The organism is Variovorax sp. YR266, from assembly GCF_900107295.1.
GTDB lineage: Bacteria > Pseudomonadota > Gammaproteobacteria > Burkholderiales > Burkholderiaceae_C > Variovorax.
The window spans coordinates 1-56,216 of record NZ_FNPM01000021.1; the positions used below are offsets into that span (position 1 = coordinate 1).

48 protein-coding genes and 2 pseudogenes (1 of these 50 running past the window's edge) are annotated in these 56,216 nt (G+C 68.2%); 16 read left to right on the forward strand and 34 right to left on the reverse strand.

What is annotated here, in order from left to right; genetic code table 11:
* The 10 genes and pseudogenes from BLW48_RS32455 to paoA all read right to left on the reverse strand — a co-directional run.
* Positions 1-106: pseudogene (locus BLW48_RS32455) on the reverse strand (superoxide dismutase [Fe]); the annotation flags it as partial.
* A gap of 36 nt (positions 107-142) precedes the next feature.
* Positions 143-811 carry a helix-turn-helix transcriptional regulator gene (locus BLW48_RS32460; RefSeq protein ID WP_093059999.1) on the reverse strand — a complete coding sequence of 223 codons (669 nt, stop codon included), beginning with the start codon at positions 809-811 and terminating at the stop codon, positions 143-145.
* A 36-nt stretch (positions 812-847) separates the two neighbouring features.
* Positions 848-2,287 carry an efflux transporter outer membrane subunit gene (locus tag BLW48_RS32465; RefSeq protein ID WP_093179742.1) on the reverse strand — a complete coding sequence of 480 codons (1,440 nt, stop codon included), beginning with the start codon at positions 2,285-2,287 and terminating at the stop codon, positions 848-850.
* Positions 2,284-5,364: a MexW/MexI family multidrug efflux RND transporter permease subunit gene (locus tag BLW48_RS32470; RefSeq protein ID WP_093179744.1), complete on the reverse strand. Its 3,081-nt coding sequence runs from the start codon at positions 5,362-5,364 to the stop codon at positions 2,284-2,286. Before BLW48_RS32470 ends, BLW48_RS32465 begins: the two co-directional genes overlap by 4 nt.
* On the reverse strand, positions 5,361-6,470 hold the full coding sequence (locus BLW48_RS32475) for an efflux RND transporter periplasmic adaptor subunit (protein ID WP_093179746.1): 1,110 nt from the start codon (positions 6,468-6,470) through the stop codon (positions 5,361-5,363). Before BLW48_RS32475 ends, BLW48_RS32470 begins: the two co-directional genes overlap by 4 nt.
* A gap of 213 nt (positions 6,471-6,683) precedes the next feature.
* The gene (locus tag BLW48_RS32480; RefSeq protein WP_093179747.1) at positions 6,684-7,571 is read right to left on the reverse strand and encodes a LysR family transcriptional regulator; all 888 of its coding nucleotides are present in this window, start codon (positions 7,569-7,571) and stop codon (positions 6,684-6,686) included.
* 39 nt (positions 7,572-7,610) lie between these two features.
* On the reverse strand, positions 7,611-8,321 hold the full coding sequence (locus BLW48_RS32485; protein ID WP_177142489.1) for a cysteine hydrolase family protein: 711 nt from the start codon (positions 8,319-8,321) through the stop codon (positions 7,611-7,613).
* 131 nt (positions 8,322-8,452) lie between these two features.
* A complete protein-coding gene (gene paoC / locus BLW48_RS32490) occupies positions 8,453-10,648 on the reverse strand; it encodes an aldehyde oxidoreductase molybdenum-binding subunit PaoC (RefSeq protein WP_093179751.1) in 2,196 nt (731 codons plus the stop codon).
* Between the two features lie 3 nt (positions 10,649-10,651).
* Positions 10,652-11,602, reverse strand: coding sequence for an FAD binding domain-containing protein (locus tag BLW48_RS32495; protein WP_093179752.1), 951 nt, complete (start codon positions 11,600-11,602; stop codon positions 10,652-10,654).
* Positions 11,599-12,243: an aldehyde dehydrogenase iron-sulfur subunit PaoA gene (paoA, locus tag BLW48_RS32500; protein ID WP_093179826.1), complete on the reverse strand. Its 645-nt coding sequence runs from the start codon at positions 12,241-12,243 to the stop codon at positions 11,599-11,601. The genes BLW48_RS32495 and paoA overlap by 4 nt, the downstream gene beginning before the upstream one ends.
* Positions 12,244-12,380: 137 nt before the next feature.
* Here paoA and BLW48_RS32505 point away from each other — a divergent pair, with 137 nt between their 5' ends.
* From BLW48_RS32505 to kdpE, 3 genes are read left to right on the forward strand one after another with little or no spacing between them, the layout of a single operon-like run.
* Entirely contained in the window at positions 12,381-13,352 is a 972-nt protein-coding gene (locus BLW48_RS32505; RefSeq protein ID WP_093060015.1) for a LysR family transcriptional regulator, read from the forward strand.
* A 42-nt stretch (positions 13,353-13,394) separates the two neighbouring features.
* Complete coding sequence (locus BLW48_RS32510) at positions 13,395-16,142, forward strand: DUF4118 domain-containing protein (RefSeq protein WP_093179754.1); 2,748 nt, start codon at positions 13,395-13,397, stop codon at positions 16,140-16,142.
* Between the two features lie 4 nt (positions 16,143-16,146).
* Positions 16,147-16,848, forward strand: a complete 702-nt coding sequence (gene kdpE, locus BLW48_RS32515) for a two-component system response regulator KdpE (RefSeq protein ID WP_093080910.1) — start codon at positions 16,147-16,149, stop codon at positions 16,846-16,848.
* Positions 16,849-16,867: 19 nt separating this feature from the next.
* On the opposite strand, the gene BLW48_RS32520 is transcribed toward kdpE, so the two are convergent.
* From BLW48_RS32520 to BLW48_RS32550, 7 genes are all read right to left on the reverse strand, one after another.
* Positions 16,868-17,308 (reverse strand): hypothetical protein, encoded by a 441-nt coding sequence (locus BLW48_RS32520; RefSeq protein ID WP_093058641.1) that lies wholly within the window; start codon positions 17,306-17,308, stop codon positions 16,868-16,870.
* A 183-nt stretch (positions 17,309-17,491) separates the two neighbouring features.
* Positions 17,492-18,622, reverse strand: a complete 1,131-nt coding sequence (locus BLW48_RS32525; protein WP_093179755.1) for a zinc-binding dehydrogenase — start codon at positions 18,620-18,622, stop codon at positions 17,492-17,494.
* Between the two features lie 87 nt (positions 18,623-18,709).
* Positions 18,710-19,285: a dual specificity protein phosphatase family protein gene (locus BLW48_RS32530; RefSeq protein ID WP_093179757.1), complete on the reverse strand. Its 576-nt coding sequence runs from the start codon at positions 19,283-19,285 to the stop codon at positions 18,710-18,712.
* Complete coding sequence (locus tag BLW48_RS32535) at positions 19,282-19,785, reverse strand: hypothetical protein (RefSeq protein ID WP_093080920.1); 504 nt, start codon at positions 19,783-19,785, stop codon at positions 19,282-19,284. Before BLW48_RS32535 ends, BLW48_RS32530 begins: the two co-directional genes overlap by 4 nt.
* Entirely contained in the window at positions 19,782-20,936 is a 1,155-nt protein-coding gene (locus BLW48_RS32540; protein ID WP_093179758.1) for an MGDG synthase family glycosyltransferase, read from the reverse strand. Before BLW48_RS32540 ends, BLW48_RS32535 begins: the two co-directional genes overlap by 4 nt.
* Positions 20,937-21,192: 256 nt before the next feature.
* Positions 21,193-22,638: a nicotinate phosphoribosyltransferase gene (locus tag BLW48_RS32545; protein ID WP_093179760.1), complete on the reverse strand. Its 1,446-nt coding sequence runs from the start codon at positions 22,636-22,638 to the stop codon at positions 21,193-21,195.
* A gap of 66 nt (positions 22,639-22,704) precedes the next feature.
* Positions 22,705-23,775, reverse strand: coding sequence for a bifunctional nicotinamide-nucleotide adenylyltransferase/Nudix hydroxylase (locus BLW48_RS32550; RefSeq protein WP_093058647.1), 1,071 nt, complete (start codon positions 23,773-23,775; stop codon positions 22,705-22,707).
* An 82-nt stretch (positions 23,776-23,857) separates the two neighbouring features.
* Here BLW48_RS32550 and BLW48_RS32555 point away from each other — a divergent pair, with 82 nt between their 5' ends.
* The 5 genes from BLW48_RS32555 to BLW48_RS32575 all read left to right on the forward strand — a co-directional run bounded on the left by BLW48_RS32555 (position 23,858) and on the right by BLW48_RS32575 (position 28,481).
* Positions 23,858-24,691, forward strand: a complete 834-nt coding sequence (locus BLW48_RS32555; protein WP_093080928.1) for a pseudouridine synthase — start codon at positions 23,858-23,860, stop codon at positions 24,689-24,691.
* A complete protein-coding gene (locus BLW48_RS32560; protein ID WP_093179761.1) occupies positions 24,658-25,776 on the forward strand; it encodes a winged helix DNA-binding domain-containing protein in 1,119 nt (372 codons plus the stop codon). Before BLW48_RS32555 ends, BLW48_RS32560 begins: the two co-directional genes overlap by 34 nt.
* A 142-nt stretch (positions 25,777-25,918) precedes the next feature.
* On the forward strand, positions 25,919-26,575 hold the full coding sequence (locus tag BLW48_RS32565; protein ID WP_093058650.1) for a response regulator: 657 nt from the start codon (positions 25,919-25,921) through the stop codon (positions 26,573-26,575).
* Positions 26,572-27,954, forward strand: coding sequence for a sensor histidine kinase (locus BLW48_RS32570; RefSeq protein WP_093179763.1), 1,383 nt, complete (start codon positions 26,572-26,574; stop codon positions 27,952-27,954). Before BLW48_RS32565 ends, BLW48_RS32570 begins: the two co-directional genes overlap by 4 nt.
* 188 nt (positions 27,955-28,142) lie before the next feature.
* On the forward strand, positions 28,143-28,481 hold the full coding sequence (locus tag BLW48_RS32575; RefSeq protein ID WP_093179764.1) for a hypothetical protein: 339 nt from the start codon (positions 28,143-28,145) through the stop codon (positions 28,479-28,481).
* A gap of 38 nt (positions 28,482-28,519) precedes the next feature.
* Here the strand turns inward: BLW48_RS32575 and aqpZ are convergent, their stop codons facing one another.
* Both aqpZ and BLW48_RS32585 read right to left on the reverse strand, forming a co-directional pair.
* The gene (gene aqpZ, locus BLW48_RS32580; RefSeq protein WP_093058653.1) at positions 28,520-29,227 is read right to left on the reverse strand and encodes an aquaporin Z; all 708 of its coding nucleotides are present in this window, start codon (positions 29,225-29,227) and stop codon (positions 28,520-28,522) included.
* Between the two features lie 164 nt (positions 29,228-29,391).
* Entirely contained in the window at positions 29,392-30,402 is a 1,011-nt protein-coding gene (locus tag BLW48_RS32585; RefSeq protein WP_093179766.1) for a zinc-dependent alcohol dehydrogenase family protein, read from the reverse strand.
* Positions 30,403-30,512: 110 nt separating this feature from the next.
* Between BLW48_RS32585 and BLW48_RS32590 the strand changes: the two genes are divergently transcribed.
* Together BLW48_RS32590 and BLW48_RS32595 are read left to right on the forward strand one after the other, a co-directional pair.
* Positions 30,513-31,424: a LysR family transcriptional regulator gene (locus BLW48_RS32590; protein ID WP_093179767.1), complete on the forward strand. Its 912-nt coding sequence runs from the start codon at positions 30,513-30,515 to the stop codon at positions 31,422-31,424.
* 48 nt (positions 31,425-31,472) lie between these two features.
* Complete coding sequence (locus BLW48_RS32595; RefSeq protein ID WP_093179768.1) at positions 31,473-32,513, forward strand: ABC transporter substrate-binding protein; 1,041 nt, start codon at positions 31,473-31,475, stop codon at positions 32,511-32,513.
* A 109-nt stretch (positions 32,514-32,622) separates the two neighbouring features.
* Here the strand turns inward: BLW48_RS32595 and BLW48_RS32600 are convergent, their stop codons facing one another.
* The 7 genes from BLW48_RS32600 to BLW48_RS32630 form a co-directional block, all read right to left on the reverse strand.
* Positions 32,623-33,144, reverse strand: coding sequence for a DUF3761 domain-containing protein (locus tag BLW48_RS32600; protein WP_093179769.1), 522 nt, complete (start codon positions 33,142-33,144; stop codon positions 32,623-32,625).
* A 93-nt stretch (positions 33,145-33,237) separates the two neighbouring features.
* Positions 33,238-33,900: a hypothetical protein gene (locus tag BLW48_RS32605; RefSeq protein WP_256331047.1), complete on the reverse strand. Its 663-nt coding sequence runs from the start codon at positions 33,898-33,900 to the stop codon at positions 33,238-33,240.
* Entirely contained in the window at positions 33,897-34,709 is an 813-nt protein-coding gene (locus BLW48_RS32610) for a COG1470 family protein (RefSeq protein WP_093179772.1), read from the reverse strand. Before BLW48_RS32610 ends, BLW48_RS32605 begins: the two co-directional genes overlap by 4 nt.
* Entirely contained in the window at positions 34,706-35,200 is a 495-nt protein-coding gene (locus BLW48_RS32615; RefSeq protein WP_093179773.1) for a hypothetical protein, read from the reverse strand. The genes BLW48_RS32610 and BLW48_RS32615 overlap by 4 nt, the downstream gene beginning before the upstream one ends.
* Positions 35,197-35,841: a hypothetical protein gene (locus tag BLW48_RS32620; protein WP_093179775.1), complete on the reverse strand. Its 645-nt coding sequence runs from the start codon at positions 35,839-35,841 to the stop codon at positions 35,197-35,199. The genes BLW48_RS32615 and BLW48_RS32620 overlap by 4 nt, the downstream gene beginning before the upstream one ends.
* Positions 35,841-36,446, reverse strand: coding sequence for a hypothetical protein (locus BLW48_RS32625; RefSeq protein ID WP_093080952.1), 606 nt, complete (start codon positions 36,444-36,446; stop codon positions 35,841-35,843). Before BLW48_RS32625 ends, BLW48_RS32620 begins: the two co-directional genes overlap by 1 nt.
* Before the next feature lie 57 nt (positions 36,447-36,503).
* Positions 36,504-38,771 carry an SdrD B-like domain-containing protein gene (locus tag BLW48_RS32630; RefSeq protein ID WP_093179776.1) on the reverse strand — a complete coding sequence of 756 codons (2,268 nt, stop codon included), beginning with the start codon at positions 38,769-38,771 and terminating at the stop codon, positions 36,504-36,506.
* 283 nt (positions 38,772-39,054) lie between these two features.
* On the opposite strand from BLW48_RS32630, the gene htpG reads away from it, so the two are divergent.
* From htpG to BLW48_RS32650, 4 genes are all read left to right on the forward strand, one after another.
* Positions 39,055-41,091 (forward strand): molecular chaperone HtpG, encoded by a 2,037-nt coding sequence (gene htpG / locus BLW48_RS32635; RefSeq protein WP_093179828.1) that lies wholly within the window; start codon positions 39,055-39,057, stop codon positions 41,089-41,091.
* Positions 41,088-41,771: a hypothetical protein gene (locus BLW48_RS32640; RefSeq protein ID WP_093179778.1), complete on the forward strand. Its 684-nt coding sequence runs from the start codon at positions 41,088-41,090 to the stop codon at positions 41,769-41,771. The genes htpG and BLW48_RS32640 overlap by 4 nt, the downstream gene beginning before the upstream one ends.
* Positions 41,772-41,845: 74 nt before the next feature.
* The gene (locus BLW48_RS32645; RefSeq protein WP_093058665.1) at positions 41,846-42,832 is read left to right on the forward strand and encodes a Bug family tripartite tricarboxylate transporter substrate binding protein; all 987 of its coding nucleotides are present in this window, start codon (positions 41,846-41,848) and stop codon (positions 42,830-42,832) included.
* A gap of 138 nt (positions 42,833-42,970) precedes the next feature.
* Entirely contained in the window at positions 42,971-44,626 is a 1,656-nt protein-coding gene (locus tag BLW48_RS32650; RefSeq protein ID WP_093179779.1) for a hypothetical protein, read from the forward strand.
* Here BLW48_RS32650 and BLW48_RS32655 read toward each other — a convergent pair.
* From BLW48_RS32655 to BLW48_RS32670, 4 genes are read right to left on the reverse strand one after another with little or no spacing between them, the layout of a single operon-like run.
* On the reverse strand, positions 44,616-45,734 hold the full coding sequence (locus BLW48_RS32655) for a glycosyltransferase family protein (protein WP_093179780.1): 1,119 nt from the start codon (positions 45,732-45,734) through the stop codon (positions 44,616-44,618). The two genes, BLW48_RS32650 and BLW48_RS32655, sit on opposite strands and share 11 nt — an antisense overlap.
* A 3-nt stretch (positions 45,735-45,737) precedes the next feature.
* Positions 45,738-46,511 (reverse strand): ferritin family protein, encoded by a 774-nt coding sequence (locus BLW48_RS32660; protein WP_093179782.1) that lies wholly within the window; start codon positions 46,509-46,511, stop codon positions 45,738-45,740.
* The gene (locus tag BLW48_RS32665; RefSeq protein ID WP_093179783.1) at positions 46,501-47,514 is read right to left on the reverse strand and encodes a hypothetical protein; all 1,014 of its coding nucleotides are present in this window, start codon (positions 47,512-47,514) and stop codon (positions 46,501-46,503) included. Before BLW48_RS32665 ends, BLW48_RS32660 begins: the two co-directional genes overlap by 11 nt.
* A 49-nt stretch (positions 47,515-47,563) precedes the next feature.
* A complete protein-coding gene (locus BLW48_RS32670; protein WP_093179785.1) occupies positions 47,564-48,589 on the reverse strand; it encodes a glycosyltransferase family 2 protein in 1,026 nt (341 codons plus the stop codon).
* Positions 48,590-48,685: 96 nt separating this feature from the next.
* On the opposite strand from BLW48_RS32670, the gene BLW48_RS32675 reads away from it, so the two are divergent.
* Positions 48,686-50,029 carry a UDP-glucose dehydrogenase family protein gene (locus BLW48_RS32675; protein ID WP_093179829.1) on the forward strand — a complete coding sequence of 448 codons (1,344 nt, stop codon included), beginning with the start codon at positions 48,686-48,688 and terminating at the stop codon, positions 50,027-50,029.
* Here the strand turns inward: BLW48_RS32675 and BLW48_RS32680 are convergent.
* The 3 genes from BLW48_RS32680 to BLW48_RS32690 all read right to left on the reverse strand — a co-directional run bounded on the left by BLW48_RS32680 (position 50,015) and on the right by BLW48_RS32690 (position 54,158).
* Entirely contained in the window at positions 50,015-51,154 is a 1,140-nt protein-coding gene (locus BLW48_RS32680) for a CaiB/BaiF CoA transferase family protein (protein ID WP_093179786.1), read from the reverse strand. The two genes, BLW48_RS32675 and BLW48_RS32680, sit on opposite strands and share 15 nt — an antisense overlap.
* 297 nt (positions 51,155-51,451) lie before the next feature.
* Positions 51,452-52,429 carry a Bug family tripartite tricarboxylate transporter substrate binding protein gene (locus tag BLW48_RS32685; RefSeq protein WP_093179787.1) on the reverse strand — a complete coding sequence of 326 codons (978 nt, stop codon included), beginning with the start codon at positions 52,427-52,429 and terminating at the stop codon, positions 51,452-51,454.
* Between the two features lie 34 nt (positions 52,430-52,463).
* Positions 52,464-54,158: an acyl-CoA dehydrogenase family protein gene (locus tag BLW48_RS32690; protein WP_093179831.1), complete on the reverse strand. Its 1,695-nt coding sequence runs from the start codon at positions 54,156-54,158 to the stop codon at positions 52,464-52,466.
* Positions 54,159-54,259: 101 nt separating this feature from the next.
* Between BLW48_RS32690 and BLW48_RS32695 the strand changes: the two are divergent.
* Positions 54,260-55,141 (forward strand): annotated as a pseudogene (locus BLW48_RS32695) (LysR family transcriptional regulator); the annotation flags it as partial.
* Positions 55,142-55,235: 94 nt separating this feature from the next.
* On the opposite strand, the gene BLW48_RS32700 reads toward BLW48_RS32695, so the two are convergent.
* Positions 55,236-56,216 carry the 3' portion of a serine/threonine protein kinase gene (locus BLW48_RS32700; protein ID WP_093179789.1) on the reverse strand. Its footprint extends 54 nt past the window's final position, so 981 of the gene's 1,035 nt are visible here — the last part of the coding sequence; its start codon lies beyond the right edge, outside the window — the gene reads right to left on this strand; its stop codon occupies positions 55,236-55,238.

The following is a 56,216-nucleotide window of genomic DNA, read 5'->3' on the forward strand; positions in this document are numbered from 1 at the left end:
CGTAGGCGTTGTGGTGCTTGCCGTAGTGGTATTCGAGGGTTTCCTTCGAATACTCGGGTGCCAGTGCGTCGAGGGCGTACGGCAGGGGTGGGAGCTTGTGTTCCATCGTGGTTTCCTTGTGGTGGTTGCTGAAAAAACAGAGTCAGGCATTCGCCTTGGGTTCGACCCGGTAGGCGCACCTTCGCGCGCCCGCCAGCACGTGTTCGACGCGGCTGACGCTCACGTCGGGCCCCAGCACTTCGTCGAAGAGTTGCAGCTCACTGCGGCAGAAGCCCGTGCAGGCCTGCGCCGCGGTGCAGATGGGGCAGTGGTTCTCGATGAAGAGAAACCCCTTGCCCTGTTCGTCAGGCCGGAACTCGGCCATGTAGCCTTCGCGGCTGCGGATTTCCGCCAGCCGCTCCAGCCGCGCCTTGAGGCTGCGCGCGCCGCGCATGGCCTCGGTGTAGTTGGTGCGCATGGTGGCTTCGCGCGCGCTGATGAGCTGGTCCATGCCCTTCTCGCCGAACACGCTGATGACGGCGCTGATCATCTGTACCGTCATCTCGGCATGCGTGTCGGGAAAGCGCTTGTGGCCCTCCCCGGTGAGCCGCCAGATCTGCGTGGGCCGGCCGCGGCCGCTGGAGCGGCTCTCGGCGTCGACCAGGCCCTCGGTTTCCAGCTTGGCCATCTGCTGGCGCACCGCCTCCACCGTGACGTTCAGCACCTTGGCGATGTCGGGAATGCCGAGCGCGCCGCGGGTCTTGAGCGTCGAGAGGATGCGGTCTGCCGGCTGGTGCGGCATCCAGGTGGGCTTGGCATCGGGGGCGGACATGGCGGATTCGGTCGTAGGGAGGAAACAGTGCCATTGTCAGGTGGTTGGCACTCCCTTCGCAGCGGCGGGTGCTTGCCAGCCGCCGCCCAGCGCCTTGTAGAGCGCGACGAGGCTGGTGTACGAGGCGGTTTCGGCCTCGGCCACGGCGTCTTGTGCGCGTAGCAGGGTGCGCTGTGCGTCGAGCACGCTCAGGTAGGGGGCGGCCCCTTCGCGGTAGCGCACCTCGGCCAGTTCGGCGGCGCGGCCGCTGCGGGCGGATGCATCCATCAGCCGTTGCAGGCGCAGCTGGTTCTGGCCATAGCCGGTGAGGGCGCCTTCCACGTCCTCGATGGCACGCAGCACGGTCTGCTCGTAGAGCGCGCGGTCGCCTTGGGCGCGGGCTTCGGCGCCACGCACGCGGGCCTTCACCGAACCCAGCCGGAGAGCCGGCCAGCTCACGCCCGGCGTCACGCTGAAGGCGCGGCTCGGCGAACTGCCCAGGTCGGAGCCCCGCAGCGCGACGAAGCCCAGGAAGCCGCCGATGTCGAAGCGCGGATACAGCTCGGCCGTGACCGCACCCACGTCGGCCGTGCTGGCCGCCAGGCCGCGCTCGGCGCGCAGCACGTCGGGCCGGCGGCGCAGCAGTTCGGCCAGGTCGCCGATGGGCAGGCGCCTGTCGAGCACGCGCAGCTGGCGCGGCTGCAGCATCGGCTCCAGCTCTCCGGGGCGCAGGCCGGCCAGCACCGCGACGCGGTAGGCCGACTGCCGGCGTGTGGTTTCGAGCGCGGGCAGCTGGCTTTCGGTGGTTGCCAGGTTGGCCTGCGCGCTTGCCAGATCGCCTTCGAGGCCGCGGCCGGTCTGCACCTGCGCCTCGGTCACGCGCAGGCTCTGGCGCAGGCTGTCGAGCGTGCGGCGCGTCACGGAAATGCGCTGCTCGGCGCCGCGCATCTCGTAGTAGTTGCGCGCCAGCTCGGCCACGGCAACGATGCGCACCTGTTCGAGATCGGCGGCGCTGGCCTCGGTGCGCGCGGTCGCCGCCTCGTCGAGCCGCTTCAGGCGGCCGAACAAATCGATTTCCCATGAGGCGTCGAAGCCCGCGCGGCTGCTCTGCGACAGCGAACGTACATCGGGTTGAGTGCCGCTGTTGCCTTGCGCAATGCTGCGCGTCTTGCTCGCGCCGGCGGTAACGACCGGCAGCCGGTCGAGCTCCGCCTCGGTCTGCGTGGCGCGGGCTTCGAGCAGCCGGGCCTGCGCGATGCGGATGTCGTGGTTCTCGGCCAGTGCGCGGTCGATCAGCGCGTCGAGCTGCGGATCGTCGAGCTGGCGCCACCAGTCGCGCTGCACCGCGTCGTTGGCAAACAGCGAGCGCTCGGGCGCAGTGATGGCAACGGGTGCGTCGGCCGGCGCCTTGTAGTCCGGCCCGACGGCGCAGCCGGCCAGCACCAGCATGCCCAATGCGAAGGGAGCGGCGTATGAAAAGAGTCGGTTCATGGTCATGCTCCTTCGGCCAGCGCATCGAGTTCGGCCGCGCGCTGCGAGTGGCCTGCCGCGCGGTGGTCGCGCGCCAGCAGCGTGTACATCGTGGGCAGCACGAACAGCGTGAACAGCGTGCCCACCAGCATGCCGACCACGATCACCAGGCCGATGCTGAAGCGGCTGTTGGCGCCCGCGCCGCTGGCAAACAGCAGCGGCACAAGGCCCATCACCATCGCGGCCGTGGTCATAAGAATGGGGCGCAGCCGGATGCGCGCGGCCTCCTCGATCGACGCGCGCCGGTCGAAGCCCTTGTGCACCTGGATCTCGTTGGCGAACTCCACCATCAGGATGCCGTGCTTGCTGATGAGCCCGATGAGCGTCACCAGCCCGATCTGCGTGTAGATGTTGATGGTGCCGAAGCCCAGTGCCAGCGGCACCAGCGCGCCGCAGATCGACATCGGCACGCTGATCAGGATGATCAGCGGGTCGCGCAGGCTCTCGTACTGCGCGGCCAGCACCAGGTAGATCACCACGATGGCGAACACGAATGCCATCACCAGCGCCGAGCCCTCCTGCGTGAACTGCCGTGCGTCCGACTGCCAGTCGTAGCTGAAGCCGGCCGGCAGCTTCTTAGCCTCTTCGCTCAGGAAGGCCACCGCGTCGCCCATGGTCACGCCCGGCATCGGAATGGCCTGGAAGGTGGACGCGTTGAGCTGGTTGAACTGCGTGAGCTTGTTGGGCCCCACGCTGGTCGACAGCTGCACCAGGTTGGCCAGCGGCACGGGCTGGCCGCTCGCGCTCTTCACGAAGTAGCGCGACAGCGCCTCAGCCGTGAGCCGCTGCTCGCGCGGCGACTGCGGAATCACGTCGTACGAGCGGCCGTCCATGCCGAAGCGGTTGACGTAGTTCTCGCCCACCAGCACCGCCAGCGTGTCGCCGATGGACTTCATCGTCACGCCCATGCTGTTGGCCTTGGCGCGGTCCACGCGAATCTCGACCGTGGGGTTGTTGAATTCCAGGTCGCTGTCGACCACGGCGAACTTGCCGCTGTCGCGCGCCGACTTCTTCAGCGCTTCCATCGCCTCGAACACGGTGCGATGGTCGCCCGCGCTGCGAATGACCATCTGCACCGGCAGCCCGCCGGTAGAGCCCGGCAGCGAGGGCAGCTGGAACGCGAAGACGCTGCTGCCTTCCACGTCATTCATGCGGCCCTGCGTGTCGCCCTGGATCTGGTCGGCATTGCGCTTGCGGTCTTTCCAGTCGGACAGCTGCACGCCGCCGATGCTGTTCGACACGCCGTCCGAGCCGTTGATGAGCCAGCGGCCGGTGTTCTCGGGCAGCGTGGCGAACACCTCGTCCCACTTCTTGCCGAACTTCTCGACGTAGTCGATGTTGGCGTGCTGCGGCGACTTGATGGCCGTGAGCACCATGGCCTGGTCTTCACCCGGGGCCAGCTCGCGCTGCGCCGCGTTGTAGAGGAAGGGCAGGCTCACCAGCACCAGCGCCGCGAACGCGCCGGTCACCCAGCGGTGGTGCAGCGACACGTCGAGCAGCCGGCCATAGCCCGTGGCGAGCCGGTGGAAGAAGGCCTCGGCAGCGCGCGCCATGCGGCTGCCTGCGGTGTCCTGCGGCAGCAGGAACGAGCTCATCACCGGCGACAACGTGAGCGCGATCACGCCCGACACCACCACCGCACCCGCCAGCGTGAAGGCGAACTCCTTGAAGAGCGAACCGGTGAGCCCGCCCATGAGCCCGATGGGCGCGTACACCGCGGCGAGCGTGAGCGTCATCGCGATCACCGGGCCGGCCACTTCGCGCGCGCCGATCAACGCGGCCTGCACGCGCGACTTGCCTTCTTCTATGTGGCGGTGCACGTTCTCCACCACCACGATGGCGTCGTCCACCACCAGCCCGATGGCCAGCACCATCGCCAGCAGCGTCAGCAGGTTGATGCTGAAGCCGAACAGCAGCATCAGCGCGGCGGCGCCCAGCATCGACAGCGGAATCGTCACCACCGGAATGAGCACCGCGCGGATCGAGCCCAGGCACAGGAAGATCACGATCACCACGATGGCGATGGCTTCGAGCAGCGTGTGCCGTACCTCGTCGATGGAAGCCTCGATGAAGCGCGCCAGCTCGAAGGGCAACTGCACTTCAACGCCCGGGGGCAGGTTCTGCTTGATGCCGGGCAGCAGCTCGCGGATGCGCTTCACGATCACCAGCGGGTTGCCGTTGGGCGCCGCCTGCAGGCCGAGGTAGATGGCGGGCACGCCGTCCATCGTCGCGCTGCTGTCGGCGCTGGCCGCGCCCAGCTCCACCGTGGCCACGTCGCCCAGGCGCACGATGGCGTCGCCGTCTCGCTTGACCACCATGTCGCGAAACTCGGCCACGTTCACCAGGTCGGTGTTCACGCGGATGTTCGACACCACGTACAGGCCCTTCACCTGCCCGGGCGCGGCCTGCACGTTGTTCTGGCGCAGCGCGTCGGCCAGTTCGCCGGCCGAGATGCCGCGCGCGGCCATGCGGTTGGGGTCGAGCCACACGCGCATGGCGAGCGTCTGCCCGCCCGACACCTCGACGCCCGAGACGCCGGTGATGGAAGCGAACTGCGGCTGCACCACGCGCGAGAGGTAGTCGGTGAGCGCCGGCATCGGCATCGTCTTGCTGGAGAAGCCGACATAAGCCACGGCAGTGGCCTCGCCCGACGATTTGAGGATCACCGGGTCGAAGGCCTCGGCCGGCAACCGGTACTTCACCTGGCTGACCTGCGCCATCGCCTGTGTGAGCGCCTGGTTGGCGTCGGCGTTGAGCTTCATGCGCACGCTGATCACGCTGCGGCCCAGCGTGGAAGACGACGAGAGGTAGTCGACGTTCTCGATGGTCGCCACCGCCTGCGCGATGGGCTGCGTGACGAAGCCCTGCATCAGCTCCGGCGAGGCGCCGGGGTACTGTGTGGTGATGGTGAGCGTGGTGCTCTCGGTCAGCGGGTACTGCCGCACCGGCAGGTCGCCCAGCGCACGCGCGCCGAGCAGCAGGATGAGCGTGCTCACCACCAGCGCCAGCACGGGGCGGCGCACGAAGAGGTCGGTGAACTTCATGACTTCGATTCCTGCGCGAGGGCCAGCGTGTCTTTTGCAGTCGGCATCACGGCGGCGCCGGTGTACAGGCGCAGCTGGCCGGAGGTGACGACCTTGTCGCCGGGCATCAGGCCTTTTTCGATGACGACCAGGCCGTCCTGCCGCTCGCCGGCTTTCACGAATACCTGCTGCGCCGTGAAGCCGTCGCCCTTTTCGGCGGGCCGCACCACGAAGACCGAGTCGCCGTGCGTGCTGTAGGTGATGGCCGTCTCGGGCACGGTGATGGCGTCGGCACGCGCCGGCAGCGCGACCTTGCCGTTGACGAACATGCCCGGCGTGAGCGCGCCGTCGGCGTTGTCGATGGTGGCCTGCAGGCGCACCGTGCGCGTGTCGCTGCCGATCTGCGGCTCGATGGTGCTGAGCCGTCCCTGGAACACGCGCCCCGGATAGGCGTCGACCGAGAGCGCCACCTGCTGGTTGCGCTTGAGCACGGGCAGCGCTGTTTCGGGCAGCGTGAGGTTGGCGAACAGCGTGCGGCTGTCGGTGAGCGACACCAGCGCATCGCCGGCCCGCACGAACTGGCCGAGGTTGACGCGGCGGATGCCGAGCACGCCATCGAACGGCGCCTTGATGCGCTTCTGCTCCAACAGCGCCTGCACGCGCCGCAGATCGCCGCTGGCCTGGTCGAAGGCGGCCTGCGCCTGTTCGAGCTGTTCCTGCGTGGCCGCCTGCTGCGGCACCAGACGGCGCGTGCGGTCGAGCAGTGCCTTGGCATTGGCGCGCTGAGCCGTCAGGCGCTCCAGGTCGCCCTGCTCGGGTGCGTCGTTGAGCTGCACCAGCAGCTGCCCCGCGCGCACTTCGCCGCCGGGCGTGAAGAGAATCTTCGCGACGCGGCCTTCCACTTCCGCCGGCACTTCGACCTGCCGGTTGGCCTCCAGCGTGCCGATGCCGCTGAGGAAGCGCGCCACCTCAGTCTTCTGCGCGGAGGCCACCGCCACCTTGGCCGGCGGCCTGCCGCCACCCTCCGCATGCGCTGGCGTGAGCTTCGTGACGAGCCCGTAGCCGGCTCCCCCAATTACCAATGTCGCGAGGCCGGCGCCTAGCCACGCCCTTGATTGCTTGTTCATTACGACGCCCATTATTAATCAAAGAAAGTACTTTGATTATTAAAAGATGCCGGTGGCCTGTCGATGAAGGCGTGGCAATGGCCGTCATAGGCCGGGGCTATTTGTGCAAGGCTGTGCATGTCGAGTTCTCCAGGGTTGCGCGGGGATTCCCGCTGACCTGAAGAAGACGCGCCACCCACCCGGGTTGTGACAACCCGGTGCCTTGCTATCTATCTATCTGTAGTGAGTCGCCATGAAATCGATGAAGGCGCGCACCGCGGGCTGCACGTGCCGCGTGCGCGGATAGAGCGCCGCGTAAGTGCGCTGACCGAGCGTGACCTCCGGCAGAACGCGCACCAGCGCACCCGCGTGAAGATCGGCGCGCACCGTGTGCCATGTCAGCGCCGCAATGCCCAACCCGCATTTCGCGGCCGAATACAGCGCGGTGATCGTGTCGCAAGCGAAGCGCGACTCGGGTCTGAACGTTTGCTGCCGGCCGTCGCGCGTGTGCAGGGTCCGGTGCGCAGGGCTTTCCGGCCCGTTGTGCCGCAGGCACTGGTGCTGCGACAGGTCTTCCGGCGTGCGGGGCAGGCCGTGCTCGGCCAGATAGCGTGGCGCGGCGACCAGCACCATGTCGGAGACGGCCAGCGTCCGCGCCATCATCGAGGCATCTTCCAGTTCGGCGCTGATGCGCAGCGCGACGTCGATGCCTTCGGCGACCAGCTTGGTGAAGCGGTCGGTGCAAACGACTTCCAGTCGGATGCCTGCATGCCGCGCCTGGAAGGCCGGCAGCCAGTCGGGCAGCTCCAGCGTCGCGATCGAGAGCGGCATGCTTACCTTCAGTGTTCCCGAGGGCGCCTTGCTATCCGCCGCCGCATCGGCATGGGCCGCATCCAGTCGCGAGAGGATGTCCATGCAGGCGGCGAGATAGCGATGCCCCGCTTCAGTCAGTGTGATACCGCGCGTGTCGCGCCGCACCAGCTGCGCGCCGAGCGACGCCTCCAGTGCCTGCAACTGACGCGACAGGCTGGAGTGCGTGGTTTCCAGCGACTGCGCCGCCGACGAAAGGCTCTTCGTCTGCGCAATGCGTTGAAAGGCGCGCATCGCCTTCACCTGATCCATGCGCCGCCCTCCTGCGGGTTTCTTAGATTCCTCGCATTTTCAGGCAACCGGCAATGCCAGGATCTGCGCGGTGGTCAGCACCTCGCCGAAGGTGTCTTCGATCTCGGCCAGCGCTGCGCGATGCAGGCTGTCGTGCGAAACGGTGTCGCCGTTCTCGCGGCGGATCGACCGGGTGGCCGTGGCATCGGACGACACCACCACGTCGAAGCCTTGCACAGCGCCGTCGCGGGCAGCGCCGGCCACGCATGCGTGGGTCATGAGCCCGGTGATGACGAGCGTCTGCACGCCGGCTGAGCGCAGGCGCTGTGCGATGTCGGTGCTGGCGAACACGCTGACGGTGGTCTTCTGCACGACCGTATCGCGCGCCCTCGGTTGCATGTCTGCGTGGAACTTCACGGTGTCGCCGCCCTGGGCGAATGTCGCGGAGCCTGCCGGCGCCACGTGCTGTATCTGGAACACGGGGAAAGCGTGCCGGTCCGCCCACGCCAGCAGGCGCTTCGTGCGGGTGACGGCATCCGATGCGTCGGCAATGGGCATGCGGCCGGTGAAGTATTCGTTCTGGAAGTCGATCACCAGCAAGGCAGTGGCCTTGCCGTTCAATTGCTGCAGAGGTTTCGCGCCCGACATGGCGCGGAGGGTCGGCGTCGGTGCGGGGGAAGACGCGGGTGCGGCAGCGGAAGTGCCGACGATGCCGGCCGCGCAGGGCACGGCCAATACGCTCATGAGTCCGCGGCGAGAGAGTCCTGACATGGTTGCTGTTCCTGGAAGAGATTCATCAAAAGTGATGAGGAAGTCTAGGAACGGCAGCGGACAGCGACTAGGCCGGCACGGCGACAAGTGTTGTGCGGCTTGCGCACACCGCCGCCGGACGCGGATGCAATTCAAGCCGCGTCGGGCATCCGGCTGATGAGCTTGTCCAGCGTGATCGGATAGTCGCGCACCCGTATGCCCGTGGCGTTGTGGATCGCGTTCGCTACCGCCGCACCCACGCCGCAGATGCCGAGTTCACCAACGCCCTTGGCCTTCATCGGCGAAGAGATCGGATCGGTCTCGTCCAGGAAGATCACTTCCTGGTGCGGGATGTCGGCATGCACCGGTACCTCGTAGCCGGCCAGGTCGTGGTTGACGAAGAAGCCCAGACGCTCGTCCACGGCAAGCTCTTCCATGAGCGCGGCTCCTACCCCCATGGTCATCGCGCCGATGACCTGGCTGCGCGCCGACTTGGGGTTGAGGATCCGGCCCGCGGCGCAGACGGCGAGCATGCGTCGCACCCGTATCTCGGCCGTGAATGCGTCGACCCCGACTTCCACGAAGTGCGCGCCGAAGGTGGACTGCTGGTACTGCTTGTCGAGGTTGCCGAACTCCAGCACGTCTTCCGCGACGATGCTCTCGCTGGCCGCGATACCGGCGAGCGGCACGCTGCGGCCACCGGCGCGCACCATGCCGTCCGCGAAAACGGCGCCGGCGGAGTCAAGGCCCGCCCGCTGCGCGACGGCCTCCCGCAGCTTGGTGCAAGCAGCGTAGACACCAGCCGTCGAGCAGTTGGCGCCCCATTGCCCGCCCGAGCCGGCGGACGCGGGAAAGTGCGAATCGCCGAGCCGCACGACCACGCGTTCGAGCGGCACGCCCATCATCTCGGCGGCCGTCTGCGCAATGATCGTGTAGCTGCCGGTGCCGATGTCCGTCATGTCGGTCTCGACCGTCACAACGCCGCGCGCATCCAATGCCACGCGCGCAGCCGACTTCATCACCTGGTTGTTGCGGAACGCCGCCGCCACGCCCATGCCGACAAGCCATCGGCCGTCGCGCACGAGGCCGGGCCGCGCGCTGCGCTTGTTCCATCCGAAGCGCTCGGCACCCGTGCGCAAACACTCGATGAGGCGGCGCTGCGAGAAGGGGCGGCTCGGGTTGGCCGGGTCTACCTGCGTGTCGTTCAGCACACGGAATTCGATGGGGTCGATGCCCAGTTGCTGCGAGATTTCGTCGACGGCAATCTCCAGCGCCATCAGCCCCGGCGCCTCGCCCGGTGCGCGCATCGCGTTGCCTTCGGGCAGGTCGAGCAGAGCCAGCCGGGTGCCGGTGAGCCGGTGCTCGCCCGCGTAGAGCAGGCGCGTCTGCTGCACTGCGTTCTCGGGCTTGCCGTCCACCAGGTTGCCGGACCAGCTTTCATGGCCGATGGCGGTGATCTTTCCCTGCGCGGTGGCGCCGATGCGGATGCGCTGGATCGTCGCGGGCCGGTGCGTGGTGTTGTTGGCGATCAGCGGGCGCTGCAGCGCGACCTTGACCGGCCGGCGCGCAATGCGCGCGCCCAGCGCCGCCAGCAGCGTGTCCGCCCGCAGGAACAGCTTGCCGCCGAAGCCGCCGCCGATGTAGGGCGACATGAGGTGGACCTTGTCCTTGGGCATGTCCAGCGTCTTCGCGAGTTCGCCGGTGGTCCAGTCGATCATCTGGTTCGAGGTCCACACGGTGAGCCTGTCTCCATCCCACGCGGCGATGGTGGCTTGCGGCTCCATCATCGCGTGCGAGTGGTCGGGCGTGGTGTAGGTCTGGTCCAGCCGCACCTCGGCCTTGGTGAATGCGCTGGCGAAGTCGCCGACGGTGTTGTCGCGGTTGATCGTCTTGCGGTCCGTCGAGGCCTTCGCGTCCGCGAGGCCGAAGCTGCCTTCGGCGCGTGCGTACTTCACCTGCACGAGCTGCGCCGCGGCGCGCGCCTGCTCGAAGGTCTGCGCCACGACGAGCGCAACGGCCTGGTGGTAGTGGTCGATGACGGGGCCACCGAGCAGCCGGGCCGTATTGAAATTGCCCTTGCCCAGCTTGCCTGCGTTCTCGTGGGTGACGATGGCGATCACGCCCGGCGCGGCCTTCGCGCGGCTCAGGTCGATCGAAACGATCCGGCCCTTGGCAATGGCCGATCCGACGATGTAGCCGTAGGCCTGATTGGCCACAACGTCGTGCCTCTCGTATGCGTAGGGGGCAGTGCCCGTGGTCTTGAGCGGACCGTCGATGCGGTCCACCGGCTGGCCGATCACCTTCAGCTGGTCGATGGGGTTGGTGGTGGCGGGGGTGTCGAACTTCATCGCTCAGCTCCTGGCTTGCGTCAGCACCGCATCGAGCGTGCGCTCGACCAGCGACACCTTGAAGGTGTTCTGTGAAGTGGGCTTGGCGCCGGCAAGCAATGCCGCGGTCACGGCCCTGGCGCCGCGAGGCATCTCGGCCTCCGCCGCCTCGACGCGCCACGGTTTATGTGCGACGCCGCCCACCGCAATGCGGGCACTGCCATCGCGCTGCACGATCGCACCTACCGAAACCAGCGCGAAGGCATAGGAGGCCCGGTCGCGCACCTTCTGATAGATGTGCCTGCCGCCCACCGGTGCGGGGAGCTTGACCGACGTGACCAGCTCGCCGGGGGCCAGCGCTGTTTCAACATGCGGCGTAGCGCCGGGCAGCTTGTGGAAGTCGGCGATGGGGATGGTGCGCCGCGAGCCGTCGGCGCGGATGGTCTCCACAGTAGCATCGAGCGCGCGCATCGCGACGGCCATGTCGCTGGGATGCGTCGCGATGCATGCATCGCTCGTGCCCACGATCGCATGCTGCCGGGTGTATCCGCCGATGGCCGAGCATCCGCTGCCGGGCTGGCGTTTGTTGCAGGCCTGGTTGGTGTCGTAGAAGTAGGGGCAGCGCGTTCGCTGCAGCAGGTTGCCCGCGGTCGTTGCCTTGTTGCGCAACTGGCCCGAAGCGCCGGCGAGCAGGGCGCGCGACAGCAAACCGTGGTCGCGCCGCACGCGGCTGTCGGCGGCAAGATCGGTGTTGCGCACCAGCGCGCCGATGCGCAGGCCGCCGTCGGGCGTGCTTTCGATCTTGTCGAAGCCCAGGCCGTTGACGTCGATCAGGTGAGCGGGCGTCTCTATCTCCAGCTTCATGAGGTCGAGCAGGTTGGTGCCGCCCGCGATGAAGCGCGCACCCGGCACCCTTGCCGCCTTCATGACGGCCTCCGTCGGCGACGACACGCGCTCGTAGGTGAAGGACTTCATGCCGTTCTCCCCGCGGCCACTTCGGTGATCGCATCGACGATGTTGCTGTAGGCCCCGCATCGACAGATGTTGCCGCTCATGCGCTCGCGCAGTTCCACCACCGTGACTTGGGGTCTGGCCGTCAGGTCGGCGCTCACGTGGCTGGGGATGCCTTCGCGAATCTCGTTCAGCACGGAGACGGCGGAGCAGATCTGCCCCGGCGTGCAGTAGCCGCACTGGTAGCCGTCGTGCTTCACGAAGGCGGCCTGCATCGGGTGCAGCGCACCCGGCTTGCCCAGGCCTTCGATGGTGGTGACCTTGGCGCCTTCGTGCATCACCGCCAGCGTCAGGCACGAGTTGATGCGGCGGCCCTCCACCATCACGGTGCAGGCGCCGCATTGGCCGTGGTCGCAACCTTTCTTGGTGCCGGTCAGGTGCAGGTGCTCGCGCAGCGCATCGAGCAGGGTGGTGCGGTTGTCCAGTGTCAGGACGTGTGTCTTGCCATTCACTTCAATGGTCGTCTTCGACAGGCCGGAGAGCTTTGGCGCGGGTCTCGTCGCCGCGTTGGCCGCTGGAGCCTCCGCGACCACTGCCGCCGAAGCGGCCCCGGCAATCAGCAGATCGCGCCTGGAGATGGTGGTGGGTTCGTCGGGGGTATTCATGCCGTGCCGCGTGCCTTTCATCTCGAACAACTGCAATCCGCCAATGTAGGCCGGTACCCCCGGGCCGAACTAGGCGGAACGGCCTTGATGCACTGACAAGTTGCTCTTGATAATCGACGGCCACACTGGAGGCCTTTATGCCTATCAATGAACTGCGTTCCATCGCCACATTCGCCAGGACGGCCGAACTCGGCAGCCTGCGACAGGCCGCCGCGGCGCAAGGGATGACGCCGCAGGCCGCCAGCCAAGCCCTGGCCCAGCTGGAGCAGCACCTCGGCGTGCGGCTGTTCCATCGCACCACGCGCAGCATGGCGCTCACAGACGAGGGGCGGCAGTTTCTGGAGGCCGCGCAGCCCGCGCTGCTCGGTCTGCAGCGCGCCCTGCACATGGCGCGCCGGGCAACCGACGAGATTGCCGGGCCGCTGCGCATCGTGGGGCCGCGATCGACCTTCGCTCCCGTGTTCTGGCCCCTGCTCGACGAGTTCTGCAGGCTTTACCCTGAAGTGCAGCCCGACGTGCAACTGGACGACCGCATCGGCAACTGGGTGGAAGACCGGGTCGACGTGGGTTTTCGCGTCGGCCCGTCGCCGGCCGAGGGCGTCATTGCGCGAAGGCTGTTCGGCCTCCAGCTCATCGTCTGCGCGGCCCCGTCGTATCTTGATCGCCATGGCGCGCCCGACAGCCTGAACGCGCTGGCCGCGCATCGCTGCAGCGGCTTCCGTCTCCCGAGCACGGGCAAGGTCATGCCCTGGTACGTGAAGGTCGGGGAGGATGTCGTCGAGCATCACATCGTTCCGGCACTGTGCGTCAACGACGAAGCGCTGGAAACCGAAGCGGTGCTGGCCGGGCATGTCATCGGTTCGATGACCAGCGTGAGCGCCAGCGCGCACATCCGGGCCGGGCGGCTGATACCGCTGCTGAGCGAGCACGCCGCCGACCGTTCGGCCGTGTTCGTCTACTACGGAAGCCGCGCGGCCCAGCCCGCGCGCGCCAAGGCATTCATCGACCTGGCCATCGAGCGGCTGACCAACAACCCCGCCTACCTGCTGACGGCGGAAGAACTGCGTTCCGCGGAATCCGCAGGGCGGCTTGCACATGCACGTCGTTAGGGTGAGTCGACATTCAATCCGATGCGCTAACCTGTGCCGCCGATGAACGACGTTTCCCGCCCTGATCCCGACGCCCTGCTGGCCCAACTGCGAAACGACGAAGCGCGCGCATTGCGCGGCAAGCTGCGCATCTACTTCGGCGCCAGTGCCGGTGTCGGCAAGACCTGGGCGATGCTGAGTGCCGCGCAGCGCGAGCGCACCACCGGCCGCGACGTGCTCATCGGCGTGGTTGAGACCCACGGCCGCACCGAAACCGCCGCGCTGCTCACGGGGCTGGAGGCGCTGCCGCTGCGCGAGCTGGACTACCGCGGCCGCACCCTCGCCGAATTCGATCTCGATGCCGCGCTCGCGCGCAAGCCCGCCGTGCTGCTGGTCGACGAACTGGCTCACACCAACGCCCCCGGCTCGCGCCACGCCAAGCGCTGGCAGGACGTGCAGGAACTGCTGGCCGCTGGCATCGAGGTGTGGTCTGCCCTCAACGTGCAGCACCTCGAAAGCCTCAATGGCACGGTCGGCGCGATCACCGGCGTGCGTGTGCACGAGACCGTGCCCGACACTGTGCTCGACGAGGCCGACGAGGTGGTGCTGGTCGACGTCACACCCGACGAACTCACGGCGCGGCTCGCGGCCGGCAAGGTCTACCTGCCGCAGCAGGCCGAGCGCGCTGCGCAGAACTTCTTTCGCAAGGGCAACCTGATCGCATTGCGCGAGATTGCGCTGCGCCGCACCGCCGAGCATGTGGAAGACGACGTGCGCGGCTGGCGCGTGGAGCAATCGGGCGCTGGCGGCAACGGGCAGGGCCGCGAGCTGCAGGCCTGGAACACCTCGGGCGCGATCCTCGCCTGCGTGGGCCCGCATGAAGGCGCGGCGCAGACGGTGCGCACTGCGGCGCGTCTCGCGGGTCAACTGAATGTGCGCTGGCATGCGGTGTATGTCGAAACGCCCAGGCTGCAGCGGCTGGCCGCGGCGGAGCGCGATCGGACTCTTGCTGTGCTCAAGCTGGCGGAAGAACTGGGCGCGGCCACCGCCGTGCTCACCGGCTCCGATGTGGCGGAGCAGCTGGCCGAACAGGCACGCCGGCTCAACTGCGCGACGCTGGTGCTGGGGCGCGCCGAACCGGCCACCGGCTGGCGCCGCTGGTGGCCCGCGGGAGCGCAGCCGCTGGCGCGTGCGCTGGCCCAACGCGCACCCGCGCTCGACATCATGGAAGTGGCCCGCGCGGAAAGCTCGCGCCGCCTGTCGCGCACCCAGCTGGAGGGCATGCGCATCGACAGCGACGATCACGAGAGGGCGCCCACCCACTGGCCCGCCTACGCATGGGCCGCTGCCACCAGCATCGCGCTCACGCTGGTCTGCACGCCGCTGGCCCACGTGCTGGAGCTGTCGAACATCGTCATGCTGTTCCTGCTCGGCGTGGTGGGCGTGGCGATGCGCTTCGGGCGCGGGCCCGCGGCGCTAGCGGCTCTGCTCAACGTCGCGGCCTTCGACTATTTCTTCGTGCCGCCGCGCCTGTCGTTCGCCGTGAGCGACGTGCAGTACGTGCTGACCTTCGCGATCATGCTCGGCGTCGGCTTGCTGGTGGGGCAGCTCACGGCGGGGCTGCGCTTCGCGGCCGGCGTGTCGGCCAGTCGCGAGCGGCGCGCGCGTTCGCTGTTCGAGCTCACGCGCGAACTGTCGGCCGCGCTGGAAAGTTCGCAGGTGATCACGCTCGGCACCGCCGCTGTGCAAGGTCACTTCGGCGGCGATGCACTTGTGCTGGTGACCGACGCGGCCGATCAACTGATGCTGCCCGCCGACCCTCCCAAGGGCTTCGACCCGCAGGTGGCCGACTGGGCCTTCCGCCACGCCCAGCCCGCCGGCCTTGCGACCGCCACGCTGGCGGCGCAGGCCTGGCACTACGTGCCGTTGCAGGCGCCGATGCGCGTGCGTGGCGTGCTCGCCCTGTCGCCCGCGCAGCCGCGCTGGCTGCTCATTCCCGAACAGGCGCAGCAGCTCGACACGCTGGCGCGGCAGATCGCGATTGCGCTGGAGCGCGTGCACTACGTCGAGGTGGCGCAGCAGGCCGTGGTCGAGATGGAATCAGAGCGCCTGCGCAACGCCCTGCTCGGCGCCATCTCGCACGACGTGCGCACGCCGCTCACCGCGCTGATCGTGCTGGCCGAATCGCTGCAGACCCTGCCGCCCGAGGAGCACGGCAACACCGCGCGCGCCATCGTCGCGCAGGCACACGAACTGCATGCGCTGGTCAACAACCTGCTCGACATGGCGCGGCTCGAAAGCGGCATTGCAGGCGGTGCGGTGAACCTGCGGCGCGACTGGCAGTCGGTGGAGGAGGTGGTGGGCTCTGCGATTCGCGCAGCGCGCACGTCGCTCGGCAACACCGTCGTGCAGACCGCGCTCGACCCCGAGCTGCCGCTGGTCGAGTTCGACGCGGTGCTGATCGAACGCGTGCTGGTCAACCTGCTGGAGAACGCCACCAAGTACGGCGCGCCGCCCATCGTGGTGGGTGCACGGGCCGAGCCCGGCACGCTGGTGCTGACGGTGCGCGACCACGGCCCCGGCCTGTCTGCCGCGCTGCTGGGCCACGAGCAGAAGCTGTTCGACAAGTTCACGCGCGGCGAGGTCGAATCGGCCACGCCCGGCGTGGGCCTGGGCCTTGCGATCTGCAAGGCCGTGGTGAACGCGCACGGCGGCGAAATCGCTGCGGGCAACGCGCGCGACGGCGGTGCAGAATTCACGGTCACCTTGCCCCGCCGCGAGCCTCCCGAACCGGCAGAAGCCCAACTCTGAACCCATGCCAACCCCCATCGCCATCGTGATCGAAGACGAGCCGCAGATTCGCCGCTTTGTACGCGGCGCGCTCGAGGCCGAAGGCTGGGTGGTGCATGAGGCTGGCACGTTGCGCGATGGACTGGCGGCGGCCGGCACGCGGCAGCCCGATCTGCTGGTGCTCGATCTCGGGTTGCCCGATGGCGATGGCGTCTCGCTGATTCGCGACGTGCGGGGTTGGTCGGCCGTGCCGATCATCGTGCTGTCCGCGCGCACCGACGAAGCTGACAAGATCGCCGCGCTCGACGCAGGGGCCGATGACTATCTGACCAAGCCCTTCGGCACGGGGGAGTTGCTGGCGCGCGTGCGAGCGAACCTGCGGCGTCCGCGAGCGGCAGGTGGCAACGGCAGCGAAGAACCTCCCGAGGCACTGTTCCGCTTCGGCGAGATCGAGCTCGACCGCGCCGCGCGCCTCGTGCGGCGTTCAGGCGTCGAGGTGCATCTGACACCTACCGAGTACCGCCTGCTGTCGGTGCTGGTCGCGAACGCGGGGCGCGTGCTGACGCAGCGTCAACTGCTGCGCGAGGTGTGGGGGCCGTCGCACTCCGACCAGAGCCATTACCTGCGGATCTACATGGGGCATCTGCGGCAGAAGCTGGAGGCCGATCCGGCGCAGCCCCGGCATCTGTTGACTGAGACGGCTGTGGGGTATCGGTTGGTGGTGTAGCTGCACGCAAGGGGATGCCTCAGAGGCAGCCCCACAGATATAGGGACTTGTTCCTGGCGAGCGCCTCGGCTGCGAGCCTCCGGAGGTCTTCCATGACAGGATGCAGCTCGGTGGGCTCGCACGCGAGTTCTTCCGTGTTTGCCCATCGCTCCAGCACGGGGGCCAACGATGCAGAGTCGACTTGGGTCAACAGTGTCGTCAGTTCATCGGGAAATCGATTGAGCCACGCATCGTTGTCTTCGCCGAGTTCGACGTACTCGAGCATGTGCCTGTCGACGTCCCACTCCACGCCTTCCATGATGGCCCAGAGCGTCGTGATCTCGATGTCGGTGAATCGCTTGTACTGGACCGGCTCCAGCAGTTCCTCGATCTCGTCGCCCTCATCGGGTTCCTCGATCCGGTTGGCATAGCGCAATGCCTCTTCGGGGCTGGCGACGAAGAAATCCGAGAGTATTCCCATCTTCTGTTCCTCAGCAAGCTGAATGATGAGCCTGGATTACACCCTGCTTGCCCTTCGCCAGTTTTACGGATCGATGACGTTCGTCGAGGGAAGGGGTTGGACGCAGCGCTTGTACAGGCCGATCAACGAGTGCCCTGAACGATCACGCCGTCGGCGTGATCGCACCCCCGCCGGAAAACCTTCTCAGCCCGCAACGCCCTTGTTCGGATTCAGCAAGAACTTCTCACCAGTAGCCTGCTTCCCATAAACACCGATCGCATCGAGCTGCAGCGCCTCGACCAGCGACACCTCACGCGTGTAGTGGCTCGCAAACGTCGTCTTCAACTCCGCAACGACACGCGCCTTCAAACGCTGAGTGCCCGCATCGCCGAGCTTCCCGAGGAACGGGAACAGCAGCCACCCGCCCATGCCCCACGCCATGCCGAAGTTGCGCACAAATTCCGTGGGGGCGCGGTCGAGGCCGCCGTAGATGTACACCTGCTTGTGCGTGGTCGAGCCGTAGCGGCTGTATTCCTTGGCGGTGCGGTTGATGGCCGCTTCCATGCAGCCGAGGATCTGCCCTGCGAGCTTGCCGCCGCCGGTGGCGTCGAAGGCCAGCGTGGCGCCGGTCTCGACCAGCGCCTGCGTCAGGTCTTCGAGGAAGGTGGGCGAGGTCGCGTTGCACACGTACTTCGCGCCCAGGCCGCGCAGCAGGTCTTCCTGCTCCTGCTTGCGCACGATGTTGACGAGGGCGATGCCGTCCTTCTGGCAGATCTTGTTGAGCATCTGGCCCAGGTTGGACGCAGCAGCCGTGTGCACCAGCGCCTTGTGGCCTTCCATGCGCATCGTCTCGACCATGCTGAGCGACGTGAGCGGGTTGACGAAGCACGAGGCGCCTTCGGCTGGCGTGGCTCCGGCTGGCAACTCCAGGCACTGCGCGGCGGCAAGGCAGCGGTACTGCGAGTACATCGCGCCGCCGATGGCTGCCACGGTCTTGCCGAGCAGCGCCTGCGCGGCGGGCGAGGAGCCGGCCTTCACCACCACGCCCGCGCCTTCGTTGCCGACCGGCATCGACTGGTCGAGCCGCGCCGCCATTGCGGGAAGCACACGCTCGGGCACGGTGGCGGTGACGACGGGGCGTTCGGCTGTGCCCGAGGCCTTGGCCGTGCTCATGTCGGCCGCGCCGAACAGCAGGCCCAGGTCCGACGGGTTCAGGGGCGACGCCTCGACGCGAATCACCACTTCGTGGGCCTGCGGTTCGGGAATCGGGTCGTCGTGCAGCGAGAGTTCGAGTTCGCCGCTGGCGCGAATGAGGGAGCGGATTTGCAGTGCCATGGAAGAGCCCTTTTCAGAAGGTTCGCAGATGGCCTGTGGCCACGGGGCGGCCAGTATAGGAGCGGGGTACGAAAGGCGCTGGCGCCTTCAGGACACCATGGGTACCACCGGGGCATGGGCCAGCGCCTGGCGCATCTTCACCGGGTCGAGCCGCTCGATGTAGCGCGGAATGTTGCGCCACAGCGTGTGATAGCCATAGCCGCCGCGCAGCATCTCGTGGCGCGCGCTGTCCTTGTCCCAGTCTTGTACCGCCATGCGGTACACCGCCGCGACCACGCCGGTGCGGTCGGCGCCGTGCATGCAGTGGATGAGCACCGGGCCGTGCTTTTCGGCCTCGCGAATGGCGAGCAACGCGCGCAGCACCTTGGCGTCGTCGATGGACCAGGTGTTGATCGGCACGCGCACCAGCCGGATGCCGCTGCCCGCGAACACCTTCCTGTCGTCGTTGAAGGAGCGCAGGCTCACCACCGTGTGGATGCCCAGCGATTGCAGCGCCGCCATGTTGGCGCGCCGCGGCTGCGCGCTGCGGTACAGCGTAGGCGTGATGCGGTGCAGGTTCTCGACTTGCAATGCGTCCAGCGGATCGGCCCAGTGGCCGGGGCGCGGGTCGGCGATGCCTTCTTCTGCTGCCGCTGCAGCCTGGCCGTGTTTCTTCTTCGTCATTGCTGTCGTTGCTTCTGGCGAGGCCAGTGCCGCGTTGCCAGTATCAGGGCCGCCACCGCGAGCCCGCCCCAGTAGTCGACCGGCGCGCCCCACATCCAGTGCTTGTGCCAGAACGCATCGACCGGGTTGAAGCGCGCCCAGCCGAAGGCCGGGTTGATGAGGAACCAGCTGAAGTCTTCGCAGACCCAGAACACGATGAGGCCCGCCCCCGCCAGCCCCACGTCGCGCCAAGTCCAGCGCCCGTTGAATGCCAGCGGCGAGAAGAACACCAGCGCCATGAAGGTGAACACCCAGGCGTGATAGCCCGTCATCGCGCGGCCGCCCCAGAAGATGTCGAGCCAGATGCTGTTCTCGATGCGCCAGGTCGGCAGCGACGTGGCCCAGCCCGCGCCGCCTTCGATCTGGATCTCGGCATTGGCGAAGAAGAAGGCCATCACGACCACCCAGGCGAGATAACCGAGCGTGCGGGCCACGCTCGTCTTTTCGACGGCGCCGCTCACGCCTTGGCACCCAGCACGTGTTGCAGCACCGCGCGCGCCGCCTGCGGCTTGCCCAGCGCCCGGCTGCGCGCAGCCATGGTCGCGAGCTTGGCGGGGTCGGCCATCAGGCGCGCCACCTTGTAGTCGAGGCCGATGGCGTCGTAGGCCAGCCAAGCCGCACCTTCTTCCATCAGGAAGCCGGCGTTGTGTTCTTCCTGCCCGGGAATCGGCGAGATCAGCAGCATCGGCTTGCCCAGCGCCAGGCATTCGGACACCGTGAGGCCGCCGGGCTTGGTCACCACGAGGTCGGACGCGGCCATCATCTTGTGCATTTCGTTAGTGAAGCCGATGGCCACCACGCGGCCGGGATAGCGCCTGGCCAGCGCTTCGAGCTTGCCATGCGCTTCCACGTTGCGGCCCGCCACGGCGATCACCTGGAAGTTGCCTTCCTTGCCGTCATGGCCACCCAGGCCGAGCACGCGCTCGACCATGCTGGGCAGATCACCGACGCCGGCACCGCCCGAGGCCATCAGCAGCACGGGGCGCGAAGGATCGAGGCCTAGTTCCGCCGCACAGGTATTGCGCGCCAGCGCCGGCACATCGGGCTCGGAAAAAGCCGGCATCACCGGAATGCCGGTGACGTGGATGCGCTCAGCAGGAACGCCTCTCGCCCGCAGGCGGAACGCCACTTCTTCCGTTGCAGCAAGGTAGCCTGCCATGCCCGGCACCAGCCACATGTTGTGCAGGTCGTAGTCGGTGATCTGCAGCCACACGGGATATTCGATGCGGCCGCGATTGCGTTCGCGCATCAGCAGTTCGGCCGGCAGGAAGTGCGTGCAGACCACGGCATCGGGCTTTTCGCGGCGGATTTCGCGCACCAGTGCGCCGGTGCTCAGCCGCTCGATGCCGCGGCGCAGGCGCTGCGAGGGCGCGTGGTGCGGCGTGGTGTCGGTGCGCTGGTGCAGGTACGACCACAGCTCGGGTGCGCGGTTCACGAGCTGGATATACCAGTCGGTGTAGACCTTGCGGAAGCCGCTGGCCACGTGGGCCATCGCGTCGATGTGGACCGCCGTGCAGGGCGGGACTAGGTTCTGGGCGGTGGCGGCAAGCGCCTGTGCTGCACGCACGTGGCCGTTGCCGGCGCTCACGCTGAGGATCAGGAGTTTGGTCATGGATTCGGCGGTCTGGGCGGATTATGGCTATGCCTTGTGGCACTGCCCCTTGGGGAGCCTGAGGCGCGATCACGCCGACGGTGTGCTCGTTCAGCACAGCGGTTGATCGGCCGGCACAAGCGCTGCGCTCATGTGCGAATGGCACCGGGTGCTCCCCGCAGCGAAATAAAGGAGGAGGCCGCAGGCCGGGGGACATTCGCGGAGGGGAGTACCCGGTGTCATTCGCACGCACCCCGAAGGAGCGACCCGAACCGCCTCAGAGCGGCGCGCGAGAGGTGACGAACTGGTTCACCCCGATGGCAGCCCGCTCGCGTATTGCATCGAACGTGGTGCTCTCGACAATGCGCCCGTTCTCGAACACCGTCTGCAGCAGGTCGACCTGGCCTGCCGCAAGCGTCTCTTCACGCACCGTGTTCTCGACGCCGTTCGCATCACGCACCAGTGCAAGCCGACCCTTCTTCGAGGCCTTGCTCACATCGCCCACCGGCGACTTGTACACGTCGCGCCACTCGCCGTTCACCTGCATGGCCGAGCACTTCATCGCCCACTGCATCGTGTCGCGATTGACCTGCTGCAGCAGCCCGCCACCCATGCCGAAGGAGATGTTCTCCGTCGAGAAACCGTTGTGGAAGAAGTTCGACAGGCACAGCCGCAGCGAGTCGAGGTTCACGCCATCACCCTGGATGATGCGCACGTTGTTCAGCACCCGAAAGCCCTTGGCATTCGTCGTGGTGCCGAAGCGATCGGCCAGGATCTGCGCCACCTTCAGCGTGGTCTCGGCCGGGTCGCCCGAGTCGGGCCGCACCACCAGCGTCGCGCCCGAGGCCACCACCTTCGCCTTCAGCTCGCCGCCCCAGATGCGCGCGCAGGCATTGAAGATGTCGTAGCTGTCGCTCACCACCGCAAAGGTCGCGCCGGGCTTGCCGAACTGGTCGACCATGTTGCTGTAGGCGTCGGCTTCATGCTCGCGACCCCAGCCCGTGATGGTGCTGTGCTCGGCCGCCGGAATCGAAAAGCCCGCCACGTCGCAGTCGTAGTACCGGCGCGCGGCCACCAGCGCGGCCAGCGTGTCGGTGCCCATGAAGTTCACCAGGTGGGCCATGCCGCCGAGCGCGGCCGATTCGAGACTCGACACCCCACGCGCGCCGAAGTCGTGCAGCCTGAAGGCGATCTGCCCTTGCGGGTCGTCGCAGGTCGCTTCGAGGTACCGCAGCAGTGTGGTGCGCGCGGCAGCCGAGAGCGTGGCGACCGTGGTGGGGTACCAGATCGCGCGCAGCAACTCGGTCTCGAGAAAACTCGTGACCCAGAAGAACTCGGGGTCCGTGTTCTCGATGGTGGCCAGCACGTTGTGCACCGGCAGCACGCTGCCTTCAGGCACCGCGCGGATGCGCACCGGCATCAGCCCGCCATGCTTCTCGATCAGGCGCAGCCAGCCTTCGCGGTTGAACGGCTCGCCGTGCGCGGCCATGAGCAGGGCGGCTTCATCCACGTCGTCGCGCGTCACCGGCGTCTGCAGGTATTCGCGCAGATAGGCCTGCAGGCCGAAGAACAGCGAGTGGCTGAAGATGCCGCCGCGCGACTCGATGTAGCTGTACACCGTCTGCGTGCCGGGTGGATATTGCATCCAGTGCGACACCTTGTAGGAGTCGGTGCGAAGCAGCAGGTTGTTGCCCAGGGGCGAGGAGGTGAGATTGCGGTTCATGTGAAAGCTCCTTTCACGTTGGCACCCGTCAACCAGGTGCCGTTCTTGCTGACAAAGCCTGGTCGTTCAGTTCTTGCCCAGGCCACCCAAAAAATGATTCGCGATGAAGAAGTGGTCTTCGTAGACGTGGTCCTGCATGTCGAGGAACTCGGCGATCGGCACCCATCGCACCTCGGCCGCGTCGTCGTCGGCACGCACGTCTGAAAGGCCCGTCCACTGGTTGTGCGCCAGCTCGAAGAAGAAGCCGTGCGTGATCGTGCGGCCGCGCTGCGAGCGGTCGGGCGCGTCGAACACGTGGCTGGCCTTCATGCTGCCGTTGAGCACGGGCACGGGCACCTTGAGGCGGGTTTCTTCCTTCAGCTCGCGGATGGCTGCGTCCTGCAGGCGCTCGTGCTGACCGACGAAGCCGCCGGGCAGCGCCCAGGTGCCCTTGCCGGGATGGAACTTGCGCTGCACCAGCAGGATGTGGCCGGCCTCGACCACGATGGCGTCGACGGTGGTGTAGATCGGCGGAAAGTCGCTGCCCGCATAGCGGTACTTGTCGCGGTAGTCGACGAGGAAGGCGCGCTCTTCGCAGAGATCGGCGTAGTCGGCGGTGGTGGTGAACTGCTCGAGAAAGGCGGCGGTGCCGTCGGGCAGGTCGGCGCGTGCGAGCTGGCCGCGGTTCTCGGGGTCGAAGTAGAGGCCGCGCACGTCGGTGGCGTTGAGGCTTTCCACGCTGTTCTGGCCGACGAACTCCCAGTGCGGGAAGAGCTTGAGGTAGTAGCTCGACGCGTCCTTCAGGTGCCCCACCAGCGCGACCTTGGCCTTGGCGGGTGCATGGCCGTCCTGCACGATGAGCCGTTCGACCGCCGACTGGATCGACGCGATCCAGATCTGGTCGTTGTAGGGCGAGTCGCCCACGCCGACCACGCTCACGCGCATCTGCTCGGTGCCGCGCAGGCAGGCGCGCACCATGCGTTCGCGTTCGTCGAAGGTAAAGGGGTTCTTGACGCTGCGTGGCTTGCGGTCGGAGCCGACCACCACGATGACCCGATCGGCGGCGCGAAGGCCTTCTTCGATGAGTCGTTGATGTCCGAAATGAACGGGCTGGAAACGCCCGATGACGATGGCGTATTGAAACTTGCGTGTGCTCACTTGGGAATCCCCCAAAAAGGGCGCGATCAACTCGCGCTTGCGTTCAGGATAGCATCGGTGCCGCACATTGATCAAGCCTCCGATGACCGAGCCCTCTTCTCCCCCTACCGATGCCGTTCGCCTCAACAAGCGCATGGCCGAGCTCAAGATGTGCTCGCGCCGCGAGGCCGACGAGTGGATCGCCAACGGCTGGGTGAAGGTCAACGGCAAGCCGGCCGAGATGGGCGTGAAGGTCACGCCGTCCGACCGCATCGAGATCGACAAGGCCGCCAAGGGCCAGCAGGCGAACCAGGTCACCATCCTCATCAACAAGCCCATCGGCTACGTGAGCGGGCAGGCCGAGGACGGCCACGAGCCGGCGGTCACGCTCTTCACGCCGCAGAACCGCTGGGCGGAAGACAACGCGCGCTTCTTCTTCAGTCCCCAGCAGCTGCGCGGCCTGGCGCCGTGCGGGCGGCTCGACATCGACTCCATCGGCCTGCTGGTCATGACGCAGGACGGCCGCATCGCGCGCCAGTTGATCGGTGAAGACTCCGTGATGGAGAAGGAATACCTGGTGCGCGTGGCCTACCACGGCCTGGGCCAGCCCGCGCCTACCGGCCAGCTGGTGCGCATGGACGACGACGACCCCATCACCACCAACGTGCAGGCGGTCTTTCCGCCGGCCATGCTGGCCAGGCTGCGACACGGCCTGAGCCTCGATGGCCAGCCGCTCAAGCCGGCGCGCGTCGAATGGCAGAACCCCGAGCAGCTGCGCTTCGTGCTCACCGAGGGCAAGAAGCGGCAGATCCGCCGCATGTGCGAGCTGGTCGGCCTGAAAGTGGTGGGCCTGAAGCGCGTGCGCATCGGCAAGGTGATGCTCGGCAACCTGCCGGTGGGCCAATGGCGCTACCTCGGGCCGCACGAGAAGTTCTGAGCCTGCGCGCGCTGAACCGCGCCACGCTGGCGCGGCAGATGCTGTTGGCACGGCGCAGGCTGACGGTGACGCAGGCCGTCGAACGCCTGGCCGGCCTGCAGGCGCAGGCGCCCAACCCACCCTACATCGGCCTCTGGAGCCGGCTCGAAGGTTTCCGGCGCGAGCAGCTGACCGAAGCACTGCAGAAGCGTCGCATCGTGCGCATGTCGACGATGCGCGCGACCCTGCACCTGATGACCGCGAGCGATGCGCTGGCGTGGCGTCCGCTGCTGGAGCCCGTGCACCAGCGCGGCCTGCTGGGCAACCACAAGAAGGCGCTCGACGGCATCGACCGCGCGGCGGTGGTCGAAGCGGGGCGTGCGCTGCTCGCCGAACGGCCGCACACCGGCGCCGAACTCGGGCAGGCCCTCGGCGTGCGATGGAAGGGCCGTGAGACCGTCTCTCTGGCCGGCCTGATCCGCAACAACGTACCGCTGGTGCACCTGCCGCCGGCCGGCACCTGGAACTCGCACCAGAGTGCGCTGCTGCAGCCCCTCGGCGATTGGCTGGGGGAGGCCGTCGACGCAACCCCGGCCACGCAAGACGACCTGCTGCTGCGCTACCTTGCCGCCTTCGGCCCCGCTACGCTGGCTGATGCCGGCGCGTGGTCGGGCCTCACCGGCTGGAAGGCCGTGGCCGAGCGCCTGCGGCCGCAGTTGCGCGTGTTCACGGGCGAAGACGGCCAGGAACTGTTCGACCTGCCCCGCGCGCCGCGCCCTGACGCCGACACGCCCGCGCCGCCGCGCCTCGTGGCCGAGTGGGACAACCTGCTGCTCTCGCACGCCGACCGCAGCCGCGTGCTGAGCGAGGCGCACCGTGCCCGCGTGTTCACCGTCAACGGCATCGTGCGTGGCACGGTGCTGCTCGACGGCTTCGTGGCGGGCGTCTGGAAGATCGAGCGCGCGAAGAACACCGTCACCGTGGTGCTGGAATCGTTCACGCGATGGTCGAAGGCCGATCGCATCGGCGTCGAGAAAGAAGCCCTCGATCTGCTGGCCTTTGCCTCGGACGGCGAGGGCGAACGCCATGCCGTGCATCTGCCTTGAACGGGCCATGACCAGGCCATGACCCCGTGGCGCGCCCGCCGTCTAAGCGTGCCCTAAGTATTCGTTTCTACGCTGCGCCACGGCGCAGACACTTCCGATCATCCCGGTCGCGTGCTACCTTGCGGCCGAAGGAGTCGCCGCGATGCGCGTTCTACTGGTGGAAGACGATGAAATGATCGGGCGCAGCCTGAAGCAGGCGCTCGAGGGCGCAGGCTGGTCCGCGGACTGGGTGCGCGACGGCGAACTGGCGCAAAGCGCGCTGGGTGACGGTGGCTACACCTGCGTGCTGCTCGACCTTGGCCTGCCCAGGCAGGACGGCACCGAAGTGCTGCGCCGCGCGCGCGAGCGCGGCGATGCCACCCCGGTGCTGGTACTCACCGCGCGCGACGGCCTCGACGACCGCATCCACAGCCTCGACCTCGGCGCCGACGACTACCTGCTCAAGCCTTTCGAATTCCGCGAGCTGCTCGCGCGCATGCGCGCCGTGGTGCGCCGCCGCGACGGCGCCGCGCATTCGCTGGTCGGCAGCGGCTCGTTGCAGCTCGACCTCACCACGCGCGAAGTGGTGGTCAATGGCGCGCGCGAGGCGCTCACCGCGCGCGAGTTCGCGCTGCTGCATGCGCTGCTGGAGCGGCCCGGCGCCATTCTTTCGCGCGAGCAGCTCGAAAACCGCATCTACGGCTGGGGCGAGGAAGTCACCAGCAACGCAATCGACGTGCTGATCCACGGCATGCGCCGCAAGCTCGGTGCGGACGCGATCCGCAACGTACGCGGCCTGGGCTGGCGCGTAGCTGCATGACCGGAGCTCCGCGCAGCGGCGGCCGCTGGTGGCGGCCACGTTCGCTGCGCACGCAACTGCTGCTGTGGCTCATCACGCTGCACCTGGGCGCGGCCGTGCTCACGGCGTGGTTCTCCTTCGAGGCCTACGGCAACCTCGTGCACAACGCGCTGGACGACCAGATGCGCCTGGTGGCCGAGTCATACGAAGGCAGCGATCCGCAGAAGCTGCCGCACCCGATGGACGGCGAGGCCGCCTTCTCGCGCGGCGCTTTCATCGTGCAGATCTGGAGTGCCGACGGCCAGACGTTGCGCGCCACCTCGTGGCCCGTGCTGACGGTGCCCTTGCAACCCCAGCCCGGCTTCAGCGACGTGAACACGGGCGCGCATGCGGGCTCCGACTGGCGCGTGTTCACCGCCAAGCCCGGCACGCGCGCCGACCAGCCGCGCGTGCAGGTACTGCAGAACGAGGACTACCGCCGCCGCCGCGCCCTGCGCCGCGCAATGTTCGAAGGCCTGCCGATCGCGCTGCTGCTGCCGCTGGCGCTGCTGATCCTGTGGATCATCGTGTCGGCGGCTTCGCGCTCGCTGCGCGCGGTGGCGCGCGACGTGGCCTCGCAGGACGAGCGCAGCCCCACCGAGCTGTCGCTCGCGCGCGTGCCCGACGAGATCGCGCCGCTGGTGGGCGCCTTCAACAACCTGCTGACACGCGTGCGCAATGCCTTCGCCACGCAGCGGCGCTTCGTGCAGGACGCGGCCCACGAGCTGCGCACGCCGATGGCCGCCATCGGCCTGCAGATCGAGAACCTGCGCGCGCACGTGCCGGCAGGCGAGGCCACCGAGCGCTTCAACCAGCTCGAGGCCGGCGTCACGCGCGCGCAGCACCTGATCGAGCAGTTGCTGCATCTCTCGCGGCAGGACGCGCCGCAGAGCGTCGGCAATGCGCGCGAGCGCGTCGACATCGAAGTGCTGCTGCGCGAGAGCGTGAGCCAGCTGATGGTGCTGGCCGATGCGCGGCGCGTGGACATCGGCTTCGAAGGCAGCATTGCCGCGGTGGTGTTCGCGCCCGCGGCCGAACTGCGCAGCGTGTTCGACAACCTGATCGACAACGCGCTGCGCTACGCGCCCGAAGGCGGCGTGGTCGACGTGAAACTGCACGAGGTCGATGGCCACGCGGTGGTCGATGTGCTCGACAACGGCCCCGGCATTCCGCAGGCCGTCATCGGCCGCGTGTTCGATCGCTTCTTCCGCGTGCCCGGCGCTGTGGCGGGCGGCAGCGGGCTGGGGCTGGCGATTGCGCGTACGGCGGCCGAGCGGCACGGCCTGCGCATCGAGCTGCGCAATCGCACCGGTGGGCCGGGGCTGATGGCGCGCGTGCACCTGCCCGTGCTGCCGGTGTAGCGAAGGCCTGCCGGCACGCGAGGCACCTGCGGTCCAAAGTTTCAGGAAAAAGCGTGCTGCTCACGCGTGCGTAACTCTTCCCTCACATTCACCTCAGTCTGCGTGCCTAGAGTGCACTCAGGTCCTGCCACGCGCAGTTCGCGCGATGGCACGTGACCGGGGACAACCTGCAATCAGGAGAACACGTCATGCGCACTTCCTTCAAGCTTCTCGCCGTCGGTTCCTTTGCTGCGCTGGCAGCCATGGGCGCCGTCACCGCATCGGCCGAAACCACCGATGGTTCGGATTTCCATCCGCTGCAGATGAATTCGCCCGCGAACCCGGACGTCCAGGCCGGCGCGATGGCCGCAGCCCGTCCGAGCGGCACCGAGCCAATGGGCCAGTCGACCAGCGCACCCGCGATGAGCTCGACGATGCCGGTGGCCGACATCCAGGCCGGCGCCTATGGGGCGTCGCACCCGAGCGGCACCGAGCCGATCGGGCAATCGACTTCACTGCCGATGGTGAAGTCGGGCAGCGGCAGCTGAACTGAAGCTGCGCTGCCGGTGATGACGACGATCAGCGGTCAGTCGTCGTTGCCATTGCTGAGTAGCGCGCGGTAGATCACCGCGCCGATGATGGCCCCCGCAATGGGTGCCGCCCAGAACAGCCACAGTTCCGACACCGCATAGGACGGCCCGAACAGGGCCGGGCCCGTGCTGCGCGCCGGGTTCACCGAAGTGTTGGTCACAGGGATCGAGATCAGGTGGATCAGCGTGAGGCACAGGCCGATCGCAAGACCAGCGAAGCCGCCGGCCGCGCGCTTGGCGGTGGAGCCGAGGATCACGATCAGGAACACGGCAGTCATCACCACTTCGCACAGCAATGCGGCCGTCATGCCGTACTTGCCGGGTGAGTGCTCGCCGTAGCCGTTGGTGGCGAAGCCGCCGATGTCAGCGCCCGGCTTGCCCGTGGCGATGAGGTACAGCACACCCGCCGCCGCGATGGCGCCGAGCACCTGCGCCACGATGTAGCCCGCGAGCTGCGAGGCCTTGAAGCGGCCCGCGGCCGCAAGGCCGATCGACACGGCCGGGTTGAAGTGCCCGCCCGAGATCGGGCCCAGTGCATAGGCGCCCGTCACCACCGTGAGACCGAAGGCCAGCGAGACCCCGAGCAGGCCGATGCCGACACCCGGAAAGGCCGCTGCCAGAACTGCGCTTCCGCAGCCTCCGAGCGTGAGCCAGAAAGTACCAATGAACTCGGCCGACCACTTTTTGTAGGTACTGTGTTCCATAACGCTCCATCCTGAAGTTGAGAAAGCGCGCAATGCACGAGGCCGTGCGCGGGCGGATTCTAGGAACGCCAGGAGGGGGCGTCGAGCGTGTAATTCGTACTAACGGAACCTGTTCACGGATGGCGCGGCTTTTGTGCAGCGCCGCAACTGCGTTGCGTCTTCGTTCAGAGCGTCACGACGATCTTTCCGAACGCGCCGCGCTCGAGATGATCGAGCGCGGCGGGCAGTGCATCGAAGCCGTACTGCGCGGCAATCACCGGCTTGAGCGCATTCGCATCGACGGCGCGCACCAGGTCTTCGAGCGCGCGCCGGTGGCCCACGCCGATGCCCTGCACCGTCACGCGGCCCAGCACCATCGCGTAGAACGACGCGCTCAGCGTCTCGCCGCCGAGCATGCCGATGATCGACACGCGACCGCCCTGCTTCACGGCCTGCAGCGAGCGATCGAGGTTGGGGCCGCTCGCGAGTTCGAGCACGTGGTCGGCACCGCGACCTTGCGTGAGCCTGCGCACTTCGGCGGGCCAGTCGCCGTCGCGCGCCAGCACGTGCGAGGCGCCGAGTGCCAGCGCCTGCGCGCGCTTGTCCTCACTGCCCGTGACCACAATGGCCTGCGCGCCATGCAGCCGCGCGATCTGCAGGCCGAACAGCGCGACGCCGCCGGTGCCGTGGATCAGCACCGTCTCGCCCGCGCGCAACGCGCCGGTCTCGGCGAGCGCGAACCATGCGGTGAGACCCGCGCACGGCAGCGTGCTGGCTTCGGCCAGGCTCAGCGTCGTGGGCGCGGCCACGGCCCAGGCGGCGTCGAGCAGCACGTGCGAGGCGAGCATGCCGGGGCCGGGCCCGCCGAGGAGCGTGGCCTCCGCGTGCCAGTGGCTGTCGATCCAGCCGCCCCAGAAGGTGTTGACGACCCGGTCGCCGACGGCGAAGCGCGTTACGCCCGGACCGATGGCCGCCACGGTGCCCGCCATGTCGGAGCCGGGCGTGAAGGGCAGCTCGAGCGCCATGCCCATGCCGTCGCGAATCATCAGCAGGTCGCGGTAGTTGAGCGACACCGCGCCGACCTTCACGAGGATCTGGTTGGCGCCCGGCACGGGCAGCGGCGCTTCGGCCTGTTCGAGGTGGGCGCGGCCGAGCGTGGGGAGTTGCCAGCGGCGCAGCGTTCGAGGTTCCTGCATGAAAAGACTCCGCGAAAGGAAAAAGAAAAAAGAGGAGCCTTCATGCTATTGACGATACTGGGTACCCGGTGGCGGATAATTTTCCTTTCACTGGTGCTTGAAAGTCTCCAATGGGTCAACGTCTGCAAGGCATCGAGGAATTCGTCGCGGCGGCCGAGGCGGGCAGCTTCGCGCTGGCCGCGCAGCGCCTGCATGTCACGCGCTCGGCCGTCGCCAAGAGCATCGCGCGGCTCGAAGCGCGCCTGAACACGCGGCTCTTTTTGCGCACCACGCGCAGCCAGAGCCTCACCGAGGAAGGCCACGGCTACTACGAGCGCTGCCGCCGCGTGCTGGCCGAGCTCGAGGCGGCCGAAGCCGTGACCGACGCCGCGCGCAGCACCGCCTCGGGCCTCGTGCGCCTGAGCATGCCGGCGATGCTGGGCCGGCTGAAGGTCGGGCCTCTGCTGCTGGCGCTGGCGCGCCGGCATCCGCAGCTGTCGCTCGAACTCTCGTTCAATGACCGGCGCGTGGATCTCGTGGAAGAGGGGCTCGACCTGGCCATCCGCAGCGGCGAACTCGCCGACAGCGCGGAGCTGGCCGCCCGGCCGGTCGGCATGCAATGGATGGCGCTGTGCGCCTCGCCCGCCTACCTGCACGAACACGGGCATCCCGCGAACATCGACGACCTGAAGGAGCCGCACGAGGCCGTGCTCTATGCACGCGACGGCCAGATCTCGTCCTGGCGCTTCCATGACACCGAGGGCCGTCTTGTCGACGTGACGCTGCCTTCAAGGCTGCGCTGCGACAGCGCCGAGGTGCTGCTCGAAGCCGCCATCGGCGGCATGGGCCTCGCGCGCCTGCCGGCATGGCTCGCGGCCGATGCGCTCGCGGCCGGCACGCTGGTGCGCGTGTTCGACGAGCCGCAGCCCTTCGGCTTCGCGCTGCACGTGGTCCGCCCGCGCAGCCGCTACCTGCCGCTGAAGACGCGGGTGGTGATCGACTGGCTCGCCGAGCACCTGCCGCCGCTGCTGGCCGCGCGCTGAAGCGGACGCTATCCTGCGCGTTCAAACAACGAACGAGGAGATCCGCGCATGCATCCTTTTGCCGTCCGACACATCGCCACCGCCGCATGCATTGCCACGGCGGCCCTGCTGGGGATGTCGAACACCGCGGCGCAAGGCACCGTCAACGCGCTGTGCAGCACCGACGCGGGCTGGTGCGAAGCGGCGGCCACCGCCTTCACGCGCGAGACCGGCATCAAGGTGCAGCAGGCCCACAAGGGCACAGGTGAAATCGGCGCGCAGCTGCGCGCGGAAGCCGCCAACCCCAAGACCGACATCTGGTGGGGTGGCACCGGCGACCCGTTCCTGCAGGCTGCCGAGCAGGGCCTGCTCGAACCCTACCGCCCGGCCTACATCAACGACCTGCACGACTGGGCGGTGCGCCAGTACGCGCTGTCGCAGAACATGGTGGGCGGCTTCTACACCAGTGCCATCGGCTTCGGCTTCAACACCGACCTGCTCAAGAAAAAGAAGCTGCACGAGCCCAGGTGCTGGGCCGACCTGATCAAACCCGAATACAAGGGCGAGATCGAGATCTCGCACCCGGCATCCAGCGGCACGGCCTACACCATCATCGCGGGCCTGGTGCAGCAGATGGGTGAAGAAGCGGCCTTCGAGTACCTGAAGAAGCTGCACCGGAACGTCACCAGCTACACCCGCAGCGGCCAGGCCCAGGCGCCCAACGTGGCCAAGGGCGAGGTGGCCATCGGCGTGAGCTTCATCTTCGGCTTCGAGCGCTGGCGCTACGACAAATTTCCCGTGAAGACGGCCGCGCCCTGCGAAGGCACGGGCTACGAGATCGGCGGCATCGCCCTCGTGAAAGGCGCGCGCAACAAGGAGAACGCCAAGCGCTACTACGACTGGCTCATGAGCCCCGCGGGCCAAGCCATCGGCGGGCAGTCGGGCAGCCTGCAGTCGCCGGCCAACAAGACCTTCAAACCCGACCCGCGCATCCCGTCGATGGCCGACGTGAAGCTCATCAAGTACGACTTCGAGAAGTACGGCAAGGCAGCCGAGCGCAAGCGCCTGATCGACCGCTGGACGCGAGAAGTGGAGTCACAGCCGAAGTAGGGCTCGCCCCCAGGCTTCGCGCACTTCGTGTCGCTGCGCCAACCCCCAACCGGGGGCAACACCAGCGGCCCGGCAAAGCCGGTTCCGCGGTGTTTCTGGAAGGAGCCCTTCAGGACGTGCAGGTCTTGTTGTGAGACGCGTGCATGCCCTTGGCCTTGGCATCGGCCTCGCTCAGGTACTCGCCCTTCTTGGTCTTGCCGTAGTAGCGGTCGCCCATGCAGTGATAGACCTTGGTCTCGTCGTTCGCCCACACCTTGCCTGCGCCGCCACCGGGCGCGGCCGCCATCTTCGTGAGGTCGGGCGAGCCCGGCGTCCTGGTGGCCGTGCCGGTGCTCGGCGCCACGCCGGTCTTGTCGACCTTCGCCGACTGGGTCTCGACCGCGGGTGCGGGCGCAGCCGCTGCGGCCGCCGCAGCACCGGCAGCAGCCGGCGCGGCCTTGCCGAACCAGGTCTTGATGCCCTTGTGACCACGGCAGGCACCCGACTTGGTGTCGGGCGATGCGTAGCTGCCGTCCTTGCATTGCACGGTGGTGCCGGCGGGCGCATCGGCCGGAACCTGTGCCTGCGCGCCGAGCGAGGCGAGCCCGAGGAAGGCTGCGACGCACAGCACGCGGGATTTCTTGTTGTTCATGCAAAGCTCCTGGAGGGGTGAAGGAAAAGATCCACCGCGCAGCTTTGGCGAGCGATCCCAGCGCCAGCTGACTTGCACGCCGGAAAGAGCCAATCAGGGCGAACTGGCCGTGAAGGTGACTTGCCCGGTGTAGGTGCCGGCGGTGCGGCTGGCCAGGTTTGCGTACGAGAAGGTCCAGGTCGCGGTGCGCTGGGTGACGAGGTTGGCGAAGCTGGTGCCCACGACATTGACCGTGGTGCCCGTGCCCGAGTTGGGAATCGGCGGCGCGGGCAGGTTGCTGTCGCTGCTGGCGATCGTGATCTCCGACAGCGGGATCGTGTTTGCCCCGCTCGTGAGCGGCGCGGTCGCGGCTGCCCGCAGCGTGACCTGTCCTGCGTTGCTGCGCACCTCGACCGGCAGCGCGTTCCCGCTCGGCGTGACGCTGAAGGTCGGCGCCGCGCCGCTCCAGTTCACGGGCGTGTTGTTGCCCGCGACCGGCGTGGTGGGCCCGCCCGGGATCGACGGCGTCAGCACGAAGCTCACCGTGCTCGTGGTGCCGCCCGGCGTGGGCCACGCGCCGTCGCCGATGCGAAAGAAGATGAACTTGTCGATGGCGATCGTGAAGTCGAGGTTCACCAACCCGGTGGTCAGCGGCACCGAGGCGCTCGGGCCGACGGTGCTCGATGCGGCGTGCGTGGCCCCCATCGGCGCCATGCCGACGGCCGTGGCGAGCAGGCCCGAGAACGTGCCTGCCAGGGGGCCCATACGGTGCGTCACTTGAGCTCCATGTCCACCTTGAAGCTGCCCTTGTCCCAGTCCAGCGTACCGCTGGCCTTGACCGGGTAGGCGGGCTGCGGCGCGGGCTGGCCGCTCTCGCCCTTGGGCACCAGTGCCAGCGTGCGCGTCTGGCCCGGCAGGATGGGGGTGCCTTCGGGCACCAGCTCGAAAGCGCGGCCCTTGCTGTCGGTGGCGTCCAGGCTGCCTTCGAGCCGGCCGTGCGCGTCGCCCGTGTTGCTCACGGTCACCAGCGTGCGGCGTGCGCCGTTTGTTTCTCCGCTGGCGATCTGCTTGATTTCGAGCTTGGGCTCGGCGCCGTTGAGCATGACGTACACCGCCACCGCGATGCGGCCCGTGACCGGCAGGCTCAGGCTGGCTCCGCCGCTCTGGATGACGGTCTGCTGCGCCGGCTCCGTGCCCTCGATGGCGATCATGAAGCGGCACTCGCCGCGCGGCGCGTCGGCCGGCGGATCGACCTGGAAGCGGAACGCCTTCTTGCTGCGCGCCGGCACCGAAACGCTGCGCCGCTCCAGCACCACCCACGGCCTGCAGCTGCCGGGCAGCAGCTCGTCGTGGTAGCCGATGTTGCCTTCGGCCGAATAGCTCCAGTCGATGGTGCGCATCGTCACCTCGGTGGCGGTCGGCGCCAGGTTGTGGATGTCGAGCGACTGCCCCAGGCGCGCGCCGGCCTTGCCCGAGAGTTCGAAGCGCGACGGCGTGACGGCCAACTCGAAGGGCGCGGCCGTTGCGGCGCCGGCCACTGCCAGCAGCAGGAGGACGAGAGAAGAGGGAGAGAGAAAAACGTTCATGGCAGGGTTTCGATTTCGAAGAACGACTCGAAGCTCAGCGCCGAGCCCGAAGGCATGCGCAGCTCGCGGGGGTCGACGCGCAGCGTCAACTCGAAGGTCTCGTTCATCCAGGGCGCCTGGACCACGCCGTTCCACACCTGCACCCGGTCGCCGGGCCGGCCGCTGCCGCTTGCGAAGGCGCCGTTGCCGCGCCATTGCACCTGCATTCCGGCCGGCGAGCGCAGGCCCGCGACCATCGACGGAATCACATAGAAGATGCGCGCGCGCCGGCCCACATGGGGGGCGGTGGCCAGCCGGTACTCGATGCGCCCGAGGGGCAGCACGACCATGTTGCCGTCCATCCCCTGGGCGTTGCTGAAATCGCTGCGCACCTGCGCGCGCGGGGAGGCCGAATCGTCGAGCCGGGCGACCGCCGCCCACGCGGGGGCGAGCGTTGCACCGCAGAGCAGCAGTGCAGCGGCTGGCCATCGGCGAAGGCGCGGGGAGGTCATTCCATCGAGGCCGTGAAGCGCACGGTGCCCTTGTAGTTGCCGCCCGGGTACACAACGTCGTTGTCGTAGGAGAACTGCAGCCGCGTGGCAGTCACGTTGCGCGACAGGTAGGTCCAGGTGCCGACGCCCAGGACGCAGGGCAGGCCGAGCAGGCCGACGCAGAAGGTGGCGTTCGCGTCGTAGCTCGCGATCGACTGGTTGGCGGCGGCGGTGAAGCGGCCGTTCTGGATGTCGCCCGAGGCGGCGTTGCTGTTGTTCGTGGCCACCCAGCTGATCTTGCTGAAGGGAATGGTCGTGGCGCCGCAGCCGCCCGACTGGCAGGTCAGCGCGATGGAGGAATCGACGCGCAGCGTCACCGGCCGTGCCACCGTGGTGTTGGCTATGGGGCGCACCGGCATCACCCAGACGTCGATGGTCGGTGTGCCGGTCACGGCCGTGGGGGTCAACCCGGCGTTGGCGCCGGTCACGCTGAAGGCCACCGTGTCGATGGTCGCGCCGGGCGATCCCACGCGCAGGGTCAGGCCGTAGGTGCTGCCCGTGTCGGTCACTGTGGTGATGACGGCGTGGGCGGGCGGGGCGAGGCTCGCCGCCGCCACGAGCGCCGTCGTGGCGATCGCCTGGCATCGGCGGCTGCGCGTCATCAAATGCCCTGGGCTGTGTACGTGATGGTGTTCGTGTACGTGTTCGCAGCCCAGCCGGCGGGCGTGCCACCCAGCGAGTAGGCCCAGGTGCCAGTGGCGACCGCGTTCGAGGGGAACGAGGTCGAGGCGCAGGCACCGAGGTTGGCGCCCGGGTGCGGCAGCGTGCCCGTTGCGGTGACTGTGAAGTCCGCGTTCGTCGGGCCGCCAGTGAGGGGCGCCCAGGCGCCCATGGCGCAGTTGATGGTGCCGGCGCCGGCGTTGGTCCAGGCGTACACGGTGAGCGTGCTCGCGGCGGACGTGGTCGTGACGGTGGGCGCCGCGCCGTTCCAGTCCACGTTGGTGTTGTTGCCCACTACCGGCGTAGTGGGCACGCCCGGAATGCTGAGGGCTGAAGTCCAGGTCACCGTGTCGACCGTGGTGTTGGTCGAGCCGACGCGCAGCAGGATCAGCTTGGGCACCGTCACGCTCAGGTTCACCTTGGCCTGCGCCGTGATCGTGCCCGTGCCGGAGCCGTATTGGCTCTCGGCCATGGCGGGTGCTCCGGCAAGGGCGAGGCCTGTGAGCGAGGCGGCCAGCGCGAGGCGGGCAATGGGTTTTCGGGTCATGAAGTCTCCTTGGGGTTGTGTATGCGGGGAAAAAAATCGAAAGGTCGGTGTCGTGGTTCATTCGCCCACCTTGACCACGGGAATCGCGGCAGTGGCCTGGCCACGCAACGGCACGTTTACGCTCGTCCCCGTGTCGCCGGTCGCGCCCCAGGGCAACGGCACGCTTTCGAGCGTGAGCGTCAGTTGATGCCGGCCGGTGGTTACCAGCGGAAATTCGAAGCGGCCATCGCGGTCGGTGATGGCGCGGTAGCGGCCGTCGAGCAGCACCTCGACGCCGGCCACGCCGCCTTCGCCTGACTGCTGCTCGCCGTCGCGGTTGGCGTCATAGAACACGCGGCCCGACACGCTGCCGCCGCCCGCACCCTCGCCGCGCATGCCCGCCGCCCGGTAGGCCGTGCCCGCGCTGCCCTCCCAGCGCAGGTAGACGTAGGCGGTCTTCTCATTGCTGCGGTAGAGATTGGGTGCGGAATAAGAGGTCGGCAGCAGCGATGCGCGCGCCTGGTTGAAATTGGCCATGAAGCCCACGCGCCAGCCCGCGCCCAGCTCCTTCTCGGCCATGAGCGAGCCCGACAGGCCGCGGCTGGTGTAGAGGCCGCCGCTTTGCGAGGTGTAGCGCAGGTTGCCGCCGACGTTGAAGCCGCTGTCGATCCAGTAGCGGAACTGCAGGCCCGCCGTCGGGTAGCTGCGGGCGGTGCCGCCGCTGCTGTCGCGCGCATGGCCGAGGGTGGTGGTGAGCTCGGGGCGCATCGTCTCGTAGCGCCCGCCGATCCAGTCCTGCTCCCACTGCACTTCCTGGCCGGTGGCGGCGCTGTCGCCGAGCACGATCAGCTCGTTGCGCCGCACCGTCAGCGTGAAGCGGCTGCGCGGCCAGTCGAAGAAGCGGGTCTGGTAGAAGGCGCTGCCGTAGAGGCTGCGCCCGTCGCCGCTCGCTATGGCGTTGGCGGTGCCGCCGTCCGGCAGCCCGTCGTAGCGCGTGCGGTACGCGCTCAGGCTGCCGCCGACGGAGTTGTAGCGGTCGAACAGGTACTGGAAATTGCCGCTCGCGCCGAAGCGCCGGTAGCCCGAGAGATGGAAGCTGGTGTCCGGCGCCGCGCGCTCGTAGTCCAGGCCGGCGCCCCAGCTCATGCGGCTGGTGTTGCGGTCCACGCGCCAGTACGCGCCGCGCGTGCCGGTCGCCAGTGCGTAGTCGCCGAAGTACAGGTTGGGCCGCGCGGTGTAGATGCCGAATTCATGGCGGTACAGGCCGGTGCGCGCGCTCGCCTCGATGAAGAGGCCCTGCGAGTCGCCGGTCGCCACGCCCGGCGTGGGTGAATTCACGCGGCTGCCCACCAGCGTGGCGCGCGCCTTGAAGTCGCCGTCGCGCACCACCTCGCGGCCGTAGCCGATCGACGTTGCCCAGCTCGTGACGTCCTTGTGGCCGATTCCCATCGCCGTGATGGGGTCGATGTAGTAGGCCGGAATGTCGCGCGCCTGGTCGAGCTGGAACGAGGCGAACCATGGATCGCCCAGGCGCAGCGTGGTGCCGAGCCAGCCGAGCGTGCCCTGGCTCTTCTCGAAGCCGGGGTACGGCCCGCCAGTGAGGTTGCCGCGCTGGCCGATGCCGGCGCGCACGTCGAGATCCGTGCTGAAGATGCGCGTCGAAGCGCCGCGCACCGTGGACGAGCCCAGCGTGAGCCTGTAGTTGCGCGCCAGGCCATCGGTGACTTCGCTGTAGATGTCGCCCACGGCGGTGTCGGCGAAGGTCTGCGTGGTCAGCGGAAAGCCGAGGTTGCGCAGCGTGAAGCGGCCGCTGGTTGCCTCGCGCGCATAGCCCAGCGAGCCGATGCCGATGCCGCTCGCGCTGTTGTCGCCACCCAGGTGGCGGCCGTCGGCCTGCAGCACGAACTCGCCGTAGTTGAGGGTTTCGCGCCGGTACTCGAAACGCTGGCCGAACTCGGTCGCGCGCTGGCGGCCGTAGCCGGTGGTCGTGGCGTCGCCGAAGCCGATGCGGCTTTCCACCAGCCAGGCGCGATAACCCTGCGGCTGCTCGGCTTCGGGCGTTGCGTCGGCCGCCGCGGTATCGGCATCGAGAGTCTCGAAGCGATCTTCGTAGGCCTTGGGCGCGGAGTCGACGAGCGCCTTCAGCCGCGCCTGCTCTGCCTGTGCACGGTCGAGGGTTTCTATGCGTGCGTCAGCCACGGCCTGGGGTTTCTGGGGCTCGGCCTGCGCCTGCGCGCAGGACAGCCATGCCAGGGCGGTCGTGCATTCGAGCCACGCGAGCACGCCCCTCGGATGCCACAGGGCTCCGACGGGACCAGGTACGGTCCACGGCGTTGTTCGAATCATCTGGCGACATCCCTGTTTTGTCTCCCGGGTGTTGCGGCCCTGTTCCGGATCAGCGCAGGATATTTCAGAAGTGTTGACGACCGTTAATATTTCGTGACCCGGAAGGCTTCCCCGGGCGAGAACGTTGGTCTTACGCCTTCAGGGGTGCGCAAAATGGAGTCTTTCGACCCCATTTGCCTCTTGATGAGGTCGAAAGACCACCCATTTGAAGAAGTTGGCACAGCGTCACCGCATGGACGCCGTGCCCGGCATAGAATTTTTTGGCTTCGATATTTCTCTTTCCATGGCTGATTCCTCCAAAACCAAACTCCCCTTCCAGGCTGAAGTCGCGCAACTGCTGCACCTCGTCACGCATGCGCTGTATTCGAACAAGGAAATCTTCCTGCGCGAGCTGATCTCGAACGCATCGGACGCGTGCGACAAGCTGCGCTTCGAGGCGCTCGACCACCCCGAGCTGTATGAAGACCAGCCAGAGCTCGACGTGCGCCTGAGCTTCGACAAGGCCGCGCGCACCATCACCATCACCGACAAGGGCATCGGCCTGTCGCGCCAGGAGGCCATCGACAACCTCGGCACCATCGCCAAGAGCGGCACAAAAGACTTCATGAGCAAGCTCAGCGGCGACCAGAAGGCCGACGCACAGCTCATCGGCCAGTTCGGCGTGGGCTTTTATTCGGGCTTCATCGTGGCCGACAAGATCACCGTCGAATCGCGCCGCGCGGGCCTGCCTGCCGACCAGGGCGTGCGCTGGGCCAGCGGCGGCGCCGGCGACTTCGAGGTGGCCGACATCACGCGCGCAGAGCGCGGCACCAGCATCACGCTGCACCTGCGCGACGACGCTGACGAATACCTCAACGCCTGGAAGATCAAGCAGATCGTCGGCAAGTACTCCGACCACATCTCCCTGCCCATCCTGATGGAAAAGGAAGAGTGGAAGGACGGCGAGAACGACCAGCCCGGCGACATGGTGAAGACCGGCGAGTGGGAAACCGTCAACAAGGCCAACGCCCTGTGGAGCCGCCCCAAGAAGGACATCACCACCGAGCAGTACGAAGAGTTCTACAAGAGCATCAGCCACGACTACGAGGCCCCGCTCGCCTGGAGCCACAACCGCGTCGAAGGCAGCACCGAGTACACGCAGCTGCTGTACATCCCGGCCAAGGCCCCGTTCGACCTGTGGAACCGCGACAAGAGCGCGGGCGTGAAGCTCTACGTGAAGCGCGTCTTCATCATGGACGATGCCGAGGCGCTGATGCCCAGCTACCTGCGCTTCGTGAAGGGCGTGATCGACTCCGCCGACCTGCCGCTGAACGTGAGCCGCGAGCTGCTGCAGGAAAGCCGCGACGTGAAGGCGATCCGCGAAGGCAGCACCAAGCGCGTGCTCGGCATGCTGGAAGACCTGGCGAAGAAGCAGAAGACCGCGCCCGAGAGCGGCGAGGGCAAGATCGACGTGGGCTCGGGCGAATCGGTGCCTGCACCCGATCCGACCGAAGGCGTGACCGATGTCGTCGACAAGAACACGCCCACTGCGGCCGAAACCGCTGCTGCTGCCGCCGACGAATCCGGCAAGTACGCCAAGTTCTACGCCGAGTTCGGCGCGGTGCTGAAAGAAGGCCTGGGCGAAGACATGGGCAACCGTGACCGCATCGCCAAGCTGCTGCGCTACGCCTCCACCACCACCGATGCGGTGAGCGTGAGCTTCGCGGACTACAAGGCCCGCATGAAGGAAGGCCAGGACGCGATCTACTACATCACGGCCGACACGCTCGCCGCTGCCAAGAACAGCCCGCAGCTCGAAGTCTTCAAGAAGAAGGGCATCGAGGTGCTGCTCATGACCGACCGTGTCGACGAGTGGGCGCTGAACTACCTGAACGAGTTCGACGGCACCCCGCTGCAGAGCGTGGCCAAGGGCGCGGTCGATCTCGGCAAGCTGCAGGACGAGTCCGAGAAGAAGGCCGCCGAGGAAGCCGCCGAGTCGTTCAAGCCCATGCTCGAGAAGCTCAAGGAGGCCCTGAAGGACAAGGCCGAAGACGTGCGCGTGACCACCCGCCTGGTCGACTCGCCCGCCTGCCTCGTGGTGCAGGACGGCGGCATGAGCACGCAGCTCGCGCGCATGCTCAAGCAGGCCGGCCAGCCCGCGCCCGAACTGAAGCCGGTGCTCGAAGTGAACGCCGAGCATCCGCTGGTGAAGAAGCTCGAGGGCTCGTCGCATTTCGACGATCTCGCGAACATTCTGTTCGACCAGGCGCTGCTCGCCGAAGGCGGGCTGCCGGCCGACCCGGCCGCCTACGTGAGGCGCGTCAACGCGCTGCTGGTGTGAACGAACGGCCGCGCGTCCCTCGTGCAGCAGCCGTCGTTCCGGCGGCGCTGCTGTTGCTTCTGACGGGCGGCTGTTCTCACTATCACGTCGGTATTCCGCTGGTGCCCGGACTCTCGCTGGGGCTGGGCGCCACCAAGGACGGCAATTTCTCGGTGGGGCTCAACACCGGATTCGGCCCGCTCGGCGCTGGCGTGGCCGTGAACAACGGCGGGCAGGTGTCGGGCTCGGCCGGCGTGGGTGTCGGCGTAGGGCCGGTGGCCACGGGGGTCAGCAAGGGCGCTGTGCTCTATGACCCCAAGGCCGCGCCTGCGGCTCCCGCTGCTGTGGCGGGCGCTCCGGCCGGTGCGGTGGCATCGGCGACACCCGCTGCACCTGTGGCACCAGCAACTTCGGCATCGACCGCTGCGGGAACGCCGGCGACGGTTGTCCCCGTGCGCTATTCGACACCTGCCGATCCATTCACGCCCATCGCCACTCCTGCTGCTGCGGCCCAGGCACCCGCTGCCTCCTCGGTGGCACGCACCGCGGCACCGGCCCGGCCGCCCCTCGTCAAGATCACGCGTCCGCCACCGGAGCCTCCGGCGCCCGCCGTGAACATCAAGTACCGCACCCCGGCCGTGGCTGCCGCCGCGGCCTCGGCCCGCGAAACCGGCACGCCCGGAAACCCCGTCGCGCCCTGATCGACGCGCCTTTCACACGAACACGCGACCCGGCCTAACATCGCGGCTGGTATCTCCTCCGGAGACAGTCGTCCATGACCCGTCGACCGCTGCTGCTGCACCTCTTGTCCATAGCCGCCCTCGCGGCCACGGGACTGCCCCGCGCAGCGAAGGCGCAGGCCGCATACCCCGCCAGGCCCATCCGCTGGATCGTGCCGTACCCCGCGGGGGCCGGCGCCGACATCGTCGCGCGAACCATCGGCACGCAGCTCGCCATCGACGCAGGCCAGCCGGTGATCATCGAGAACCGCGCAGGCGGCAACACCGCGCTCGGCGCCATCGAGGCCGCGCGCGCCCCGGCCGACGGCTACACGCTGCTGTCGGCCGACAACGGCACGCTGGTGTTCAACCCCGCGCTGTATCGCAACCTCAGCTACAACCCCTCGCGCGACTTCGCGCCCGTCACCCTGCTGGGCCGACTGCCGATGGTGCTGCTGGTAGGCCCTTCCAGCGGCGTGAGGGACGCGCGCGCCTTCATCGACGATGCACGCGCCTTTCCCGGCAAGGTCAGCTTTGCCTCGGCCGGCACCGGCAGTCCGCAGCACCTGGCGATGGAACTGCTCGAACGCGAAGCCGGGCTGGAGATGGTGCACGTGCCCTACCGCGGCGCCGCGCCCGCGCTGGCCGACGTGGCGGGCGGCCAGTTGCCGGTGCTGATGTGCGACCTGGCCGCGTCGCGCCGCTTCATCCAGGGTGGCAAGCTGCGCGCGCTGGCGGTGGCGCACCCGCAGCGGCTGAAGGAACTGCCCAACGTACCCACCTTTGCCGAGCTAGGCATGCCGCGCGTCGAAGCTGCCGCGTTCATGGGCCTGGTGGTGCCCGCCAACACCCCGGGCGAGATCGTGACGCGGCTGCAGCAGTCGGTGGCCAGCGCCATCCACAACCCCGCCGTGCTGCGCAAGCTTGCCGAGTTCGGTGTCGAGCCGGTGGGCGATGCGCCTTCGCAGTTCGCGGCGCTGCTGCAGGGCGAGTCGGCGCGCTGGCATCCGCTGATCCGCGATCTCAATCTCTCGCTCGACTGAGCCGGTCCTTTACGGCAACTTTGCGCATGTGCCGAGCCTTCCTCACTTTGAACTAAGAGTCGCTGCCTAGATTGGCGCATCGCACAGAAAAGGTCGGCGAGGCGGGTTGCAAGGGGCAGGCCGGTCCTCCCGAGACCCATGACCACGAGCCGGTTCCACCACGTCATTTTTGCGGACGACTTCTTCCGCTCTCCAGCCAACGGGCTGCAGTATCACGCCGCCAACCGGCGCTTCCTCCGGGGCTTCTTCGACACCGCGCTGGGCCGCCTGGGCCTGCCGGTGCGCGAGATCACGCCGCTGTCGGAAGGCGGCCGCATCGACGTCGAGCGCCTGATGGACCGGCTGGAGCTGCCCTGCACCCCGGCCGGCTGGGCGCGCGCCTGCATCGCCAACCTGTTGCCGCTGGCCGGGCGCGAGGGCCTGCCGATGTTCGACCCCGGCTGCCTCGTGATCGGCTGGGGCCTCACGCCCGCGCTGCAGCAGTGCATAGACCGCAGCGGCGCGAGCTACCTCGACATCGAGATCGATCCGCGCCGCTTCACCGAGCATCTGCACTTCTGCGCGCGCACCAATGACCCCGTGATCGAAGCCGCGCTGCTGGCGCGCCGCGTGGACGAAGAGCTGTTCTGGAACCACGCGAGCGCGCTCAAGGGCCGCTTCGCGCGCCACGGCGCGGCCTCGCTGTTCGATCCGCGGCTGCGCGTGGGCCTGTTCTTCGGGCAGAGCCTGGTCGACCTGTCGCTGGTCAGCGGTGGGCGCACCATGCACCCGGCCAGCGTGATCGCGCCACTTCGCGAGCTGGCGAACAGCGTCGACCTGCTGGTCATCAAGCCGCACCCTTACGAGAGCGCGCTGCACGACCTGGCGCCCATCGCGCGCGCCATTCCCAATGTGGCGTGGACGCGGGAGAACACGTATGCGCTGCTGTCGGCTGCCAATGTGCATTTCGCATCCAGCCTGTCGTCGAGTGTGCTGACCGAGGCGCGCTACTTTCGCAAGCCCGCGCACGCGCTGATCCGCGCCGACCGCAATGCGGCCGGGTTGCTGCCCGAGACCTGCTCAGACTGGATCCCAGTGGGCGCCGCGCTGGGCGCGATGGATTTCATGGCCGCGGCCTGCGGCGCCGACGACAACAACAATGCCAGGCCGAGCCTCACGGCCTGGCCCGAAGCGGCGATCGACCGCGCCTTCCTCACGCGCTGGGGCCTCGACGACCAGACACAAGGCCTGCCCGAAGTGGCCGAGCTGCAGATGGGCCGTTCCTACCTGTTCCATCCCGGCAGCCCCGCGATGAGCTGGCTCAGCCATGGCTGGGCAGGCTTCGACGGCGATGGCGCGCGCAGCGAGGGCGAACTGGCCTGCCTCGTCATTCCCTTGCCTTCGCTGGCGCAGTCACCTGTGCTGTCGCACCAGCGGCCGTACCGGCTCGAGGTGAGCATCGACTACCGCAGCAACGCCAAGGCCACCAGCGTGCTCGCCATATTCGACGGCACGGTGCTGCCGGGTCAGCGCGGCACCGGCGCACGGCGGCGCAGCCTGGTGTTCGAGATCGAACCGACGGCGGGACGCAAGTGCCTGGTGCTGCAGTTCGTCGTGGCCGCCGGCACGGGGCGCCGCATGGCCCAACCGGCCTTCACCATCAGGAAGCTGCAGGTGTCACTGCGCATGGGCCGGGGAGTGATCTCCGCGCCGCCGAAGACAACAGCGAAGCAGTGGTCCGAGATGCATCCGGTGCGTGCGATGACGAGGGCGTTTCGCGCGTTGATCGATACGGCGCGTGGGGTTATCGGGTAGCTGTCGAGGCAAGGCCGTACAGCAGCGTAGTCCAGTGCCGGAGCCGTTCGATGGCCCCCTGTCGCCCCGCAGTGGCATCCGCCGCGCTAGCCGGCAACGCAAGCAATTCGCCGGCCGCGGCGGCAACCGCCCGCGCAAACTTCGGCGCATCACCGCGCCACACCACCACACGGTGCGCCAGACCAAGCTGCGCCGCGCGCCCCGCGTTGATCGCCTGCTCCGGCTGGTCGGTCAGCAGCAGCAGGATCGGTTTGCGATAGACCGCTGCGATAGACAGCGCCGCCATGCCCGGCGCCGAAACGATGAACGCGCTGTGCGCCGCCGCCTCTATCCAGTGCTCGTCGCGCGCATGCCAGTGTGGCCTGTGGGCATAGCCTTCGCCGACGAGATGTGCTTGCACGCCCGCGCCGGCAAGACCCTGTTCGAGGCCGTCGGCAAGCGCCGGCTCCTGGAAATGCGGGTTGAGGTACACGGCAGCCGCGCGCTGTGCCGCTTCGCTGTGGTCCACCGCATCGACCACCGCGACCGGCGTGGCCAGCCGGTGGCGGCCGTGGCCGTCGTGCTGCGGCTCGCCATAAGCGAAGTCGTGCTCGATGCGCGCCAGGCTGCGGTCGATCTGCCACGCCACGATGCCGCCGAACAGCTTTGCAATCGCGCCGGGCATCCGTCCCTTGAAATTGGTTTCGAGCGCGCGGCGCAGGCTGGCGCCGTACACGTGCACGACCTTGCGCCGCCAGAACGGCAGCCAGCCCATCAGCAGCAGCGCGGGGTGGAACGAGTCGTTCACCACCAGGTCGGCTTCACGAAAGCGTGCGCGCAGCCGCCACACGTCGCGCAGCATGCGTTCGGGGCGGAACATGTAGTGCGCCACGTTGCGGTCGGTTTCGCGGCGCAGCATGTTCTGCTGCGTGTCGAACTGCACCGCGTAATGGCGCGAGAGCACTGGCGCATCGATGTCGAAGCCGGCGAGAAAGCGCGCGCCTTCGTCCGAGGTGGTAAGCACCTGCACCTGCGCGCCGGCTGCGCGCAGCGCGTGCGCGAGCAGCTGCGCACGCATCAGGTGGCCGCGCGCGTCCGCGGTCGCGAGGTAGAGGATGCGCGGCGGCATCGCTCAGGCGTGATGCTGCTGCACCGGCCGCGTCGCGCCGGGGCGCAGCCGCAGCGCCACGCCGGCGATCCACATGCCTAGCGCGCCGGTAACGCCGAAGCCGCGCTCGGTGTCGCGCACCTCGCGCATCAGTTGCGCGAGCCGCGCCTCTTCATGCGGCGCCACACAGCGCTGCAAGGTGTGGCTGCACAGACGGATGTGGCGGTCTTCATCAATCAGCACACGCGACAGCAGCGGGTGCAGCGCATGTTGCGGGCCGATCAGCGCGCAATGGCGCTGCAGGATGCGCGAGGCCATCTGCTCCGCCGAGAGGCCGATGGCATAGGCCGGCACCAGCCCGCCGTGCACGAAATGCGGCGCATGGCGGCGAATGAGCGCCTGCCAGCGCGCGAGCTTGCGGCGGCTGAACCAGTCGGGCTGCGGCGCCTCTTCGGGTGAAGCTGCCGCCTGCGCGTTGCCGCCGCGCTCGACGATGGCCTGCGCGAACAGGCGCGCATGGTGTTGCTCGTCGGCCAGGTGCTGGTCGAGCTGGCGCGCCAGCCACTCGGGCGGGGCGATGCGCAGTTCGCGCTGCAGCGCCTGCTCGGATGATTCCTCGCCCACCAGATAGAAGCGCAGCAACAGCATCTCACCAGCATTGCTCGCATGCAGCTGGCGCAGTGCGGCGCGCTTGACGTGGTGCACGAGGCGGGCCTGCAGGGCCGGCCAGCCGCGCAAGGTGGGCGCAGAGAGGCAGTCGAAGCCGGCTGCGATGTCGTCGGCTGGCTCAGCGGCCATCGGCCTTGGCCTTCGTGGTCTGTGGTGTCTGCTGCTGCCAGCCCAGCACCAGCCCGATGAAGCTGTCCTGCAGGAAGGCGCGCGCGGCGGCATCGGCACCCGCGAATTCGCGTTGCTGGCCGTCGTAGCGTACATAGCCCTTGCCGTTGGCGGCGCCGAGCACGAGCTTCTCGTTCTTGCGGAAGCCGCGCTGCAGCAACGGCTGCAGCAGCGACTGCGACTCGAGCCCGTACAGGAACATGTCGCGCTGCACCACCTGGTGCGGGATCTGGCCGCTCAGCGCCTGCAGCTCCAGCGTCCAGTTGCCCTGCTGCATGGCCTCGGCCAGTTGCATCCCCCTGGCGGCCGGCGCATGAAAGCGCGCGCGTGCCACCGACTTCGAGGCCTTGCTCAGGCCGAGGCCGATGGTGATGTCGGCGTCCCTTGCGCCATTCGTGCGGTTGTCTTCCACCTGCACCAGCACGTTGGCCAGGCGCGCGGTCAGCGAAGGCTTGGCCAGCGCCTCGACGACCTGGTCGGCTGTGAGCAGCACATGGTCGGTGGTCGCCTCGTTCACCACCACGATCTGGTACGGGTCGATGCGGATGTCGCTGAACTCGCCGCCCATGGGCGAGTGGACGTGGCTGCTCACCGACCACTCGCTGCCCGAACGGCTCACCAGCGCATGAAAGGTCAGCGGCACGCGCTGGCCGCTGCGCGCCTGGCCGGAACCTTGCAACAGCACGTCGCCGACGATGGTTTTCTCGTTGTAGCTGCGCGTGTTGACGAAGCGGATGGTGTGCGCGGCGCTGTCGAGCGCGGCGCGCGTGTCGGGGTCGTCGAGGGCGAGGCGGTTGCAGTCGTTGCCGGGGCCCGCGAGCGCGGCGAAGGGGCAGCCGGCGTCGGACTTGAAGTTGAAGACGCCGCGGCCGACAAAGTCGGCTGCACTTGCCAGCGTGAAGGCGCCTGCGAGCGCGAGGCCGAGCGTCAGCTGGCGAGCGATGAATGAAGAGCGAATTGGCATGTTCTTGTCTTGTTGTTCTTCTGGAAGAGAAGGAAGGCGCGAAAGGCGTTCAGGGCCGGTGATACGAAAGCGCCTGCGCGTCGGCGTTGGTGCTGCCCGTGGTGTGCCACCCGATGCCGCGCGCGAACGCACCCAGCATGTCGACCGCCGAGAAGCCGAGGATCAACGCCACGCCCGCGAGCCAGCGCAGCCCGCGCAGCGGCGGCAGGTCTTGATGATTGAGCGCCTTCACGCTGAACCCCAGCCGGGTGAACAGCACGGCCAGCGGCCCGATCGGCCCGCTCTTCGCGAGCCACTGCCAGCGCGGCGATACGTAGCTGCGCAGCAGGTGCGGCGTGAGCGAGTACGTGTCCTGCCCGCGCATCCAGCGCAGCTTGAGCGCCTCGGCGCGCGTGTCGGGCAGGCGGTGCTCGGTGTGGGCCTGTGCCGCGTAGTGGATCGGTACGCTCGCCGCCTTCAGCCGCATGCCCAGCACCTGGCAGTGCGCGCGGTACACGCCGTCGAGCGCCTGGTAGCTGTGCTGCTCGAACACGTCGCGGCGGAAGGCCACGTTGTTCGCGTAGAAGTTGCTCGTGGCGCCGGCATGGTCCGCGTTGGGGAAATACATGAAGTCGATGGTCGTGAGCGCGGTGCCGACCACGTTGGCCGCGTAGCTGGTGCGGCCAGCCACCACGGCGGGCGCGTCGCTCCACGTGAACGGCAGCAGCATCTGCAGCAGCCAGTCGTCGTCGGGCAGGCAGTCGGCGTCGGCGAACACCACGTGCGTGCAGCGCTGCGCATCGGTGGCCTCGAAGCCGACATTCTTGGCGTCGTAATAACCGGTGGCGGCGTCGATGCGCACGAAGTCGACCGGGCAGCCTGCGAGCTTGCTCACGGCCTCGCAGGTGGCCGGGCTCAGCCCGTCGTGCGTGACGACCACCTGCGCGAGCGCGGTGAGCGGCAGTTTCTGCTTCGCCAGCAGGGCGACGAGGCGCTGCAGGCTGGTGCCTGCTTTGGCCTCGGCATCGGCTCCGCCGCGCAGGTTGTTGGTCTCCAGGACCAGCGCGCAACGCGCCGCAACTTGATCGGGCATCATCGAATTTTCCTGTCCGGACATTGTTTTGAAGGCTTGCATCCTGCTTTTATCGCACAACCGCGCCCGCCACCAGTGCCGTGCGCCATGGGCTCGCCCATGAAAGTCAGCATCTTCGGCGCCGGCTACGTGGGCCTGAGCTTCGCCGCCTGCCTGGCTGAAGCGGGCCACGAAGTGCTGTGCGCGGACGCGGATTTGGCTCGCATCGAAGGGCTGCAGCGCGGCCTGATGCCCTTGCATGAACCGGACCTGGAGGCGCTGGTGACCGCTGGCCTGGCCGCCGGAACGCTGCAGTTCACCGCCGACGAGCGCACGGCCTGCCTGCATGGCGACGTGCTCTTCATCGTGGTGAACACGCCCGCCGACGCCGAAGGCCGCGTCGACCTGCGCCATGTGATGGCCGTGGCCGCCGGCATCGGGCGGCACCGTGACCGCGAGGCGGTGGTCGTGTGCAAGTCGACCGCGCCGGTGGGCACTGCCGACCAGGTCGAGGCAGTATTGAGCGGCGAGCTTTCGCAACGCGGCGCGCGGCTTCGCATCGCGGTGGCGGCGAACCCCGAGTTCCTGCGCGAAGGCTCGGCCGTGCGCGACTGCCGGCGGCCCGACCGCGTGGTGATCGGCAGCGAAAACCCGTGGGCCGTCGACCTGCTGACCCGGCTCTACGAACCCTTCATCGAGGACCCGACAAGGCAGTTGCTGGTGATGGACCGCCGCTCGGCCGAGCTCACCAAGTACGCGGCCAACGCCATGCTCGCCACCCGCATCAGCTTCATGAACGAGATGGCCCGCCTGGCCGAGCATGCGGGTGCCGACATCGAGATGGTGCGCCGCGGCATCGGCGCTGACCGGCGCATCGGGCCCGACTTTCTGCAGGCGGGTGCGGGCTATGGTGGCTCGTGCCTCGCGAAGGATGTGCGGGCGCTGAGGTACGCGGCCGACCGCGACGGCCATGCGCTTCGCATCCTCTCGGCGGTCGAGGCCACGAACCACGAGCAGAAGAGCCGGCTGTTCGACCTGATGACGCACCACTTCGAAGGCCGCATCGCGGGCAAGACCATCGCCGTGTGGGGCCTGGCCTTCAAGCCCGACACCGACGACATGCGCGATGCGCCGAGCCTCGTGCTGCTGGGGCGGCTGTGGGCCGCCGGTGCGCGCGTGCAGGTCTACGACCCGGCGGCAATGCCGAACGCGCGCAGCCTTGTCGGCGAGCGCGATGACGTGCGCTGGTGCGACACAGCGCAAGAGGCGCTGCAGGGCGCCGATGTGCTGGCACTCGTTACCGAGTGGGCGGAGTTCCGGCGGCCCGATTTCGCGGGCATCGCGAAGGCACTGCGCACGCCGGCGATCTTCGATGGCCGCAATGTCTACGACGCCGCGGAGGTCGAGTCCGTGGGCATCGCGTACTACGGCATCGGCCGCGGCCGATCATCACTGCTCCATTGAGTCGTCCAGCGGCAGGAAGGCATCGCCCGGCGTGAGTGGCGCGTGCCGGTAGCTTGCCGGCGTGCGGCTCAGCTTCACCGGCGCGCCGATGCCGCGATAGCCACCGGGCATCTCCACCACCATCTCGCGGTGCAGCGTGTGCGGATGCTGCAACGCGGCATCGACCGGAAGCACTGGCGCGGCGGGCACGCCGGCCGCCATCAGTTGCTCGACCAGCGCGCGGCCATCGAAGGCCGCCATCGCCGCCTCGAGTTGCTGCTTGAGTCCGTCGCGATGCACCGAGCGCACGCCGGCCGTGCGGTAGAGCGGATCGTCCGCCAGATCGGGCAGCCCGATGCAGCGGCACAGGCTGGCGAACTGCCGGTCGTTGCCCACGGCCACGAACACCGGGTCGGTGCCGGTGGCCAGCGCGTCGTACGGATAGATGTTCGGATGCGCATTGCCGGTGCGGCGCGGCTCGGTGCCGTCCATGAACCAGTTGGCCGCGTGCGGATGCAGCAGCGACAGGCCGCTGTCGTACAGCGCTGCCTCCACGAACTGCCCACGCCCGCTGCGCTGGCGCTCCTGCAGAGCGAGCAGCACGCCGATCACCGCGTTGAGCCCGGTCACCATGTCGACCACCGGCAGGCCCACGCGCAGCGGACCGCCGTCGGCTTCGCCGTTGATGCTCATGATGCCGGTCATGGCCTGCACGGCGGCGTCATAGCCCGGCAGCGCACCTAGTGGACCATCGGCGCCGAAGCCCGACACGCGGCACCACACGAGGCGCGGAAAGCGCTGCGACAGCGTTTCGTAGCCGACGCCCCAGCGTTCCATCGTGCCGGTCTTGAAGTTCTCGATCAGCACGTCGGCTTCGGCCACCAGCGCGAGCAGTGCAGTGCGGCCTTCTTCCGTCGAGAAGTCGAGGTGCTGCACGCGCTTGTTGCGGTTGAGCCCGTGGTAGTACGAGGCCACGCCTTCCCTGAAGGGCGGCCCCCATGTGCGCGTGTCGTCGCCCTGTGGCGGCTCGACCTTGAGCACGTCGGCTCCGTGATCGCCGAGGATCTGGCCGCAGTAGGGGCCGCCGAGGATGCGGGAGATGTCGAGGACGCGGATGCCTGCGAGGGCGCCTTGGGCTTGTGTCATTTCTGGTCCTTGGATTTGTTTTGTTCGTTCATTCGGGGCGAGTGCACAGGCCACCGGGTACTCCCCTCCGCGAATGTCCCCCGCCTTCGGCTCCTCCTTTATTTCGCTGCGGGGAGCACCCGATGCCCTGTGCACAGTGAGCGCCGCGCTTGTGCCGGTCGTTTGGCCACTGCGCTGAACGATCACGCCGATGGGGTGCCTTGCGCAGCGAAATAAAGGAGGAGGCCGCAGGCCGGGGGACATTCGCGGAGCAAGGTACCCCGTCGGCGTGAGCGCGCCCCGAACAACGCAGCTGCATCAATCCAGCTGCGCCCCCGACTTCTTCACCACGTCTTTCCACTTCACAGACTCGCTACCAATGAACTGCCCCAGCTTCTGCGGCGAAGTGTCGGCCGAAGCTTCGAGGCCTTGCGCCGCGAACATCTGCTTCACCTTGGGCGAGTTCAGCACTTCGGCGAAGGCATGGTTGAGCTTGCTCACGCGGTCGGCTGGCGTGCCGGCCGGCGCGACGATGCCGAAGAACACGCTCACGTCGTAGCCCTTGTAGCCCTGCTCCGAAATCGTCGGTACGTCGGGCAGCGCCTGCGAGCGCGCGACGGTGGCCACGCCCAGTGCGCGCAGCTTGCCGGCCTTGACGTAAGGCAGCGCGGTGAGGATGTCGGTGAAGGTCATGCTGACCTGGTTACCCAGCAGGTCGTTGAGCGCGGGGCCGGTGCCTTTGTAGGGAATGTGCTGCAGGTCGGTGCCCGCTACCGAGTTGAAGAGCACGCCCGCGAGGTGCGACGACGCGCCGTTGCCCGACGATGCATAGCTGAGCTTGCCGGGGTTGGCCTTGGCGTAGGCCACGAGCTCCGGCACGGTCTTCACGGGCAGGGCGGGGTTCACCACCAGGATGTTGGGCAGGTAGCCGACCTGGATCACCGGCGCGAAGCTCTTCACCGGGTCGTAGTTGATCTTGCGGTACAGGCTCGCGTTGATGGCCAACGGGCCCGAGGTGCCGAACAGCAGCGTGTGGCCGTCGGCCTCGGCGCGCGCCACGTATTCGGCGCCGATGTTGCCGCCGGCGCCTGCGCGGTTCTCCACGATCATGGGCTGGCCAAGGCGGTCTTTCATCTCGGCGGCCAGCGTGCGGGCCATCGCGTCGGTGGGGCCGCCGGGCGGGAAGGGCACGACCAGCATCAGGGGCTTGGTGGGGAAGGCGTCGGCCGCATGTGCTGCGGGCATTGCTGTCAGCAGCGTGGCGCAGGCGGCCAGCAGGAAGGTGAGGCGTTTCAAGGGATGTCTCCGTTTTTGTAAGAGGGAAAGAGGCTCAGGCCGGCACTGTCGAGGATTGACCGGTGGCGGCATTCCAGTCCGCGGGCATGGCATCGGGCGAGAGCGGATCGCGCGGCAGCACGCGATGCAGCAGCACCAGTTGCGCCCAGCGCATGCGTGGTGCGGAGCCGCCGTGTGCGGCCTCCCAGGCCATCGCGATGGCGCTGGTGCAGTGATAAAGCGCCGATGCGGCCTGCCGCGCGAGCACGTCGCCGCCTTCACGCGCGGCGGTTTCGGTCAGCGCGGCGGCGCGGTCGAGCGCATCGCGCAAGGCCTTCGCGAAGCCAGGAGCGAGCGCCGCATCGCCCAGCAGCTTCGCGCAGTGCGCGCGCAGCACCGGCAGCGAGCCTTCGCGCTTCACCGCGCGAATCACGTCCAGCGCCACGATGTTGCTCGTGCCTTCCCAGATCGAGCCCAGGTGCGCGTCGCGCACGAGGCGCGCATCGCTCCATTCCTCGATGTAGCCGCAGCCGCCGCGCACTTCCATCGCGTCGCCCGTGACCTTGCGCGCATCGCGGCAGGCGCGGAACTTGATGAGCGGCGTGAGGATGCGCAGCAGCGCATACGCGTCGGGCTCGGCTGCGTCGGAGCGGGCCAGCGCCAGCGCCGTCTGGCACACCATCGTGCGCGCCTGTTCGGCCGGCAAGCGCAGCTTGTCTAGCTGGCGCTGCATCAGCGGCATCTGGTCGAGCGTGCGGCCGAAGGCGCGGCGCTCGGATGCGATGAACTCTGCCTCGGCCACCGCACGGCGCATCAGGCCGGCAGCGCGCACGCCGTTCGACAGGCGCGAGTTGTTGACCATGTCTGCCATCTGCACGAAGCCGCGGCCCGCTTCACCCACGAGGTACGCGACCGCGCCTTCGAGGCGGATCTCGCCGCTGGCCATCGAGCGTGTGCCCAGCTTGTCCTTCAGCCGGATGATTCGGTAGTGGTTGAGGCTGCCATCTTCGAGCCGGCGCGGCAGCAGGAACAGCGACACGCCCTTCATGCCGGGCAAGCCGTCGTCGGCACGCGCGAGCACCATCGCGAAGTCGGCATCGGGGTTGGAGCAGAACCACTTGTCGCCAGTGAGGCGCCAGCCGCCATCGGCTTCCTGGTGCGCCATCGTGGCGGTGGCGGCAATGTCGGAGCCGGCGGCCTGCTCGGTCATGAACATCGCACCTTGCGCCAGCTCGTCGAAGTCGAGCGAGGTCAGGCGCGGCAGGTGCTTTGCGAGCAGCTCCGGGCTGCCGAACTTCTTCAGCGTGCGCGTGAGGGAGTCGGTCATCGACACCGGGCAGCACAAGCCGAACTCGGCCTGCACGAACAGGTAGGTCAGCACGTACTTGACCAGCGGCGGCATCTTGCCCTTCCAGCCCAGTGTGTCGTCGCGATGCGAGATGGCGGCCAGGCCGAATTCGCTGAGCGCGAGGCGTTCCATTTCGACGTACGCGGGGTGCTTCACGACCTTCTGCTCGTCGAGGCCGGTGCGCGTGCGCTGCTTCAGCACGGGCGGGTTGCGGTCGGCGGTGCCGGCCAGCTCGTCGAGCAGGCCGCCCGCGAGGCCGCCCAGGCGCTCGAAGTGCGGCTGCATGTGGTGGCGCAGGTCGTCGGGCAGGTAGAGCGCGAGCAGCGCGGGCAGCTCGGCGTCGGTGGTGAACAGGTTCTGGCCGTGGCGATCGGGGATCGGATGGGCGTGCTCTGCGGACATGCGCTTTGTCTCCATGGTTTCCTTGGTTTGGCGCATTGTTGAAGCCGCGACGATCCGTGTCTAATATCGATTTGGTCTTGTTCGATTCGATCTGACTATCCATGGAACTGCGGCACCTGCGCTACTTCTCCGTGCTCGCCGAAGAACTGCACTTCGGGCGGGCAGCGCGGCGCCTGTCGATCTCGCAGCCGCCGCTGTCGGTGGCGATCCGGCAGCTGGAAGACAACGTGGGCGCGCGACTGTTCGAGCGCAACAGCAAGGAGGTGCGGCTCACGCCCGCCGGCGAGGCACTGCGCATCTCGGCGCGGCGCGTGCTGCTGCAGGCGGAAGAAGCCGCCATCGAGGCGCGCGACGTGGCGCTGGGCTCGGCCGGGCGGCTGCGCATCGGCTTCGTGGGCGCGATGCTGTACCGGGGCCTGCCGCAGGCGCTGCGTGCCTTCCAGGCGAAGCACCCGGCGGTGCGCATCACGCTGAGCGAACTCAACTCCGGCGTGCAGATCACCGAGCTGCTGAACGACCGGCTGGACATCGGCTTTGCCCACACGCGCCGCGTGCCGCTCGAACTGCAGCACCGGCTGCTGCTGTCGGAACCCTTCGTGGCTTGCCTGCCGGCTGGGCATGCGCTGGCGCGCAAGCGGGTGCTGGCGCCGGCCGACCTGCGCGAGCAGCCCTTCGTGCTGTTCTCGCGCGAGGCCTCACCCGACTATCACGAGCGCATCCTGTCGATCTGCGCCGACGCGGGCTTTCTGCCCGAGGTGCGGCACGAGGTGCGCCATTGGCTGGCCGTGGTCTCGCTGGTGTCGCAGGGCATGGGCGTGGCGCTGGTGCCGCAGGCGATGCGGCATTCGGCCCTGCGCGGCGCGGTGTTCAGGCCGCTCGACCGGGTGGTGGCGCAGTCGGAGGCCTATGGCATCTGGCGCAACGGACCGGCCAATGTGCTGGTCGAGCGGCTGCTGCAGGGCGTGGTCGACGCGCAGCCGGCCGCCGCCGGGCCGCCCCAAGGCGGCCGGGCCTCCCCCTTGGGGGGTGGAGAATTACACGCAGCGAAGCGGAGTGAAAACCGGGGGGCCGACATTTCTAGGCGTAAAGGGGCTCTTCGGCCATCTGCTCGCACTGGTCTTCCAGCACGAGGATCTGCCCCTTCCAGTAGTCGCTGGAGCCGAACCACGGAAAGTTGATCGGGAAGATCGGGTCTTCCCAGCGCCGCGCCAGCCAGGCGCTGTAGTGGATGAGCCGCAGCGTGCGCAGCGGTTCGATCAGCGCCAGCTCGCGGCGGTCGAATTCGCGGAACTGCTCGTAGCCGTCGAGCAGGCCCGACAGTTGCGACGTGCGCTGTGCGCGGTCGCCCGACAGCAGCATCCACAGGTCTTGCACCGCGAAGCCGGTGCGCGCGTCGTCGAGGTCGACGAAGTGCGGGCCGCCGCCGGGGCGGTCGGTGGGCGTCCACAGGATGTTGCCGGGATGTACGTCGCCATGCAGGCGCAGCTTGCGGGGCTTGAAGTCGGAGTCCGGTGGCTGCAGCGCGAGGGCGGTCGCGCGAACCATGTCCAGCGCCTCGTTGCAGATCTTTTCCCAGTCGCGCTGCATGTCGAGCGGAATCTTGTCGTTCTCCAGCAGCCAGTCGCGCGAGTCGAGGCCGAAGGTCTGCAGGTCGAGCGCGGGGCGGGCCTCGAAAGGCTTGGCGCTGCCCACGGTATGGATGCGCGCCAGAAAGCGGCCGACCCATTCGAGCACCTCGAAGTTGTCGAGCTCCGGTGCGCGGCCGCCGCGGTAGGGGCTCACGCTGAAGGCGAAGCCGGCGTGGTGATGCAGCGTCTTGCCTTCGAAGGCCAGCGGCGGTACGGCCGGCACTTCGCCGGCGGCCAGTTCGAGCGAGAAGCCGTGCTCTTCGAGGATCTCGGCCTCGCTCCAGCGGCCGGGGCGGTAGAACTTGACCACCACGGCACTGCGATCCTCCAGGTAGACCTGGTAGACCCGGTTTTCATAGGAGTTCAGGCCTGTGAGCCGGCCGTCGCCGTACAGGCCGAGCGTCGCGAGCGCGTCGAGCACCACGTCTGG

Excerpts from the sequence above, each read along its gene's own strand:
- BLW48_RS32460 (WP_093059999.1), bottom strand. The coding sequence starts at position 811 with ATGTCCGCCCCCGATGCCAAGCCCACCTGGATGCCGCACCAGCCGGCA.
- BLW48_RS32465 (WP_093179742.1), bottom strand. The coding sequence starts at position 2,287 with ATGACCATGAACCGACTCTTTTCATACGCCGCTCCCTTCGCATTGGGC.
- BLW48_RS32470 (WP_093179744.1), bottom strand. The coding sequence starts at position 5,364 with ATGAAGTTCACCGACCTCTTCGTGCGCCGCCCCGTGCTGGCGCTGGTG.
- BLW48_RS32475 (WP_093179746.1), bottom strand. The coding sequence starts at position 6,470 with ATGAACAAGCAATCAAGGGCGTGGCTAGGCGCCGGCCTCGCGACATTG.
- BLW48_RS32480 (WP_093179747.1), bottom strand. The coding sequence starts at position 7,571 with ATGGATCAGGTGAAGGCGATGCGCGCCTTTCAACGCATTGCGCAGACG.
- BLW48_RS32485 (WP_177142489.1), bottom strand. The coding sequence starts at position 8,321 with ATGTCAGGACTCTCTCGCCGCGGACTCATGAGCGTATTGGCCGTGCCC.
- paoC (WP_093179751.1), bottom strand. The coding sequence starts at position 10,648 with ATGAAGTTCGACACCCCCGCCACCACCAACCCCATCGACCAGCTGAAG.
- BLW48_RS32495 (WP_093179752.1), bottom strand. The coding sequence starts at position 11,602 with ATGAAGTCCTTCACCTACGAGCGCGTGTCGTCGCCGACGGAGGCCGTC.
- paoA (WP_093179826.1), bottom strand. The coding sequence starts at position 12,243 with ATGAATACCCCCGACGAACCCACCACCATCTCCAGGCGCGATCTGCTG.
- BLW48_RS32505 (WP_093060015.1), top strand. The coding sequence starts at position 12,381 with ATGCCTATCAATGAACTGCGTTCCATCGCCACATTCGCCAGGACGGCC.
- BLW48_RS32510 (WP_093179754.1), top strand. The coding sequence starts at position 13,395 with ATGAACGACGTTTCCCGCCCTGATCCCGACGCCCTGCTGGCCCAACTG.
- kdpE (WP_093080910.1), top strand. The coding sequence starts at position 16,147 with ATGCCAACCCCCATCGCCATCGTGATCGAAGACGAGCCGCAGATTCGC.
- BLW48_RS32520 (WP_093058641.1), bottom strand. The coding sequence starts at position 17,308 with ATGGGAATACTCTCGGATTTCTTCGTCGCCAGCCCCGAAGAGGCATTG.
- BLW48_RS32525 (WP_093179755.1), bottom strand. The coding sequence starts at position 18,622 with ATGGCACTGCAAATCCGCTCCCTCATTCGCGCCAGCGGCGAACTCGAA.
- BLW48_RS32530 (WP_093179757.1), bottom strand. The coding sequence starts at position 19,285 with ATGACGAAGAAGAAACACGGCCAGGCTGCAGCGGCAGCAGAAGAAGGC.
- BLW48_RS32540 (WP_093179758.1), bottom strand. The coding sequence starts at position 20,936 with ATGACCAAACTCCTGATCCTCAGCGTGAGCGCCGGCAACGGCCACGTG.
- BLW48_RS32545 (WP_093179760.1), bottom strand. The coding sequence starts at position 22,638 with ATGAACCGCAATCTCACCTCCTCGCCCCTGGGCAACAACCTGCTGCTT.
- BLW48_RS32555 (WP_093080928.1), top strand. The coding sequence starts at position 23,858 with ATGACCGAGCCCTCTTCTCCCCCTACCGATGCCGTTCGCCTCAACAAG.
- BLW48_RS32560 (WP_093179761.1), top strand. The coding sequence starts at position 24,658 with ATGGCGCTACCTCGGGCCGCACGAGAAGTTCTGAGCCTGCGCGCGCTG.
- BLW48_RS32565 (WP_093058650.1), top strand. The coding sequence starts at position 25,919 with ATGCGCGTTCTACTGGTGGAAGACGATGAAATGATCGGGCGCAGCCTG.
- BLW48_RS32570 (WP_093179763.1), top strand. The coding sequence starts at position 26,572 with ATGACCGGAGCTCCGCGCAGCGGCGGCCGCTGGTGGCGGCCACGTTCG.
- BLW48_RS32575 (WP_093179764.1), top strand. The coding sequence starts at position 28,143 with ATGCGCACTTCCTTCAAGCTTCTCGCCGTCGGTTCCTTTGCTGCGCTG.
- aqpZ (WP_093058653.1), bottom strand. The coding sequence starts at position 29,227 with ATGGAACACAGTACCTACAAAAAGTGGTCGGCCGAGTTCATTGGTACT.
- BLW48_RS32585 (WP_093179766.1), bottom strand. The coding sequence starts at position 30,402 with ATGCAGGAACCTCGAACGCTGCGCCGCTGGCAACTCCCCACGCTCGGC.
- BLW48_RS32590 (WP_093179767.1), top strand. The coding sequence starts at position 30,513 with ATGGGTCAACGTCTGCAAGGCATCGAGGAATTCGTCGCGGCGGCCGAG.
- BLW48_RS32595 (WP_093179768.1), top strand. The coding sequence starts at position 31,473 with ATGCATCCTTTTGCCGTCCGACACATCGCCACCGCCGCATGCATTGCC.
- BLW48_RS32600 (WP_093179769.1), bottom strand. The coding sequence starts at position 33,144 with ATGAACAACAAGAAATCCCGCGTGCTGTGCGTCGCAGCCTTCCTCGGG.
- BLW48_RS32610 (WP_093179772.1), bottom strand. The coding sequence starts at position 34,709 with ATGAACGTTTTTCTCTCTCCCTCTTCTCTCGTCCTCCTGCTGCTGGCA.
- BLW48_RS32615 (WP_093179773.1), bottom strand. The coding sequence starts at position 35,200 with ATGACCTCCCCGCGCCTTCGCCGATGGCCAGCCGCTGCACTGCTGCTC.
- BLW48_RS32620 (WP_093179775.1), bottom strand. The coding sequence starts at position 35,841 with ATGACGCGCAGCCGCCGATGCCAGGCGATCGCCACGACGGCGCTCGTG.
- BLW48_RS32625 (WP_093080952.1), bottom strand. The coding sequence starts at position 36,446 with ATGACCCGAAAACCCATTGCCCGCCTCGCGCTGGCCGCCTCGCTCACA.
- BLW48_RS32630 (WP_093179776.1), bottom strand. The coding sequence starts at position 38,771 with ATGATTCGAACAACGCCGTGGACCGTACCTGGTCCCGTCGGAGCCCTG.
- htpG (WP_093179828.1), top strand. The coding sequence starts at position 39,055 with ATGGCTGATTCCTCCAAAACCAAACTCCCCTTCCAGGCTGAAGTCGCG.
- BLW48_RS32645 (WP_093058665.1), top strand. The coding sequence starts at position 41,846 with ATGACCCGTCGACCGCTGCTGCTGCACCTCTTGTCCATAGCCGCCCTC.
- BLW48_RS32650 (WP_093179779.1), top strand. The coding sequence starts at position 42,971 with ATGACCACGAGCCGGTTCCACCACGTCATTTTTGCGGACGACTTCTTC.
- BLW48_RS32655 (WP_093179780.1), bottom strand. The coding sequence starts at position 45,734 with ATGCCGCCGCGCATCCTCTACCTCGCGACCGCGGACGCGCGCGGCCAC.
- BLW48_RS32660 (WP_093179782.1), bottom strand. The coding sequence starts at position 46,511 with ATGGCCGCTGAGCCAGCCGACGACATCGCAGCCGGCTTCGACTGCCTC.
- BLW48_RS32665 (WP_093179783.1), bottom strand. The coding sequence starts at position 47,514 with ATGCCAATTCGCTCTTCATTCATCGCTCGCCAGCTGACGCTCGGCCTC.
- BLW48_RS32670 (WP_093179785.1), bottom strand. The coding sequence starts at position 48,589 with ATGATGCCCGATCAAGTTGCGGCGCGTTGCGCGCTGGTCCTGGAGACC.
- BLW48_RS32675 (WP_093179829.1), top strand. The coding sequence starts at position 48,686 with ATGAAAGTCAGCATCTTCGGCGCCGGCTACGTGGGCCTGAGCTTCGCC.
- BLW48_RS32680 (WP_093179786.1), bottom strand. The coding sequence starts at position 51,154 with ATGACACAAGCCCAAGGCGCCCTCGCAGGCATCCGCGTCCTCGACATC.
- BLW48_RS32690 (WP_093179831.1), bottom strand. The coding sequence starts at position 54,158 with ATGTCCGCAGAGCACGCCCATCCGATCCCCGATCGCCACGGCCAGAAC.